70 protein-coding genes (2 of these 70 cut by a window edge) are annotated in these 53,055 nt (G+C 62.2%); 41 read left to right on the forward strand and 29 right to left on the reverse strand.

All coding sequences use genetic code 11. The annotated features are described in order from the left end of the window. Positions 1–1,258, forward strand: the 3' portion of a protein-coding gene (locus V5735_RS01805; protein ID WP_423744803.1) for a hypothetical protein. Its footprint begins 797 nt before the window's first position; only the last 1,258 of its 2,055 coding nucleotides appear in the window; the start codon falls outside the window, past its left edge; the stop codon is at positions 1,256–1,258. 41 nt (positions 1,259–1,299) lie between these two features. Here the strand turns inward: V5735_RS01805 and V5735_RS01810 are convergent, their stop codons facing one another. Continuing rightward, complete coding sequence (locus tag V5735_RS01810; RefSeq protein ID WP_423744804.1) at positions 1,300–1,434, reverse strand: DUF7503 family protein; 135 nt, start codon at positions 1,432–1,434, stop codon at positions 1,300–1,302. 175 nt (positions 1,435–1,609) lie between these two features. Between V5735_RS01810 and V5735_RS01815 the strand changes: the two genes are divergently transcribed. Next, positions 1,610–2,020 carry a hypothetical protein gene (locus tag V5735_RS01815; RefSeq protein WP_423744805.1) on the forward strand — a complete coding sequence of 137 codons (411 nt, stop codon included), beginning with the start codon at positions 1,610–1,612 and terminating at the stop codon, positions 2,018–2,020. On the opposite strand, the gene V5735_RS01820 is transcribed toward V5735_RS01815, so the two are convergent. Both V5735_RS01820 and V5735_RS01825 read right to left on the reverse strand, forming a co-directional pair. After that, complete coding sequence (locus tag V5735_RS01820) at positions 2,012–2,221, reverse strand: ribbon-helix-helix domain-containing protein (RefSeq protein ID WP_007982604.1); 210 nt, start codon at positions 2,219–2,221, stop codon at positions 2,012–2,014. The genes V5735_RS01815 and V5735_RS01820 overlap by 9 nt on opposite strands. Positions 2,222–2,383: 162 nt before the next feature. Continuing rightward, positions 2,384–2,824 carry a DUF555 domain-containing protein gene (locus V5735_RS01825; RefSeq protein WP_423744806.1) on the reverse strand — a complete coding sequence of 147 codons (441 nt, stop codon included), beginning with the start codon at positions 2,822–2,824 and terminating at the stop codon, positions 2,384–2,386. 105 nt (positions 2,825–2,929) lie between these two features. Between V5735_RS01825 and V5735_RS01830 the strand changes: the two genes are divergently transcribed. From V5735_RS01830 to V5735_RS01850, 5 genes are all read left to right on the forward strand, one after another. Then, complete coding sequence (locus tag V5735_RS01830) at positions 2,930–3,967, forward strand: dipeptidase (RefSeq protein ID WP_423744807.1); 1,038 nt, start codon at positions 2,930–2,932, stop codon at positions 3,965–3,967. A 40-nt stretch (positions 3,968–4,007) separates the two neighbouring features. After that, positions 4,008–4,889 (forward strand): DNA-3-methyladenine glycosylase family protein, encoded by an 882-nt coding sequence (locus V5735_RS01835; RefSeq protein WP_423746048.1) that lies wholly within the window; start codon positions 4,008–4,010, stop codon positions 4,887–4,889. 66 nt (positions 4,890–4,955) lie between these two features. Further along, positions 4,956–5,132, forward strand: a complete 177-nt coding sequence (locus tag V5735_RS01840) for a hypothetical protein (protein WP_423744808.1) — start codon at positions 4,956–4,958, stop codon at positions 5,130–5,132. 73 nt (positions 5,133–5,205) lie between these two features. Continuing rightward, positions 5,206–5,484 carry an acylphosphatase gene (locus tag V5735_RS01845; protein ID WP_423744809.1) on the forward strand — a complete coding sequence of 93 codons (279 nt, stop codon included), beginning with the start codon at positions 5,206–5,208 and terminating at the stop codon, positions 5,482–5,484. Between the two features lie 56 nt (positions 5,485–5,540). Continuing rightward, a complete protein-coding gene (locus V5735_RS01850; protein ID WP_007982611.1) occupies positions 5,541–5,717 on the forward strand; it encodes a 30S ribosomal protein S17e in 177 nt (58 codons plus the stop codon). A gap of 67 nt (positions 5,718–5,784) precedes the next feature. On the opposite strand, the gene V5735_RS01855 is transcribed toward V5735_RS01850, so the two are convergent. Beyond that, positions 5,785–5,943 (reverse strand): hypothetical protein, encoded by a 159-nt coding sequence (locus V5735_RS01855; RefSeq protein WP_423744810.1) that lies wholly within the window; start codon positions 5,941–5,943, stop codon positions 5,785–5,787. A gap of 105 nt (positions 5,944–6,048) precedes the next feature. Here V5735_RS01855 and asd point away from each other — a divergent pair, with 105 nt between their 5' ends. After that, positions 6,049–7,083 (forward strand): aspartate-semialdehyde dehydrogenase, encoded by a 1,035-nt coding sequence (gene asd, locus V5735_RS01860; protein WP_423744811.1) that lies wholly within the window; start codon positions 6,049–6,051, stop codon positions 7,081–7,083. Between the two features lie 60 nt (positions 7,084–7,143). Here asd and V5735_RS01865 read toward each other — a convergent pair whose 3' ends face one another. Then, positions 7,144–7,776, reverse strand: coding sequence for a 2,5-diamino-6-(ribosylamino)-4(3H)-pyrimidinone 5'-phosphate reductase (locus V5735_RS01865; protein WP_423744812.1), 633 nt, complete (start codon positions 7,774–7,776; stop codon positions 7,144–7,146). A gap of 647 nt (positions 7,777–8,423) precedes the next feature. Between V5735_RS01865 and V5735_RS01870 the strand changes: the two genes are divergently transcribed. From V5735_RS01870 to V5735_RS01910, 9 genes are all read left to right on the forward strand, one after another. Next, the gene (locus V5735_RS01870) at positions 8,424–8,627 is read left to right on the forward strand and encodes a hypothetical protein (RefSeq protein WP_423744813.1); all 204 of its coding nucleotides are present in this window, start codon (positions 8,424–8,426) and stop codon (positions 8,625–8,627) included. Between the two features lie 87 nt (positions 8,628–8,714). Beyond that, entirely contained in the window at positions 8,715–9,986 is a 1,272-nt protein-coding gene (locus V5735_RS01875; RefSeq protein ID WP_423744814.1) for a Single-stranded DNA binding protein, read from the forward strand. Beyond that, the gene (locus tag V5735_RS01880; RefSeq protein ID WP_423744815.1) at positions 9,983–11,740 is read left to right on the forward strand and encodes a hypothetical protein; all 1,758 of its coding nucleotides are present in this window, start codon (positions 9,983–9,985) and stop codon (positions 11,738–11,740) included. The genes V5735_RS01875 and V5735_RS01880 overlap by 4 nt, the downstream gene beginning before the upstream one ends. Next, positions 11,740–12,492 carry a metallophosphoesterase gene (locus tag V5735_RS01885; protein ID WP_423744816.1) on the forward strand — a complete coding sequence of 251 codons (753 nt, stop codon included), beginning with the start codon at positions 11,740–11,742 and terminating at the stop codon, positions 12,490–12,492. The genes V5735_RS01880 and V5735_RS01885 overlap by 1 nt, the downstream gene beginning before the upstream one ends. A 42-nt stretch (positions 12,493–12,534) precedes the next feature. Further along, positions 12,535–13,242 carry an SDR family oxidoreductase gene (locus tag V5735_RS01890; RefSeq protein WP_423744817.1) on the forward strand — a complete coding sequence of 236 codons (708 nt, stop codon included), beginning with the start codon at positions 12,535–12,537 and terminating at the stop codon, positions 13,240–13,242. Positions 13,243–13,455: 213 nt separating this feature from the next. Further along, positions 13,456–14,763 carry a sodium-dependent transporter gene (locus V5735_RS01895; protein ID WP_423744818.1) on the forward strand — a complete coding sequence of 436 codons (1,308 nt, stop codon included), beginning with the start codon at positions 13,456–13,458 and terminating at the stop codon, positions 14,761–14,763. Positions 14,764–14,978: 215 nt separating this feature from the next. Then, the gene (locus tag V5735_RS01900; RefSeq protein ID WP_423744819.1) at positions 14,979–16,301 is read left to right on the forward strand and encodes a sodium-dependent transporter; all 1,323 of its coding nucleotides are present in this window, start codon (positions 14,979–14,981) and stop codon (positions 16,299–16,301) included. A 96-nt stretch (positions 16,302–16,397) separates the two neighbouring features. Then, entirely contained in the window at positions 16,398–17,942 is a 1,545-nt protein-coding gene (locus V5735_RS01905; protein ID WP_423746049.1) for an acyl-CoA carboxylase subunit beta, read from the forward strand. After that, the gene (locus V5735_RS01910) at positions 17,923–18,189 is read left to right on the forward strand and encodes an acc operon protein (protein ID WP_423744820.1); all 267 of its coding nucleotides are present in this window, start codon (positions 17,923–17,925) and stop codon (positions 18,187–18,189) included. The genes V5735_RS01905 and V5735_RS01910 overlap by 20 nt, the downstream gene beginning before the upstream one ends. 587 nt (positions 18,190–18,776) lie before the next feature. On the opposite strand, the gene V5735_RS01915 is transcribed toward V5735_RS01910, so the two are convergent. Continuing rightward, on the reverse strand, positions 18,777–19,577 hold the full coding sequence (locus V5735_RS01915) for a hypothetical protein (RefSeq protein WP_423744821.1): 801 nt from the start codon (positions 19,575–19,577) through the stop codon (positions 18,777–18,779). Between the two features lie 210 nt (positions 19,578–19,787). After that, positions 19,788–20,309 (reverse strand): immunoglobulin-like domain-containing protein, encoded by a 522-nt coding sequence (locus V5735_RS01920; protein ID WP_423744822.1) that lies wholly within the window; start codon positions 20,307–20,309, stop codon positions 19,788–19,790. Between the two features lie 418 nt (positions 20,310–20,727). Between V5735_RS01920 and V5735_RS01925 the strand changes: the two genes are divergently transcribed. Next, positions 20,728–21,027: a hypothetical protein gene (locus V5735_RS01925; RefSeq protein ID WP_423744823.1), complete on the forward strand. Its 300-nt coding sequence runs from the start codon at positions 20,728–20,730 to the stop codon at positions 21,025–21,027. A 431-nt stretch (positions 21,028–21,458) separates the two neighbouring features. Here V5735_RS01925 and V5735_RS01930 read toward each other — a convergent pair whose 3' ends face one another. Further along, entirely contained in the window at positions 21,459–22,280 is an 822-nt protein-coding gene (locus V5735_RS01930; protein WP_423744824.1) for a class I SAM-dependent methyltransferase, read from the reverse strand. Between the two features lie 97 nt (positions 22,281–22,377). On the opposite strand from V5735_RS01930, the gene V5735_RS01935 reads away from it, so the two are divergent. The 4 genes from V5735_RS01935 (at position 22,378) to V5735_RS01950 (ending at position 25,803) form a co-directional block, all read left to right on the forward strand. Next, the gene (locus V5735_RS01935) at positions 22,378–22,527 is read left to right on the forward strand and encodes a hypothetical protein (protein ID WP_423744825.1); all 150 of its coding nucleotides are present in this window, start codon (positions 22,378–22,380) and stop codon (positions 22,525–22,527) included. 161 nt (positions 22,528–22,688) lie between these two features. Then, positions 22,689–24,518, forward strand: a complete 1,830-nt coding sequence (locus V5735_RS01940) for an acetyl-CoA carboxylase biotin carboxylase subunit (RefSeq protein ID WP_423744826.1) — start codon at positions 22,689–22,691, stop codon at positions 24,516–24,518. A gap of 133 nt (positions 24,519–24,651) precedes the next feature. After that, entirely contained in the window at positions 24,652–25,428 is a 777-nt protein-coding gene (locus tag V5735_RS01945) for a nucleoside phosphorylase (protein ID WP_423744827.1), read from the forward strand. A gap of 102 nt (positions 25,429–25,530) precedes the next feature. Beyond that, entirely contained in the window at positions 25,531–25,803 is a 273-nt protein-coding gene (locus tag V5735_RS01950; RefSeq protein ID WP_423744828.1) for a hypothetical protein, read from the forward strand. 34 nt (positions 25,804–25,837) lie between these two features. Here V5735_RS01950 and V5735_RS01955 read toward each other — a convergent pair whose 3' ends face one another. After that, a complete protein-coding gene (locus tag V5735_RS01955) occupies positions 25,838–26,101 on the reverse strand; it encodes a hypothetical protein (RefSeq protein WP_423744829.1) in 264 nt (87 codons plus the stop codon). Between the two features lie 106 nt (positions 26,102–26,207). Between V5735_RS01955 and V5735_RS01960 the strand changes: the two genes are divergently transcribed. After that, positions 26,208–26,738 carry a GrpB family protein gene (locus V5735_RS01960; protein ID WP_423744830.1) on the forward strand — a complete coding sequence of 177 codons (531 nt, stop codon included), beginning with the start codon at positions 26,208–26,210 and terminating at the stop codon, positions 26,736–26,738. 106 nt (positions 26,739–26,844) lie between these two features. Here the strand turns inward: V5735_RS01960 and V5735_RS01965 are convergent, their stop codons facing one another. The 5 genes from V5735_RS01965 to surE form a co-directional block, all read right to left on the reverse strand. Then, positions 26,845–26,979 (reverse strand): DUF7331 family protein, encoded by a 135-nt coding sequence (locus tag V5735_RS01965; protein WP_423744831.1) that lies wholly within the window; start codon positions 26,977–26,979, stop codon positions 26,845–26,847. Positions 26,980–26,985: 6 nt separating this feature from the next. After that, the gene (locus V5735_RS01970) at positions 26,986–27,180 is read right to left on the reverse strand and encodes a DUF7576 family protein (RefSeq protein ID WP_423744832.1); all 195 of its coding nucleotides are present in this window, start codon (positions 27,178–27,180) and stop codon (positions 26,986–26,988) included. A 2-nt stretch (positions 27,181–27,182) separates the two neighbouring features. Next, entirely contained in the window at positions 27,183–27,425 is a 243-nt protein-coding gene (locus V5735_RS01975; RefSeq protein WP_423744833.1) for a HalOD1 output domain-containing protein, read from the reverse strand. Positions 27,426–27,532: 107 nt separating this feature from the next. Next, on the reverse strand, positions 27,533–29,872 hold the full coding sequence (locus V5735_RS01980) for a bacterio-opsin activator domain-containing protein (RefSeq protein ID WP_423744834.1): 2,340 nt from the start codon (positions 29,870–29,872) through the stop codon (positions 27,533–27,535). A gap of 59 nt (positions 29,873–29,931) precedes the next feature. Next, positions 29,932–30,708, reverse strand: a complete 777-nt coding sequence (surE, locus tag V5735_RS01985) for a 5'/3'-nucleotidase SurE (protein WP_423744835.1) — start codon at positions 30,706–30,708, stop codon at positions 29,932–29,934. 291 nt (positions 30,709–30,999) lie between these two features. On the opposite strand from surE, the gene V5735_RS01990 reads away from it, so the two are divergent. Further along, positions 31,000–31,212 carry a hypothetical protein gene (locus tag V5735_RS01990; RefSeq protein WP_231182834.1) on the forward strand — a complete coding sequence of 71 codons (213 nt, stop codon included), beginning with the start codon at positions 31,000–31,002 and terminating at the stop codon, positions 31,210–31,212. Here V5735_RS01990 and V5735_RS01995 read toward each other — a convergent pair. From V5735_RS01995 to tfe, 6 genes are all read right to left on the reverse strand, one after another. Further along, positions 31,209–32,888, reverse strand: coding sequence for a methyltransferase (locus V5735_RS01995; protein ID WP_423744836.1), 1,680 nt, complete (start codon positions 32,886–32,888; stop codon positions 31,209–31,211). The two genes, V5735_RS01990 and V5735_RS01995, sit on opposite strands and share 4 nt — an antisense overlap. Then, the gene (locus tag V5735_RS02000) at positions 32,885–33,625 is read right to left on the reverse strand and encodes a prephenate dehydrogenase/arogenate dehydrogenase family protein (RefSeq protein WP_423744837.1); all 741 of its coding nucleotides are present in this window, start codon (positions 33,623–33,625) and stop codon (positions 32,885–32,887) included. The genes V5735_RS01995 and V5735_RS02000 overlap by 4 nt, the downstream gene beginning before the upstream one ends. A 277-nt stretch (positions 33,626–33,902) precedes the next feature. Next, positions 33,903–34,604: a competence/damage-inducible protein A gene (locus V5735_RS02005; RefSeq protein ID WP_423744838.1), complete on the reverse strand. Its 702-nt coding sequence runs from the start codon at positions 34,602–34,604 to the stop codon at positions 33,903–33,905. A gap of 34 nt (positions 34,605–34,638) precedes the next feature. Continuing rightward, the gene (locus V5735_RS02010; RefSeq protein ID WP_423744839.1) at positions 34,639–35,406 is read right to left on the reverse strand and encodes a DUF5803 family protein; all 768 of its coding nucleotides are present in this window, start codon (positions 35,404–35,406) and stop codon (positions 34,639–34,641) included. Then, a complete protein-coding gene (locus tag V5735_RS02015; RefSeq protein ID WP_423744840.1) occupies positions 35,403–36,074 on the reverse strand; it encodes a DUF2110 family protein in 672 nt (223 codons plus the stop codon). Before V5735_RS02015 ends, V5735_RS02010 begins: the two co-directional genes overlap by 4 nt. Next, entirely contained in the window at positions 36,074–36,601 is a 528-nt protein-coding gene (gene tfe, locus V5735_RS02020; protein ID WP_007982664.1) for a transcription factor E, read from the reverse strand. The genes V5735_RS02015 and tfe overlap by 1 nt, the downstream gene beginning before the upstream one ends. A 218-nt stretch (positions 36,602–36,819) precedes the next feature. Between tfe and V5735_RS02025 the strand changes: the two genes are divergently transcribed. Further along, a complete protein-coding gene (locus V5735_RS02025; protein ID WP_264780685.1) occupies positions 36,820–37,140 on the forward strand; it encodes an FUN14 domain-containing protein in 321 nt (106 codons plus the stop codon). A 1-nt stretch (position 37,141) separates the two neighbouring features. On the opposite strand, the gene gvpO (V5735_RS02030) is transcribed toward V5735_RS02025, so the two are convergent. Both gvpO (V5735_RS02030) and gvpA read right to left on the reverse strand, forming a co-directional pair. Continuing rightward, positions 37,142–37,621, reverse strand: coding sequence for a gas vesicle protein GvpO, halophile-type (gene gvpO, locus V5735_RS02030; RefSeq protein WP_423744841.1), 480 nt, complete (start codon positions 37,619–37,621; stop codon positions 37,142–37,144). Positions 37,622–37,638: 17 nt separating this feature from the next. Further along, positions 37,639–37,902, reverse strand: coding sequence for a gas vesicle protein GvpA (gene gvpA, locus V5735_RS02035; RefSeq protein ID WP_007982669.1), 264 nt, complete (start codon positions 37,900–37,902; stop codon positions 37,639–37,641). Between the two features lie 181 nt (positions 37,903–38,083). Here gvpA and gvpO (V5735_RS02040) point away from each other — a divergent pair, with 181 nt between their 5' ends. The 11 genes from gvpO (V5735_RS02040) (at position 38,084) to V5735_RS02090 (ending at position 43,406) form a co-directional block, all read left to right on the forward strand. Then, a complete protein-coding gene (gvpO, locus tag V5735_RS02040; protein ID WP_423744842.1) occupies positions 38,084–38,527 on the forward strand; it encodes a gas vesicle protein GvpO in 444 nt (147 codons plus the stop codon). Positions 38,528–38,539: 12 nt separating this feature from the next. After that, a complete protein-coding gene (locus V5735_RS02045; RefSeq protein ID WP_423744843.1) occupies positions 38,540–39,163 on the forward strand; it encodes a hypothetical protein in 624 nt (207 codons plus the stop codon). Between the two features lie 149 nt (positions 39,164–39,312). Next, positions 39,313–39,939 (forward strand): GvpL/GvpF family gas vesicle protein, encoded by a 627-nt coding sequence (locus V5735_RS02050; protein WP_423744844.1) that lies wholly within the window; start codon positions 39,313–39,315, stop codon positions 39,937–39,939. Continuing rightward, positions 39,936–40,190, forward strand: a complete 255-nt coding sequence (gene gvpG, locus V5735_RS02055; protein ID WP_007982676.1) for a gas vesicle protein GvpG — start codon at positions 39,936–39,938, stop codon at positions 40,188–40,190. Before V5735_RS02050 ends, gvpG begins: the two co-directional genes overlap by 4 nt. Beyond that, the gene (gene gvpH / locus V5735_RS02060; RefSeq protein ID WP_423744845.1) at positions 40,190–40,612 is read left to right on the forward strand and encodes a gas vesicle protein GvpH; all 423 of its coding nucleotides are present in this window, start codon (positions 40,190–40,192) and stop codon (positions 40,610–40,612) included. The genes gvpG and gvpH overlap by 1 nt, the downstream gene beginning before the upstream one ends. Then, positions 40,605–41,357 (forward strand): hypothetical protein, encoded by a 753-nt coding sequence (locus V5735_RS02065; protein WP_423744846.1) that lies wholly within the window; start codon positions 40,605–40,607, stop codon positions 41,355–41,357. The genes gvpH and V5735_RS02065 overlap by 8 nt, the downstream gene beginning before the upstream one ends. Next, positions 41,350–41,760 carry a gas vesicle protein GvpJ gene (gvpJ, locus tag V5735_RS02070; protein ID WP_423744847.1) on the forward strand — a complete coding sequence of 137 codons (411 nt, stop codon included), beginning with the start codon at positions 41,350–41,352 and terminating at the stop codon, positions 41,758–41,760. Before V5735_RS02065 ends, gvpJ begins: the two co-directional genes overlap by 8 nt. Next, positions 41,747–42,064 (forward strand): gas vesicle protein K, encoded by a 318-nt coding sequence (locus tag V5735_RS02075; RefSeq protein WP_423744848.1) that lies wholly within the window; start codon positions 41,747–41,749, stop codon positions 42,062–42,064. The genes gvpJ and V5735_RS02075 overlap by 14 nt, the downstream gene beginning before the upstream one ends. Next, positions 42,057–42,857, forward strand: coding sequence for a gas vesicle protein GvpL (gene gvpL, locus V5735_RS02080; RefSeq protein WP_423744849.1), 801 nt, complete (start codon positions 42,057–42,059; stop codon positions 42,855–42,857). Before V5735_RS02075 ends, gvpL begins: the two co-directional genes overlap by 8 nt. Then, the gene (gene gvpM, locus V5735_RS02085) at positions 42,854–43,102 is read left to right on the forward strand and encodes a gas vesicle protein GvpM (protein WP_069451073.1); all 249 of its coding nucleotides are present in this window, start codon (positions 42,854–42,856) and stop codon (positions 43,100–43,102) included. Before gvpL ends, gvpM begins: the two co-directional genes overlap by 4 nt. Positions 43,103–43,169: 67 nt before the next feature. Next, positions 43,170–43,406, forward strand: a complete 237-nt coding sequence (locus V5735_RS02090; protein WP_007982686.1) for a hypothetical protein — start codon at positions 43,170–43,172, stop codon at positions 43,404–43,406. A 17-nt stretch (positions 43,407–43,423) separates the two neighbouring features. Here V5735_RS02090 and V5735_RS02095 read toward each other — a convergent pair whose 3' ends face one another. From V5735_RS02095 to V5735_RS02120, 6 genes are all read right to left on the reverse strand, one after another. After that, positions 43,424–44,521 (reverse strand): AI-2E family transporter, encoded by a 1,098-nt coding sequence (locus tag V5735_RS02095; RefSeq protein WP_423744850.1) that lies wholly within the window; start codon positions 44,519–44,521, stop codon positions 43,424–43,426. An 89-nt stretch (positions 44,522–44,610) separates the two neighbouring features. Beyond that, positions 44,611–45,336, reverse strand: a complete 726-nt coding sequence (locus V5735_RS02100) for a ribosome assembly factor SBDS (RefSeq protein WP_007982691.1) — start codon at positions 45,334–45,336, stop codon at positions 44,611–44,613. Between the two features lie 54 nt (positions 45,337–45,390). Beyond that, complete coding sequence (gene psmA, locus V5735_RS02105; protein WP_007982693.1) at positions 45,391–46,149, reverse strand: archaeal proteasome endopeptidase complex subunit alpha; 759 nt, start codon at positions 46,147–46,149, stop codon at positions 45,391–45,393. Positions 46,150–46,153: 4 nt separating this feature from the next. After that, entirely contained in the window at positions 46,154–46,633 is a 480-nt protein-coding gene (locus V5735_RS02110; RefSeq protein WP_423744851.1) for an Rpp14/Pop5 family protein, read from the reverse strand. Between the two features lie 89 nt (positions 46,634–46,722). Beyond that, positions 46,723–47,328 carry a class I SAM-dependent methyltransferase gene (locus V5735_RS02115; protein ID WP_423744852.1) on the reverse strand — a complete coding sequence of 202 codons (606 nt, stop codon included), beginning with the start codon at positions 47,326–47,328 and terminating at the stop codon, positions 46,723–46,725. Next, on the reverse strand, positions 47,312–48,016 hold the full coding sequence (locus V5735_RS02120; RefSeq protein ID WP_423744853.1) for an RNase P subunit p30 family protein: 705 nt from the start codon (positions 48,014–48,016) through the stop codon (positions 47,312–47,314). The genes V5735_RS02115 and V5735_RS02120 overlap by 17 nt, the downstream gene beginning before the upstream one ends. Before the next feature lie 167 nt (positions 48,017–48,183). On the opposite strand from V5735_RS02120, the gene V5735_RS02125 reads away from it, so the two are divergent. The 3 genes from V5735_RS02125 to V5735_RS02135 all read left to right on the forward strand — a co-directional run bounded on the left by V5735_RS02125 (position 48,184) and on the right by V5735_RS02135 (position 51,055). Then, positions 48,184–49,254 carry a phytoene/squalene synthase family protein gene (locus V5735_RS02125; protein ID WP_423744854.1) on the forward strand — a complete coding sequence of 357 codons (1,071 nt, stop codon included), beginning with the start codon at positions 48,184–48,186 and terminating at the stop codon, positions 49,252–49,254. A 136-nt stretch (positions 49,255–49,390) separates the two neighbouring features. Beyond that, positions 49,391–50,071, forward strand: a complete 681-nt coding sequence (locus V5735_RS02130; RefSeq protein ID WP_423744855.1) for an IS6 family transposase — start codon at positions 49,391–49,393, stop codon at positions 50,069–50,071. Positions 50,072–50,218: 147 nt separating this feature from the next. Further along, positions 50,219–51,055: a hypothetical protein gene (locus V5735_RS02135; protein ID WP_423744856.1), complete on the forward strand. Its 837-nt coding sequence runs from the start codon at positions 50,219–50,221 to the stop codon at positions 51,053–51,055. A 47-nt stretch (positions 51,056–51,102) separates the two neighbouring features. Here V5735_RS02135 and V5735_RS02140 read toward each other — a convergent pair whose 3' ends face one another. Next, a complete protein-coding gene (locus V5735_RS02140) occupies positions 51,103–51,960 on the reverse strand; it encodes a 3-hydroxyacyl-CoA dehydrogenase family protein (protein WP_423744857.1) in 858 nt (285 codons plus the stop codon). A 146-nt stretch (positions 51,961–52,106) separates the two neighbouring features. Here V5735_RS02140 and V5735_RS02145 point away from each other — a divergent pair, with 146 nt between their 5' ends. Together V5735_RS02145 and V5735_RS02150 are read left to right on the forward strand one after the other, a co-directional pair. After that, entirely contained in the window at positions 52,107–52,682 is a 576-nt protein-coding gene (locus tag V5735_RS02145) for a DUF7409 domain-containing protein (protein ID WP_423744858.1), read from the forward strand. A 119-nt stretch (positions 52,683–52,801) separates the two neighbouring features. Further along, positions 52,802–53,055 carry the start of a class I fructose-bisphosphate aldolase gene (locus V5735_RS02150; protein WP_069451083.1) on the forward strand. It continues 535 nt past the right edge of the window, so 254 of the gene's 789 nt are visible here — the first part of the coding sequence; the start codon lies at positions 52,802–52,804; its stop codon lies beyond the right edge, outside the window.

Consider the following 53,055-nt stretch of genomic DNA (forward strand, 5'->3'; position numbering starts at 1 on the left):
TCGGACGGAAGGACTGTATCCCATCGACCTCCACGAACGCCGAACGCTCGAATCGACGGTCGAACTCGATTTTGCGGCGCTGTACGACGCGTCGTTGGCGGAGCGCTTGGAAACGTACTTCACGATTCCCTACGGGGTGCTCGAGGAGTCTGTTCCCGATTGGCAGTTGACAACGCACGTCTCCTCAACGGCGACTAACGTCGAGATGCTTCCGTTCCTCGTGGACGACCTCGCCGTCATTCGAACGCCGCGAGTGACGGAGGTGTCCGCATCGGCGATACAGGTACCGGCGGTCGAACAGTTCGTTCGGGGGAATACCAGAAGCACGTCGGAAACGACGTCGAACCCGCGTACGTTCGTCGAACCGGAGCAAACCGACTCGCTCGAACAGGTGTGGGTCGGCGACGACGCGCCGGTCGGCGCGAGCAAAGCGACGATAATCGCGTTTCGCAACCGACTCGAACGAACGACCACGGACGGGGAGATAGCCATCACCGTCGTCTGCAACGACCGCGAGATGGACGAGGAACGGAACCTCGCGGACGAGGTGTACGGATCGGGACGAACCCTTCCGTTCGACGTGAGCGTCGAACACGATTTGACCGTCGCCGAACTGCGTTCCGTCCTCGAATCCGAGGCGCAGTTTCTCCACTACATCGGTCACATCGACGAGGGAGGATTCAACTGTCGTGACGGAGTGCTGGACGCGAGTGAACTCGACGACGTCGGCGTCGAAGCGTTCCTCCTTAACGCCTGCCAGTCGTTCGAACAGGGAATGGCGCTCATCGAGGGGGGAGCCATCGGCGGCGTCGTCACCCTGAGCGACGTCATAAACAGCGGTGCGGTTCGCGTCGGTAAGACGATGGCACGGTTGTTGAACCGTGGGTTCCCGCTCTGGGCGGCGTTGGACATCGCCCGCGACAGGAGCATCATCGGCGGTCAGTACACCGTCGTCGGAGACGGGAGCATCAACGTCGTTCAGACCGAGAGTATCGTTGCGGTCGTCTTGGACATCGAGTCGAGCGAAGGGTTGTTCAAGGTGACGCCGATAACGTACCTTCCCAAAGAGCAGGGAATGGGGTGTTTCGTGAGTTTACAGCACGCGAAGGTGGACGCTTCGTATCTGGCTTCCGGCCCACTAGAAAGTGTAACGCTGGAAAAGAACGAACTCCAACAGATGCTATTTCTGGAGAACGTTCCAGTTCATCTCGACGGGCGATTTACGTGGAGCCACGAAATCGATTTCGACGAGCTCTAGCTATCACATATTCGATTGAATGCGCCACGAAGTGGTGAAAATTACGTTCCACCGGAGCCGGTCGCGATAACGCCGACCGCGTTCCCGGCCTGTGAAAGGATGAGTACGATAGCGAACAGCACGCCGATCATACGAGGGTTCTCCGCCAGATACGTGGTTAGTTCTTTTTCTGCCATGCTCATACAACATATTCGATTATATATTAAATTTTCTATTATTGTAATGAAAAATATCCGAGAACTGTCGGTATTATATTATCATAATATTGTGGGAACTTAACCGTTATTAAATTATCACTTCCGGCGGTCGTTGGGCGACGCTGTTATCTCGATACGACACGAACGGCCCACCGTGGTCTTCCTCACCCGTGGATTGAGAGACGCACTCCTCGAACTCGCCGCGGACGCCGAACCGGAAAAGCTGACCGTCCCGCTGGCGATCACTCCGGCTAAGGAGTTGGACGGCGCGGACCATCTCGAAGCGGAGACGCCGGTATTCACCCATTTTTATCCCCCGAACACGGGTGGGTCGGTCGCGGCCGTCTTCGGTATGGACCTCTCGATTCCCGCCCGCCAGACACAGGGCAGGTTTATCTCCCACCCGCAAGGCCACCTCGAAGTCACGCAGACGGACGACTTACACGAGGTGGTGTTGGTCGCGGTTCCGCCGTGGACCGCGGAGATGGTGGCGGGGTTCGACCGGAGCGGCAGAAAACGAGAACTCGTTATCGTCGACGCGGAACCGCCCGTCGAACTACTCTAGATACCCCAGCTCGCGCAGTTGGTCCGTGATTTCGCTGAACTCGGATTCCGTCAGGCGGCCCTGTCGCTGGTGCTGAATGACGATGCTGCGGAGCAGGAACCGAACGAGGTCGCTCGTACTCGAAAAACTCGTTCCCTCTATCGTCTCGTCAACGCGGTCGGCGAGGTCTTTCGGAATGGAAACCGTCGTGTATTCGGTCATATCCCCCGGTTGGTCGTCCCATCGGTTATCGTTTGTGTCCCGCCGCTCCCGAGCGGCGTCGTCCACGACAAACAGCGGTTTGCGACCGTCCATTGACAGCGACCGACATATCTCTCGTCGCCGCGGTCGAACAGCGCGTCACAGCGACCCCCGGATACCGGTTCAGTCGATGAGGTCCTCGAACTCGGGCAGAACGTCGTCCGAATCGTCCTCCTCGTCCGCGTCGTCGGTGTCCGCCTCGGCGTCGGTTTCGTCGTCCGAATCGTCCTCTTCGAGTATCTCGACGTCGAGCACGGCGAGCGGGATATTCTCCAATCGCTGGCCGATCTCCTTGCGAGCGATGCGCGAGGCGTGTTCCTCTCGCTCGACGTTGAACACCGTCATCTCGAGCTCCAAGGCGACGAGCGCCTCGTCGGCGGCGATGAACGCCGGTGGGAGTTCCTCCCCGGACGGCGACGTTCGTGACCCCATGTTTATTTCGACGTAGTTCAGGTCGGGATTGAGCATCTCGCCGGTCTTCGAGATGGCGATTCGCACCGCCTCGTCCGGCGTTTTCACGTCGTATACCGGTATCGCGGCTTCGACGACAACTCTACAGTTCATAATCCCAACGGTAATTGCACAGCCAGGAGTATGAATTTTCGCCCTTTTCGGGCGTCATGACAGGTCACACCAGCACTTATGTCCGTTTCGTACACACCAGTAGCAATGAGTTTCCCACCGGTCGTGGACGGCCACAACGACACGCTCCTCCGATTGCACGGAATCGACGACCCCGTGGCGGCGTTCGCGCGAGGCACCGAGGAGATGCACATCGACCGCCCGCGCGCCCGCGAAGCGGGACTCGGCGTCGGCTTCTTCGCCACGTTCGTTTCGGGCGGCGACGAACACGAACTCCGATGGACGGACGACGGCTACGAGTTCCGCATCCCGGACGCGCTGGACCACGACGGCGCGCGGGCGACCACCTATCGAATGCTCGAATTGTTCCACCGCCTTGCCGCGGAGATTGACGACTTCCGCGTCGTCCGCTCCCTCGACGACTTCGACGCCTGCCTCGAAACCGGCGACCTCGGTGCGGTGGCACACATCGAAGGTGCGGAAGGCGTCGCACCGGACTGCTCGAACCTCGACTTCCTCTACGCCGCGGGCGTCCGTTCCATCGGCCCGGTGTGGAGCCGCCCGAACGCCTTCGGCGAGGGCGTCCCCACGAAATACCCGAGCAGCCCCGACATCGGCGGGGGATTGACTGACGCGGGCCGCGACCTCGTTCGGGCCTGTGAGGAGCGCGGCATCGTCGTCGACTGTGCGCACCTGACCGAAGCGGGATTCTGGGACGTCGCCGAGACGAGCGATGCACCCCTCGTCGCGTCGCACACCGGTGCACACGCACTCTCACCCCACTCAAGAAACCTAACCGACGAACAGATAGACGCCGTGGCCGACTCGAACGGCGTCGTCGGTATCGGCTTTCTGGAGACCGTCCTGTCCGACGAACCGAACCCGGAGGCGACCGCGACCATGGCCGACCTCGCGGACCACATCGAGTACGTCGCCGACCGCGTCGGGAGTTCCCACGTCGTGCTCGGGTCGGATTTCGACGGCGCGCGGATACCGGACGACGTGGGCGACGTGACCGGACTTCCCGACGTGCTGGCGGCGCTTCGGGAACGCGGGTTCAGCGAGGACGACGTTGCGAAAGTAGCCCACGAAAACTGGCGACGCGTGCTGGCCGAGACGTGGTGAATCGAAAGAGTTGCTTGCCTTCGATGCCGACACCCGGCCGATGGAAACCGGTTCGATACCCGTCGAGGACCTCCCGGGTGGGTTCGACCTGCAATCGACCGTCGAGAGCGGCCAGAGCTACCTCTGGCGGCGCGAAGACGGTCGGATGTACGAGACGACGCACGCCTACGGCGGGTCCGCGTGGTACTACGCCGTCCGTGACGGCGAGGTCGTCCGCGCCCGCCAGCGAGACGGCCTGTTGGAGTGGGAATCGACGACCGACGCCGAATCGCTCCTCGTATCGCTCCTCCGACTGAACGACGATTTGGACGCGATACGCGACGCGACGCCCGAGGACTCGCTCGTCGAAACCGCCTACGACGAGTATCGGGGGATGCGAATCGTCCACGACCCGTTCTTTCCGTGTCTGGTCTCGTTCATCTGCTCGGCCCAGATGCGCGTGAGTCGCATCTACGACATGCAGACCGCGCTGGCTCGCCGGTTCGGGGATAGCGTCGAGTTCGACGGGGAGACGTACCACGAGTTCCCGACGCCGACGCAGTTGGCCGCGGCCGACGAATCGGACCTCCGAGCGTTGAAACTGGGCTATCGAGCGCCGTACGTCAGGAAGTCGGCCGACCTGCTCGCGTCCGGTGAAGTGACCGCGGAAGACGTGCAGGGATTGCCCTACGAGGACGCCCGCGACGCCATGCAAGCGTTCGTGGGCGTCGGCGACAAGGTGGCCGACTGCGTGCTCCTGTTCGCGCTCGGCTATCTGGAAGCCGTGCCGCTCGATACGTGGATTCAGAGCGCCATCGAGGAGCACTATCCTCACTGTAACCGCGGATCGTACCGGAACACCTCGCGGGCGATTCGAGAGCAGTTCGGTGGCGAGTACGCCGGATACGCCCAAACGTACGTGTTTCACTACTTGCGGAGTTGAGCCGATTGTCCCTCTGTGAAACAGTTCAGTCGAAAATTATTTCGTCGGACCGTGGAGAGTGATGTCATGGCAACGAATCTACTCGGATTCTTCCTTGCGTTTCTCCTCGGCGTGGCGGTTTCGGGCACCGGCGCGTATTTCGCACTCAGGTCGTTCGTTTATCAAGAACTCGACCTCACGAAGGAGGAGATACGAACGGCGGTCAAACACCTCGCCTACGAGCGACTGCCGTCCGAGGAGTGACCCGCTCCGAGAATCGCCGATTCGAACGTCGGACGGCCCCGACCGTTTTGTGGCTCGGATTCGAACGTCCGGTATGGCAGACCGAACCCGCGCACACGTGTTCGTCTCGGGGAAGGTACAGGGCGTCTACTACCGGGCGAACACCCGCGACACCGCACAGGGGAAGGGACTCGACGGCTGGGTGCAGAACCTTGCCGACGGGCGCGTCGAAGCCGTCTTCGAGGGTCCCGAGTCGGCGGTCGAGGAAATGGTCGAGTGGTGTCACACGGGCAGTCCCGCCGCCGACGTGGACGACGTGACGGTCGATTACGCGTCACCCGAGGGCGAGGACGGATTCCGGATTCGGCGGTAGCGCCCCGGCGAACGCGAACGAATGCTTTTAAGGCCCGCTGTCGGAAACAGTTCGGTATGGCAATCAAACCCGACTACGTGAAAAAGACAGGGAACATCCTGTTGGAACGATACCCGAGCGCGTTTACGAAGGACTTCGACCAGAACAAGGACAGCGTCGAACAGTTGACCAACATCGGCTCGAAGGGCGTCCGCAACCGAATCGCTGGCTACGTCACGCGCAAGAAAGAATAACTCTCCTTCATTTCGGGCTCGCTTTGGGCTCGCTTTTCATCGGTAACGAACAGCACTGCGAGCCGTCTCAGTCGTCACCGACCACTCCCGTCACCCGCGAGAACTCGGTACAGCCACACCGCTCGCACTCGCCCGCATCGGTCGGGAGGACGTACGTGCCGTCCTCACGAACGCGGACGGAATACGGCTGCCCACATTCCTCACAGGTGACGAACTCCCAATCCATACGACTCCTGAGGTATCACTCAGTATATGAGTCTTCCCCGCCCGCCTCACGGCAAACACCGACACCGTCGAAAGCTACTTGCACACTCCTGCTATCGGTTCGCACATGAGTGTCAACGTTGGTATTCTGGGTGGAACCGGTGCGGTCGGACAGCGATTCATTCAACTGCTCGACGGGCATCCCGAGTTCGAACTGACGACGGTAACCGCGAGCGACGCGAGCGCCGGAAAACCCTACCGGGAGGCGGCGAAGTGGCGCATCGACTCCCCGATTCCGGAGTACGTCGGCGACATCGAAGTACGCGCGACCGACCCGAGTGACGTTCCGGACGATGTAGACCTCCTCTTTTCTTCACTTCCCTCCGGAGTCGCCGCGGACGTCGAACCGAAGTTCACCGAGGCGGGCTACGTCGTCTCCTCGAACTCCTCGAACAGTCGGATGGCCGAGGACGTTCCGCTCGTCATCCCGGAGGTCAACGCGGACCACCTGAACCTCATCGAAGTCCAGCGCGACGAGCGCGGATGGGACGGCGCGCTCGTGAAGAACCCGAACTGCTCGACCATCACCATGGTTCCGACGCTCGCCGCGCTCGACACCTTCGGCTTGGAGCGCGTGCACGTCTCGACCCTGCAGGCCGTCTCCGGCGCGGGCTACGACGGTGTGACGTCGATGGAGATTATCGACAACGTGATACCCCACATCGGCGGCGAGGAGGACAAGATGGTGACCGAACCGAAGAAGCTCCTCGGGTCGTTCGACGGGAGCGAAGTCGTCCAGCACGACGTGGACGTGGCGGCCTCCTGTAACCGCGTCCCGACGCTCGACGGCCACCTCGAAAACGTGTGGGCCGAAACCGCCGAGGAGATCACGAAGGCGAGCGCCGAAGCGGCGTTCGCGGAGGCGACTACCCTCGACCTGCCGAGCGCACCCGACCCGCTCATCGAGGTGTTCGAGGACCCGGACCGCCCGCAACCCCGTCTCGACCGCACCATCGGTAACGGCATGCAAATCGCCGTCGGCGGCGTGCAGGAAACGCCCGCCGGAATCCAGTACAACTGCCTTGCACACAACACGATTCGCGGAGCCGCCGGTGCCAGCGTGCTGAACGGCGAACTACTCGTCGAAGAAGGCTGGGTATAGAAGGATCGTCGAAAGGGGATGACGGGGTATAGAAGCAATCGCGGTTCGTTTTTTCGGCGGCTAGGGGACCAGATAGCGGAGCAAAACCCCGTCGTCCACGCGCTCGACCGAATCGAGGTCGAGGTCCGGGAACGATTTTCGTTCGACGAAGCCGTCGCCGTCCGCGAGCGTCGGCGCGTCGCGGCCGCCGATGACCAGCGACCCGACGTAGAGGCGGAGTTCGTCCACCAGTCCGCCGTCGAACAGCGAGAAGATGAGTTCGCCGCCGCCCTCGACCATCACCCGTTTCGTCCCCCGCGATTCGAGTTCCGAGAAGGCCTGCCCGAGCGCGACGCGACCGTTTCCGGCGACCACGACGTCCGCCCCCGCCTCCCGGAGCGCCCGGACGTTCCGGTTCGGCGCGCTCTCGGCGACGAAGACGAGCGTGTCTGCCCTGTCGTCCAACACCCCCGCGTCGAGCGGCGTTCGCGCCCGCGAGTCCGCGACGACGCGGACCGGATTGGCCCCGTCGTCGGCGGTCAGGGATGGGTCGTCCGCGAGGACGGTGCCGACGCCGACGACGATGGCGTCGCTTTCGACCCGCAGGTCGTCCACCCGGTCGAAGTCGTCCGCGCCGCTGATGGCGATCTGCTCGCGCTGGCGGGAGGAGAGTTTTCCATCGGCGCTCATCGCGGCGTTGACGACCACGTGCATGTTCCGGGGTACGCTTCGGCGGTGAAAACCGCTTTCGGTGTCGCGGAAGGAAGAACGGTCGCTTCGTCGGAACGATCTCGGTTTTGGTGTGAATGGTTTTGTGATTGCAGTTGCTGGAAAACAAACCGCCCCGAAAGACCCCGCCCGGTTCCACGAACGACGAAAGAGCAAGGGGGACATTGTCGGAACGAAGCTCCGATTGAGATCGCTCTGCACAGGAGCGTTTGACTCCGTTGTGATTTCAGTAGCCGAACGGCACTGAAGACCGCCACCGCACCACGACAACCACACCCTCCCCAGCCGATTCCCTCCGCCGCGACTGAAAGGAGCGGCGTCACTCATCCCTCGCACGATTCTTCCGAGGTGGTTCGACCGACCGTTGGTCGAACCACCTCGACAGCGCGCGCCACCCGGTTAGACAGGCTGGCCGATACAAACCCGCCGCACGGCGCGCGAAGGCGTACGGTAGTGCACCCGTGCGAGGAGTCGGTTGGGGGGGAGTATGGCGCGGTGGCGGTCTTCACTATTGCTCGGCAGTTGTAACCACGATACTACCAGAACAACTCGGAGCGAACGAGAGCGTTCAACGCGGTTTGGGCCACCGTTGTTGTTGCATATTTGAAACCAAAGAGCTATCGTCCCAAAATATGTTCATCTTCCACGAACGAGCCATGGACGGAAAATCGATTCAAATCGGTGGGATTGGGACGCTTCTCTTCGGAATTTATATGGTGATTTTAGCCGGCGTATTTGTCTCAGAGGGCAGTCCCGCCCTTGGCCCAATACTCGTGTATTTGAGCATTCCAATCGCGCTCCTCGGGATTATTTTGACAGCGATTGGCACATACTGAGAGAAACGAGCGTTCGACCCCCCATCTCCTTCCCTCACATCTAGCGACGACGAACACTTTTAATCCATCCCGTCCCAACTTCGAGTGATGAACGTCGACGACCATGCCGAGGCGCTCGCCTCCGACCTCGGTGTTGACAAAGAGGAGGTCAAAGCCGACCTGCAGAACCTCATCGAGTACAGCGTCCCGATAGACGAAGCCAAACAGAGCCTTCGCCGAAAGTACGGCGACGGTGGCGGCGGAAGTTCCGCCCCCTCCACCGCCGATATCGCCGACGTGACGACCGACATGGGCAACGTCACCATCACCGCGAAGGTGCTCACCGTGGGCAAGCGCTCGATTCGCTATCAGGGTAACGAACAGACCATCTTCGAGGGCGAACTCGCCGACGAGACGGGGAAGATATCCTACACCGCGTGGAACGACTTCAACCTCAGCGCGGGGCAGGTCATCACCGCGGGTAACGCCGGGGTCCGCGAGTGGGAGGGAAAACCGGAACTCAACCTCGGGGACAGCACCAACGTCGCCCGCGAGGAGACCGACCTCGACGTGCCGTACACGGTCGGCGGCGACGCGACGCTGGCCGAGGTGACGCCGGGGGACCGCGGCGTCGCGCTGGAAGTGACCGTCCTCGAAGTCGAGAACAAGGTCATCGACGGACGGGACGGCGAGACGGAGATAAAGAGCGGCGTCGTCGCCGACGAGTCCGCGCGCTTGCCGTTCACCGACTGGGAGGCGCGCGAGGAGGTGACGGAAGGAGCGGGGCTTCGTGTGGACAACGTGTACGTCCGCGAGTTCCGCGGCGTGCCGTCCATCAACTTCTCGGAGTTCACGACGGTCGAATCCCTCGCGCGCGACGTGGACGTGAACGACAGCGCGACGCGAATGTCCGTCCGCGAGGCGGTCGAAACCGGCGGCGCGTTCGACGTGGAGGTCCTCGGCAACATCGTCGCGGTCCGCGACGGGTCGGGACTCATCCAGCGCTGTCCCGAATGCGGCCGCGTCGTGCAGAAAGGACAGTGCAGAAGCCACGGCCAAGTGGACGGCCGAGACGACCTGCGCGTGAAGGCCATCGTGGACGACGGGACGGGCACCGTCACCGCGATTTTGGACGACGAACTCACCGCCGAGGTGTACGGCGGCGGCCTCGAAAAGGCCCGTCAGCAGGCGCGCGACGCGATGGACCAGGAGGTCGTCGCGGACACCATCCGCGAGAAAATCGTCGGCCACGAGTACCGCGTCCGCGGTAACCTGTCGGTGGACGACTACGGTGCGAACCTCGAAGCGAGCGAGTTCGCCGAGACGGACGACGACCCGATCGACCGCGCCAAGGCCTTCCTCGCGGAGGTGGACGCATGAGTTCGCAGGGTGGCGTCGGTCGTCGGGAAGTTGCATGGCGAATCTTCGCGGCCGAGTACGACGATTCCTCGCTCGAACACTCGGACAGCGACGAGGAGCGCGCCCCGAACTACGTCGTCACGCCGACGGGCGCGCGAATCAACCGCCTGTTCGTCGTCGGCGTGCTGACCGAAATAGAGCAGGTCGGCGACGACGTGCTCCGCGCCCGCATCGTGGACCCGACGGGCGGCTTCGTCGTCTACGCCGGGCAGTACCAGCCGGACGCGCTCGCGTTCCTCGAACGCGCCGACCCGCCGATGTTCGTCGCGGTGACGGGCAAGGCGCGGACCTTCCAACCCGAGGATTCGGACCTCGTGTACACCTCGATTCGTCCCGAGAGTATGAACGCGGTGGACGCCGAAACGCGCGACCGGTGGGTGGTCCAGACCGCGGAACAGACCCTTTCGCGCATCGAAACGTTCGCGGGCGCGCTCGACTCCGGCCAGTACGGCGAGGAACTTCGACGGGCGCTCGAAGCCGCCGACGTGGACACGGGACTGGCGGCCGGTGTGCCGCTGGCGCTCGACCACTACCGAACGAGCACGCCGTACCTCGCGGAACTGCAGAACGTCGCGCTCGACGCCACGCGAGTCGTCGCGGGCGAACGTGACGAAGTTGGGACGCTCGACGCGTCGCCGGACGAACCCGGCGACGCGATGCTCGATGTGGACGTCTCGCTCGACACCGCGGCGGTCGAAACTGGAGCGAGCGAAACGGAATCCCCGGCCAACGAACCCGAAACGTCGGCCGAGTTCGACGCGGAAGCCGGTTCGGACTCGGGAGCCGAAGCGGAAACGGAATCAGCGGCGTTCGAATCGAGCGACACCGGGCCGACCGACGCCGACCTGACCGACGCCGAACCGGCGGAACCGAAATCGACGTTCGAGACGGAACCCGAACCGGCGGACGAACCGGCCGCGGAAACGACGGTTCCCGACGCCGACCCCGAACCGGAGACGCCTCCGGCAGAGGCCCGCGAACCCGCGGAGACGGACGAACCGGTCGAACCGGAACCCGTCGGCGAAACCGGCGTGGAGGAGTTCGACGCGGAACCGTCGGACGAGACGTCCGTGAGCGACTCCGGCGAGTCCGCGGACGACCTCGGCGATTTCGACGCCGGACCGTCGGACGAGGAGGACGGTCCCGACGACTTCGACCAGCCGATGGGCGAGGACGTCAGCGGCGAGATGTACGAGTTCGACGAGGGCGAGCGCGAGCAGATAGAGGAGGAGTTCGGCACCGAGTTCACCACCGGCGCGGAGGTCGGCGAACCCGGCGAGGGCGACATCGAGACGCCGGAACCGGCCCAGGAGATGGAGGCGGAATCGGAGGCGGACCCCGAATCCGACACCGCCGCCGAACCGGCCGAAGCGACCGGCACGGACGCCGACGCGGCGCAACCGGAGCAGACCGAAGCGACCGAACCGGAACCGACGCCGAGCGAGGATAGCGGGACAGAATCGGCGACGGAAACGGAACCCGAATCGGCGGGCGGGGGCGACGGCGACAAGCCGGTTCCCGAGAACCTCGAAAACACGGTGATGGAAGTCATGCGGGGGATGAACGACGGCGACGGCGTGGAGCACGAGCGCCTGCTCGCCAGCGTGGTCGATTCCTACGACGTGACGCCCGCGGACGTCGATGACGCGCTCCAAGACGCGCTGATGGCCGGACGGTGTTACGAATCCGGCGAGGAGACCCTGAAGCCCATCTGATGGCGCTGGTCGAACCGGTCCCCGGCGAACCCGCCGCGACCGCGACGCTCGGCGACGAGCGGGCGCTCGTCGTGGCGGACTACCACGCCGGAATCGAGGACGGCCTCCGATACGAACAGGGCATCAACCTCGATAGCCGCGCGGGAGAGCGCCGGGAGCGGATGGTATCGCTGGTCGAACGCACCGACCCGGACCGGGTAGTCGTCCTCGGCGACCTCATGCACTCCATCGCCGGACCGGGGGGTGCCGAACGCGGCGAAATCGAGGTATTCCTCGAATCCATCGACCTCCCGGTGACGCTGGTCAAGGGAAACCACGACGGCGACATCGAATCGTGGATCGACTGCTCGGTGACGCCGGGCGACGGAATCCGGCTCGGCGACGTGGGATTCGTTCACGGGCACACGTGGCCGAGCAGGGACGTGCTTTCCGCGGACGTGGTGTGCGTCGGTCACGAACACCCGTGCGTGCGGTTGGAGGATTCCGTCGGCGGCAGTCGAATCGAGCGCGTCTGGTTGCGCGGCGGGCTGAATCCGAGCGCGTTCGAGGAACAGTACGGTGAAGAAGAAGCGTCGGAGGTGGCGGGCGGCGGCGAACTGATAGTCTTCCCCGCGTTCAACGACCTGACGGGTGGAACGTGGGTCAACGTCGCGGGCCAGGACTTCCTCGCACCGTTCCTGCCCGACGGTCTTTCCGACGGAGAGGCGTACCTGCTGGACGGCGCGCGGTTGGGTCGGTACGACGCGATTTGAACGGCCGTGCGTGTTTTCATCCCGCACGGTGTTGGACGGTCCATGGACGTGAGCTTCGACTTCGACGGTGCGGTGGTCCTCGTCACGGGCGCGAGCGGCGCACTCGGAAGTGCGGTCTGTGCCGCGTTCGACGGCGCGGGCGCGACCGTCTGTGCGACGGATGTAGTCGAACCGGACGAGGAAGACGCGCTACTCGACGGCGAGCGGGTGGAGTTCTATCGGGCGGACTTCACCGACGAGTCCGCCGTCGAGTCGGTCGTGTCGGACGTGGTTGCCGACCACGGAGGCATCGACGCGCTCGCCAACGTCGCCGGGACGTGGAAGGGCGGGTCGCCGGTCGAGGAAACCGACGTGGGAACGTTCGACCTGCTGTTCGACGTGAACCTGAAGACGATGTTTCTGGCGTCAAAACACGCGCTTCCGCACTTACAGGAGCGCGACGGGGCGATCGTGAGCGTCAGCGCGCGCTCCTCGCTCGAAGGCGGCGAGGGCGACGGACCGTATCGTGCGTCGAAAGCGGGTGTTCGTCTCCTCACGGAAACGATAGCGGAGGAGAACTCCGGGGTCGTCCGGGCGAACGCCGTGATGCCGAGCGTCATCGACACGCCCGCGAACCGCGAGATGATGCCGGACGCGGACCATGAGAAATGGGTCGCCCCCGAGGATATCGCGGAAATGATTTGTTTCCTCTGTAGCGACGCCGCGAGCGTGACGAGCGGGGCGGCAGTTCCGGTGTACGGCGAGGCCTAGTTGCGACCGGAACGTCACAGTCGGTTTCAGTAGTACGGCGTTAAATAGTCACAAAGTGACACGATATCAACCACCACTACATCCGCACATTCGATTCTCAACCGCCGAGCGTACAATTTTCAACCACAGAATAGTAAAGAGCATTTTATAATTAATACGGTTAATAGACACCGTGTAGTTTATACCTCTCAGTTAAGAATGGCACGCATACGCATGTCACAACGAGAAACGTGGACATCCCGAATGGGGTTCATTCTTGCTGCGGTCGGTAGCGCAGTCGGTCTGGGCAACATTTGGCGATTTCCATACATGTCGGCACAAAACGGAGGTGCTGCCTTCTTGGTGGTCTACCTCATCGCAGCGGTACTCATCGGACTCCCCGCCATCCTCGCGGAGTTCGTCGTCGGACGCGAAACCAAGAAGAACATCGTGGACGCGTTCAGAAACCTCGGCGGTCCAGTGGCCGGAATCATCGGCCTGCTCGGACTGTTCACCGGGTTCTGGATTCTGTCGTACTACAGCGTCGTCGGTGGATGGGTCATCCAGTACGTCATCGGGAGCCTGAACGGCGCGTACTTCGGCGACCCCGGAACGTACTTCGGACAGATTTCGACCGGTACCGGGACGGTACTGTTCCACTTCGTGTTCATGCTACTCGTCGTCGGTATCGTCGCGCTCGGCGTCGAGAAGGGTATCGAGATGGGGACCAAAATCATGGTACCCTCCATCGCCGTCCTCATGGTCGGGCTCGCCATCTGGGCGTTCACCCTCGACGGGGCCGCCGCCGGGTACGATTACTTCCTCTCGCCCGACTTCGGCGTCATCGTGGAGAACTACCAGTCCATCATCCCCGCCGCGGTCGGACAGGCGTTATTCTCGCTCTCGCTCGGGATGGGGGCGATGGTCACCTACGCCTCCTACTTGGACGGCGACGACAACCTTCTCTCGGACGGACTCAGCATCGTCGCGCTGAACTCCTTCATCGGCGTGCTGGCCGGATTCGTCGTCTTCCCGCTGCTGTTCGCACAGAGCATCGAGCCCGGTGACGCCGGTGCGGGTGCCGTCTTCGTCACCCTGGCTCAGGCGTTCGCGAAGCTCCCCGCGGGCGGAATCATCGGCTTCGTGTTCTTCGTCATCCTGCTCATCGCGGCGCTCTCGTCCGCCATCAGCCTCCTCGAAGTGGTCGTGTCGTACTTCGTGGACAACTACTCGCTCAGCCGTCCGGTCATCACCGTCGGCGTCGGTGCCATCGTGTTCGCGCTCGGCGTCCCCTCGGCGCTGAGCCTCGATACGTTCACCACGTTCGACACGGTGGCGAACAACCTCCTGCTCCCCCTCGGTGTCGTCCTCACCGTCATCTTCGTCGGCTGGGTGTACAGTTCCGGTGCGGTCCGAGAATTCCGCCGCGGACTCGGAAACACCAGCGGCAACCTCGGCACCATCTGGCTCACGCACCTCCGCGTGGTCGTGCTCGTCGCCGTCGTCGGAACGCTCGCGTTGAGCCTGATGTCGTTCTTCTAAACGACCGACGAACCGCGAGACAGACGAGTTTCTTATTTTCGGTGGCTATTTAAATGTCGAGTCACGGTTCTGACGAATCATAACTAGATACCGAATTTTACCGTTCTTCTCGTCCCGAAAACGCGATTGGGACGGCGCATCAACCATGATAAAAGCAGTTTGATGGTTTGTAACCTCGAAAGCCTCATAACCGCTGGGCAAGCGAGTGCATAGCAATGGTACGTGAATCGTGGGCGAGCCGAGTCGGCTTCATCCTCGCGGCGGTGGGGAGCGCGGTCGGCCTCGGCAACGTCTGGCGCTTTCCGTGGATGACGGCCAAGTACGGCGGAAGCGCGTTCCTCGTCGTCTACCTCTGTCTCGTATTGCTCGTCGGCGTCCCCGGACTCCTCGCGGAGTTCGTCATCGGCCGCCGGTCGAAACGCAATCCGGCGGGCGCACTCGCTCGACTCGCGCCCGGCACCAAATCGTGGGGCTTCGTCGGTCTGTTCGGCGTCGTCACCGCGCTCGTCCTGCTGTCGTTCTACAGCGTCGTCGGCGGGTGGATCGTTCGATACTTCCTCGCCAGTTTCACCGGGTCGTACTTCGCCGCGCCGGGGGAGTACTTCGGAACTATCAGCTTCGGTTGGGAAGCTGCCGCATTCCAAGTTGCGTTCCTCGCGCTGACTGCACTGGTCGTCCTCGGCGGGGTTCGCGGCGGCATCGAGAAGGCGACGAAGGTGATGATGCCCCTCATCATCCTCCTGCTCGCGGTGCTGGCGGGGTGGGCAATCACCCAACCCGACGCCGGTTCGGGTCTCTCGTTCTTCCTCGATTTCAACCCGGAGCCGATTCGGAACGACCCCATCGGACTGTTGCAGGCGGCGGCCGGACAGGCCTTGTTCACCCTCTCGCTCGGCGTCGGGACGATGATAACCTACGCCTCCTACCTCGGCGAGGACAACAGCCTCCCGTTCGACGGGAGCGTCATCGCCATGTTGAACACGGCCGTCGGCGTGCTGGCCGGACTCGTCGTCTTCCCGCTCCTATTCGCGTTTCAGGGCGGTCTCACTGACGCCTCCGCGGGCGGCGGCCCCGGCGCGCTGTTCGTCTCCGTCGCGGGCGCATTCACTCAAGTCCCCTACGGCAGGGTCGTCGCCGTCGGGTTCTTCGCCGCCATCCTCTTTGCCGCCCTGTCGAGTTCCATCAGCATGCTCGAAATCCCAGTCGCGTACCTCGTGGACGAACACGGCGTCTCGCGGCGGACGGCGACGCTCAGCCTCGCGGGGGTCATCCTCGTCACCGGCACGGTCTGTGCGCTCGCCCCCGACCTGTTCACCTTCGTCGCGGACACCCTCGTCAACCTCATGCTGACCGCCGGACTCGCGGGATTCCTCGTCTTCGCCGGATGGGTCCTCGGGTCGGACGCGCTCGCCGAATTCGACTCCGGCGCGGGAGGACTCGCCAGTTCCCTCGGCGTCCCGTGGCTCTGGAGCGTCAGGACCGTTCTCCCGCTGTTTCTGCTCGTCACCCTCGCGGTGAACCTCTACTCGCTATTGTAGGCTGTCGAACTGTCCTCATCGTAGTACGGAAACCTTTTGCGCTCGCTCGTACTGCAAACGCGCAATGACAACGCGTCCGGGTGTTCAGCGATGACGATGGACGAGCGCATCGACGAACTACGCGAAAAGCGCCGCGAGGCGGAGAAAGGCGGCGGAGAGGAGCGAATCGAGAAGCAGCACGAGAAGGGGAAGATGACGGCGCGCGAGCGCATCGACTACTTCCTCGACGACGGCACCTTCAACGAGTTCGACCAACTCCGAACCCACCGGAGTCACAACTTCGGAATGGAGGAGAAACAGGTTCCCGGCGACGGCGTGGTGACGGGCTACGGCGAGGTCAACGGCCGCAAGGTGTTCGTCTTCGCCCACGACTTCACCGTCTTCGGCGGGTCGCTCGGCGAGGTGTTCGCCCAGAAGGTGACGAAGGTGATGGACCGCGCGATGGAAGTCGGCGCGCCGGTCATCGGTCTGAACGATTCGGCGGGTGCGCGGATTCAGGAGGGCGTCGAGTCGCTCGCGGGCTACGCCGACATTTTCCACCGCAACCAGCAAGCGTCCGGCGTCATCCCCCAGATTTCGGCCATCATGGGGCCGTGCGCCGGCGGTGCGGTCTACTCGCCCGCCATCACCGACTTCATCTTCATGGTGAAGGACACGAGCCACATGTTCATCACCGGCCCCGACGTCATCGAGACGGTCACGGGCGAAGAAGTCACGTTCGAGGAACTCGGCGGCGCGACGACCCACACCGGAAAGAGCGGCGTCGCCCACTTCGCCGAGAACAGCGAGGAGGAGGCGCTGGACGACATCCGCCGCCTGCTCTCGTACCTCCCGCAGAACAACGTCGAGGACCCGCCGCGCTTCGAACCGTGGGACGACCCCGAGCGCCGCGACGAGGAACTGAAATCCGTCGTCCCCGACGAACCGCGCAAACCGTACGACATCCAGCGCGTCATCGAGGGCGTCGTGGACGAGGATTCGTTCTTCGAAGTGCAGGAGGGCTACGCGAAGAACATCGTCGTCGGCTTCGGCCGCCTCGACGGCCGCTCGGTCGGCATCGTGGCGAACCAACCCCGAGTCAACGCCGGAACCCTCGACATCGAGTCCTCGGAGAAAGGCTCGCGGTTCGTCCGCTTCTGCGATTCGTTCAACATCCCGATCGTGACGTTCGTGGACGTGCCCGGCTTCATGCCCGGCACGGACCAAGAACACGGCGGCATCATCCGCCACGGCGCGAAACTGCTGTACGCCTACTCCGAGGCGACGGTGCCGCTCATGACCGTCATCACCCGCAAAGCGTACGGCGGTGCCTACGACGTGATGGCCTCGAAGCACATCGGTGCGGACGTGAACTACGCGTGGCCGACCTCCGAAATCGCGGTGATGGGCCCGCAGGGCGCGGTCAACGTCCTGTACAGTTCCGAACTCGCCGAGGCCGACGACCCTGACGCCCGCCGCGACGAACTTATCGACGAGTACCGCGAACAGTTCGCCAACCCGTACACCGCCGCCGACCGCGGCTTCGTGGACGACGTTATCGAACCGCAGGACACTCGCCCGCGACTCATCGACGACCTCGAAATGCTCTCGACCAAGCGCAAATCGCAACCGGAAAAGAAACATGGCAACATCCCGCTCTGAGGACGTGAACCTCTCGATTCCGCCGGACGCCACCGAGGAGGAAGCCGCCGCCATCATCGCGGCAATCAACGTCCACCTCCGCGAGCAGGAGGCGGCCGCCGCGGAGGGCGAGGAACGACCGGACTGGGAGGGCGACCGCTGGCGCTTCGCAGGACGGATGGCCGGGTTGCAGAATCGCAACGTTCGCGTCCCGACGAACGCCCCGACGAACGCGTGGAGCGCGGCGGGGCGGACGACGCGGTACTGAGTTCACTTTCGGTTATGAGTTGGTGGCAGTAAACGTGGTCCACTTGTACGCGAAGAGTGAACTGGCGGGGGTCCAGCTGTCTCACTCCCGCTTGTCGCACTAACGGTCAGTAGGCCAACCACTACACGCACAGTTAAACTGTATCCTTCGCTTTACTTTTGGCTCCTCCAAGGATCTCATTGTGAAGATCTCGACGATTCTTGGGTCCAATGAAGGCAGACAAAGCCGATGAAAAAGAGCACGATTGAACCAAGAAATCCCCACCGCATGACAAGGAGGGCATGTGGGATTGCCAGACGGAGCAGAAGAGACAGAGACGCAATAAGAAATGCTATCGCTGCAAGATCCCACCATGTCCGCCATTCTGTGACGTACTGCAGTAACTGATTCCTCATTGATGTATTACTAGTAATCTGTTGGGATATTTTTCAATGTTTGTGTCCATACCCCATATCAAGATACTGCTATGTATTCCCCGCCAACTTAATGCGGCTGGTACAAGCGAACAGAATTCAGTACCTATATAGCAGCAAATGTGCCACATTCGGGACCTCGCTCACTGGCTCGAAAGCGAATATCAGCAGAACTCAGATAACAAACCAGTTGAAGATAGCAATTATAACGAGTAGTGGTGCGAGTACTCCGTATTTTACTAGCCGTCTCGTAAGATAGCGACGAAATTCCTCCGGTTCTTGATCTGTAATCGCAAGAGGTGACGCATCAGTTCCGTAGAGTACTGAAGTTTCGTCCTCGGTGCGAACGTTACCGTATACGGTAAGTGTTGTTTCACTCTCTATCGGTTTCGCCTGGACGTAGTACTGGCGCGCTCCGTCGTCTTTCGACTTAACTAGATCGTTAACGTCTTCGATCTCGTGTACGGTCTCGGTGCTTCTCAGATGGATGTATGGCGACGACCACATACTGGGCGAGAAACTGATGGTTCTCGGTATTGTTGAGATGGTGGCCTCGGACAATGGAATCGTATTATGGGTACGAATAAGCCACGTCGGATCGATCTTTGCAGTTCCCTCCTTGGTGGTAATCGAGAAATCACCATACTCGATTCCGGACTCGTACCCCACTTTAGCTCGAGATATTGTTCTGTCTTCTAAATCGATAACATATAAGTTATCGATATGTGATATCCGCCACAGATATGCTCCTACTGCTGGCTTATAAGCCGGAAATAGCTGGATAGATCCCTCTGGAGGTGAGTCAACGGTTACGTCCCCTCGTAACACGACTGAATCTCCTGTGTCAGCAATCTGTTTTTCTGTGTATGCCTCCGAGCGAATCGGCCGAAATATCTTGAACGTACTAATTGCGTTGCTAAAATATGGTACCGACAATACTCCCGAAACTAGTGAGATAAAAATATTCAGTTCCATACATTTTCATCTATGCGTAAACGACGTATATTATTTGCTGAATAGCCATCTGAGCCGGTCTAGATGCTTTCTTCGTAGTATGAGAGAACTCCTACCGAGCTTCTTCCAGAATCCTCCGAGTTTGATACGCTTGATAGGCTCTCTTAGTTCTCCATGTTGCACTAAGCGGGTGTGGACACACCCAGTCTCAAGTGAATGCCGTACAAATCATCACTTAGACGGGTTAATACGGAAGTTGGTCGTGAAGAAGGGGTCAGACGCGAGCAATACGAACCGATACAACCCAGGTATGAATTCGTGTTTAACGATCTCACTTTCGGTTTCGAGTGCCGAGCGCCTTAGCGTGACGTTTTCGGTAATGGAGTCGCCGGGTTTGAGAACGCTCAAACATGCATTGAAGACATCACTTGTAGTCCACATCATTTCGCGCCAGCGACCGTTTCTCTGCTGTTGAAGCGTCCACGGATTACCGCATCCGAGCGAGATCTCAGTCATGCTCGTATTTGTAACGGTAAACTCGATTGTATCACCAGCAACCGGCTGCTCTGGCCCCGAGAGTTGTAGGTGATCATGTTCGTATGTGATTGGCTCCTCGAACTCGAGCATCTCCTCATACTTCTCTGTAAGCGGTTGAGCATTCTTACTGTCCCCAAGTGCTGTACAACCACCAAGTGAGACAGCAGAGATTCCCAAAAGGTGGAGGACTGCACGCCGGGACCACTGCTGAGCCATTTCGTTCTCGCCTACTTCGCTTCCCGCTATAAGTTTTCTGAATAGAGAGTTTCTACCCACTAAATTTGCGCGATGATCAGCGAATAGATCGGTTCAAAGACAACAGGGTAGATACATTGCCGCTTAGTAGAAAGTAGAAAATCAGTTTTATGCTGAATAGAGAGCTATATTCTGCGACTCGCCCCCATTACCAGAGTCAGTGAGGAGATACATATCTTGTTGGGGGGAAAGGAAGTTTCCCATATTTATACAAGTAAACGGAAGACCAAGCTTATGCTCATCACATTCTATAGGCGTAGTAATGTCTTTCTCACGACGAGACGTTATTAAATCTCTCTCACTACTTGGGCTTGCTGGACTCAGTGGGTGTGCTTCCAAAGCATCTAATAACGGAGTCAGATTGACGAAGATCCGATTGGTGAATTTCAAAGAATTTGAAGACGTAACCGTAGGGGTCAGCGTAGAATATAACGAGGAGGAAATTCTGAACCAGGTCTACAATGTAAAGCATAAAGATGGCGTAAAAGCCAGACCGACGACCATCAGAGATCTTCCCCAAGAACCTGGGAGATATCTGTTGAAAATACACTATAAAGACGCAAATACGAAGAGTTCACTGAAGATTACGAGACAGACATACGATAAATGCTCATATGTCGATGTATTCCTTCACGATGACGGTCACATAGGGATGTACGTGAACAGATGCGGTGAGTGAGAACCCCTGGATCTTTCAGAAATTCGTGTACGTGACAACTAATCCCTATAATCCAGATAGGTTGAGAATCGTCGCACATAGATCGCGATAGGGGTGCTGGGAGTAGTCCACTTCTGCTTATACTGCCCACAGGAAGTCAGTCGCCACAACCAGGCGAATTCGAGAATTCGACCTCGTTGCCGTCGTACGTTCTACTTCGGTTACCAAACCAATCGCGCATCTCGAAACTCGTCGAAACCCCAGAAATCGGACTGCTTTGCATCCAATCGGTCGGAGCAATCGGACCGACCACCGATTTCAACAGAGTTGCACACCACGTAATGCACCAGGAACGATTCATGGATTGATGGAGGATATCCGGGCGTGTCCACTCCCGCGTAATTGAACGGAGGTGGCCAAGCACACCGCCGGACGAGCAAACGCTCCAGATTCTATACTCGACACACCGCCAGCATGTGCTCCGAGAAATCGACCACGGCACGGTCCTCTCGAAGCATCCGGACGACCTCGCGCACGCTCTCGACGGCTTCGTCGCTGGCGTCGGCCAGTTCGGGTTTCATGCGGTTGGCGACGCCCTCCAAACCGACCAGTTGCTCGACGTCGAAACCGGCGTCCTCCAGTTCCGCTTCGAACTCGTCGGCGCGGAAGAAGTGACACTCCGCCCAGCCTTCTCCATCGGCGTGTTCGGCGACGCGTTCGGCGGTGTACTTGCCGTCCTCGGTGATGGGGGCGAGCAGGCCGTGGCTGGATTCGAGGTTGAACTTCATGATGTCCCGGAGGGGTGCGAAGCGACTGATGACGGAGACGAAGACGGGGGCGTCGGATGCGGCGACCCGGCGGAGTTCGCGCATGGCGGTGGCGCGCTCGTCGTCGTCCACGACGTGGCTTAAGGGACCACCGAGACAGCACACCGCGTCGAACACCTCGTTCTCGAATCGCAAGTCTCGGACGTCGCCCTGCTCCGCCGAAATAACGTCTTCGAGGCCGCTTTCGGCGGCGTTCTCGCGGGCGAGTTCGACCTGCGTTTCGCTCACGTCCACGAGCGCTACGTCGTAATTACACTCGGCGAGCCGGAGCGCGTAGCGGCCCGACGCGCCGCCCACGTCGAGGACGCGGCCCGAGTCGGGGAGGTACCGGCCGAGGTAATCGACCGTGTTTGCGAACTCCATGCGGGTAACGGGGTCGCGTTCCAGTCGCTCCCACTCGTGTTCGCCGTACTCGTCGTAGTACCGCGCGGGGTCCATGTCGCTCATCGTCGGCCCTCGCCGAATCGTCGAATCGTTTCGCTGGCGATACGTCGTTCCGTCCGTTCGTCGATGTTCATCTGTTGTGTGGGGTGTGGTTCGTTCGATGGTGAAAACACGACTCGCCCGGTTTCACCCCGACGCCGCGTCAGCGGCCGAATCGAGACTCCACCCGGCGAAAAGCAGGCGCTGGCCCGTGATTCGGGCGTCCAGCGTGGGGTGGAGTCGGTCGTCGCACGACCCTGATGTCATCTGACGGGAAGAAAAAGGTTCCGCTCTCGACAGGTGAGCGCGTCACGCGGGAACGGGGCGGACGTGCGCTTCCGTCAACCCGTGGGAAAATCACCCGTTGACGCCGTGATGGCCGGCCCTGAACCGACAGAATGAGGTGGTCCACCCGAATAGTTTCCCGCAGGAATGTTCGACAAGGTTCTCGTCGCAAATCGCGGGGAAATCGCGGTCCGCGTGATGCGCGCCTGTGAGGAACTCGGAATCGACACCGTCGCCATCTACAGCGACGCCGACCGAAACTCCGGACACGTGCGCTACGCCGATGAGGCGTACAACGTCGGCCCGGCGCGAGCGGCCGAATCGTACCTCGACCAAGAGGCCATCATCGACGCCGCGAAAAAGGCCGGTGCCGACGCAATACACCCCGGTTACGGGTTCCTCGCGGAAAACGCCGACTTCGCCGCGCTGGTCGAAGCCACCGATGGCGTGACGTGGATCGGCCCGGCCAGCGAATCGATGGAGCAACTCGGCGAGAAGACGAAAGCCCGGAAGACGATGCGGGAGGCTGGCGTGCCCATCGTCCCCGGCACGACGGACCCCGTGGAGGACCCGTCGGAGGTCACGGACTTCGGCGACGAACACGGCTACCCCGTCGCCATCAAGGCGGAGGGTGGCGGTGGCGGCCGCGGGATGAAAGTCGTCCGCGGCCCCGAAGAAGCGGAAGACCAACTCGAATCCGCCCAGCGAGAGGGTGAGGCGTACTTCGACAACGCCAACGTCTACCTCGAACGCTACCTCGAAAACCCGCGCCACATCGAAGTGCAGATCATCGCGGACCACCACGGCAACGTCCGCCACCTCGGCGAGCGCGACTGTTCGCTCCAGCGCCGCCACCAGAAGGTCATCGAGGAAGGCCCGTCGCCCGCGCTCTCGGACGAACTCCGCGAGAAGATAGCGGAGTCCGCCCGTGACGGTGCGGACGCCGCCGGGTACTACAACGCCGGTACCTTCGAGTTCCTCGTGGAGGAGGACGAGACGCGCGGCGATGGCGAACTCCTCGGCGTGGACACGAACTTCTACTTCCTCGAAGTGAACACCCGGATTCAGGTCGAACACTGCGTCACGGAGTGGTTGACCGACGTCGACATCGTGAAGTGGCAGATTCGAGTCGCGGCCGACGAACCGCTCGGCTTCGAACAGGACGACGTGGAACTCGAAGGCCACGCGATGGAGTTCCGAATCAACGCGGAGAACGCCGCGAACGACTTCGCTCCGGCGACGGGCGGGAAACTGACGACCTACGACCCGCCGGGCGGAATCGGCGTCCGCTTGGACGACGCGCTCCGACAGGACGACGACCTCGTGACCGACTACGACTCGATGATAGCGAAACTCATCGTCCACGGTGCCGACCGCGAGGAGTGTATCGTACGCTCCCAGCGCGCACTCGCGGAGTACGACATCGAGGGAATCCCGACCATCATCCCGTTCCACCGCCTGATGCTCGAAGACGACGAGTTCGTCGCGGGGACCCACACCACGAAGTACCTCGACCACCACCTCGACCAAGACCGAATCGAGGAGGCACAGGAGAAGTGGGGTTCGGCCGAATCCGCGGGCGAGGACGAGGAAGTCGTCGAGCGCGAGTTCACGGTCGAGGTCAACGGCAAGCGCTTCGAGATCAACCTCGAAGACCGCGGCGGCGTCGCCGCCGTCCCGTCGAGTTCCAACGGCGGCGGCCAGAAGCCGAAACCGGCAGGCGGCAGCGGCGACGGCGGCAGTCAGGCCGTCGTGGACGCCGAAGGGGAAACCGTGTCCGCCGAGATGCAGGGCACCATCCTCGACGTGAAGGTCGAAGAGGGCGACGAGATTCAGTCGGGCGACGTGGTCTGCGTCCTCGAAGCGATGAAGATGGAAAACGACGTCGTCGCGTCCCGCGGCGGTACCGTCACGCAGATTGCCGTCAGCGAAGGCGATAGCGTCGATATGGGCGACGTGCTCGTCGTCGTTGACTGACCGGACACTGACGACAGTCGAAACGCGATTTTCGGGTCGGTCGAGTCGAGCCTCTGCTACCGACTCGTGGCGAGCGGTATCATCTACCACATCCGCGTAACACACATTACGGTGTCCTGTCTCGTCACGAACGATGGCGTTTCCAAATCTCCCCGGAAAACAGGCGGCAGACCCGCTGGTCACACCCGCCCAACACTCCGAGTACCGACACGCGGAAAGCGAAACGGGACGGACGAGACTTCCGGAGGCGGTCGTCCTCTGTTACAGTCGCGGATTGATGGACTACCTCACCGAAACCCACGACGGCCAGCACGTGGGGAACTACTACGGCGACCTCTATTCCTTTTCGGACGCCGACTACGCCGTCGGCGTCCTCGGGAACTTCGGGATAGGAGCGCCGACGACGGCGATGTTGATGGACGAACTCGTCGCGGACGGCGTGGAGACGTTCCTCTCCGTCGGGTTCGCCGGGTGTCTGGACGACACCATCGATATGGGCGATTTTATCGTCTGTGACAAGGCCATCCGCGACGAAGGGACGTCCCATCACTACGCCGCGCCCGAGAAATTCGCCCACGCGAGCGAATCGCTCACCGACGAGACCATCCGACTGCTCCGCGACCGCGACGAACGGTTCCACATCGGACCGTCGTGGACCATCGACGCGATGTACCGAGAGACGAAACGGGAGGTCGAGCGGTACGCCGACGAAGGCATCCTCACCGTCGAGATGGAGGCGTCCGCGGTGTTCACCGTCGCCGCCCATCGCGGCGTGGACGCCGCGTCGATGTTCGTCGTCAGCGACTATCTCGGCCCCGCCGACTGGGAGCCGAAGTTCCATCTGACGGGGGAAGACATGCAACACCTCGGGGACACCGCGAAGGCAGTTCTCGAAAACGGCGTGGCGTGAGCACCGACGACGCCCGCGGAATGCGCGTGGTCCGAGACTCCGGGTCGAGAGGGAAACGTTTCATATAACCCCCACGTGTACGGACGGATACTCGGACGACACATGCAAGACCTCGGCGAGCATTACCGACCGGCGGGCGAACCGCCCGAATCGAACGTTCATCGCGTCGTGGGGCGGACGGACGGAGTGACGCTGTTGCGAGTCACCGACGCCGACGGGAGACGGGTCAACTCCGGCGAGATACGTCGCTGCTCGTCCGCGACGCTCGATGAGGAGTTCGAACCGGCGAGAAATCCGGACGCCGGGTTCAATCCCGTTTCCGCCGTGGGGGACGTGCTCACGTGGCTGTACTGGAGCGTTCGGAAGTTCCTGTAGGCCGCGTCTCGACGGATGCCCCGTCCACGCGTGCTCACGGAAACAGCGACAGGAGGGCGCCAGCGAGCGAGAGTACCGCGCCGAGGACGACGAGCGGCGTGAAACCGTCCGGTTCGAAGTCGTTCAAGCTACCAGTCAGCACGTCGTAGAGCCCCCCGAGGATGAGACCGACCCCGCTGATGGCAAACAGCCACAGGCTGATGCTGGAGTCTCCTGCCGCGAGGTCGGGAATGGAAAGCGTGGCGAACGAGAGCCCGATGATACCCAACGACACGTAGTGGAGGAGGGCGCGGTTCATGATTCTAATTCGTCACAAGCGGGAATAAATATTGCGTGGAAGTCACGCTCGGGCGAACATCGTATCCAGTGCGAACGTTTATTTCCGGGTTTCCCATGGAAGGCGTATGGTCGGTCTGGAGCGCGGCACCGTCGAACTCGAACCGCATCGACCCGAGTGGCGACGGGAGTACGAGACGGAGGTCGAACGGATACGGGAGGTCACCGGCGACGACGGACTCGCTTTCGAGCACGTCGGAAGCACCGCTATCCCGGGCATCGCCGCAAAGCCCATCATCGACGTGCTCGCCGTCGTCGAGGATGCGTCTCACGCCGCGCGACTCGTTTCCGTGCTAGAGGGCCACGACTACGAGTATCGACCGAACGACGGGATTCCCGACCGCGCGTTCTTCGCCAAGGGACCGCGGGCGAACCGGACGCACTATCTCTCGCTGACCGAAGCGGGAAGCGACTGCTATCGGGAATCCGTTCTATTCCGGGATTTCTTGCGCGAGCACCCGTCCTCCGCCGCGGAGTACGACCGCCTGAAGCGGGAGTTGGCGGACGAGCACGGGGACGACAGGCAGACGTACACGCGGAAAAAGGAACCGTTCATCCGGCGCGTGCTCGAACGCGCGAGTGACGAACGCAACCCTTGAGTTCGTCGCTCATCCGGTAGCCCAACGCGCGACCGTCTTCGGCGGTGGTACCCGCGAACACCAGTGATGACTCTCGACAGACCGGTGTTCCGAAAATACGCGCCGCTTATCGTCGCACCGAAACCGTCGTGCTGGAGCGAATCCACGCCCGGTGGTTCTCCGGGTCGTAGAACATCGCCACGGTTCCGTATTCGTCTTCGTATTCGCTGTATTCTATCTCGTTAGGTGCTCGGTCAGTCATTCTCTGTTATCGGTTGGTTCGATGGCTGTTCCACGCGTCTCGGCAGTCGGGGGTACAGAACGGATACAGACGGAACGTTCCCGTCGCGTCGGTGTCGGCGAGGATCGGATGCCACGATTCGATGTCGATGTCGTCGCCACAGACGACGCAGACGCGCTCGTCGCACGGCGCTTCGGTTTCACCCGTGCACTGTTCGCCCATCGTTACTCCGGTGTGACTTCTACGACCCCGTTGCTGTGTACGCGTACCTCGTATCCGTCTAGCGTGAACTCGACGCGACCGCCCCTCGTCCGCTGATGAAAGAGCGAGTCGAGCGCATCCGGGTCGATGACGTCGTACAAACACGTCTCGAACTCGGTCGCATCGTCGTACCCCGCCGCATCCATCACGGCGGACAGGACGTCGAGGCTCACCCGGTCACTCCCTTGTTCGCGTCGTCGTTTCATATCCGTTCTCATATCTACCGGTAGGGAATACTATGTAAAGGCACTTCCAGCTAGATTGAACGTGATAATTCGAGGAGGGGGCTATCAGTCTAGATGGCGCTCCCAATTCACGATTCGAGCAGCCTCCGGAGCAGTTTCCGCTCCGCGGCGCGCAAGTGATGTTGAAACGTGGGCTGAGAGATGCCGAGCGACCCCCCGACTTCCTCGCCGGTACTCTTCCGGGGCGAATCGAAGAAACCGCTGTAGTAGGCTGTCTCCAAGACCTCCAATTGACGGTCGGTCAGGAGTTCCGCGAGCACCGTATCGAGGTCGCCGGACGCGACCGGTCGTTCGCGGTGCCGACGGCTTCGCAGTTCCAGCGCCGGGAATCGCGTCTGGAGCACCTCGACGAACGTCCGAACGTCCGCGTTCATCGGGAGTCTAACGACCACGGTCCCCGGGAGCGGTCCGACCGTGAACGTCTCGGGAACCGCTCCGTGGTCGAGGAGCGTTCCGACGAAACTCGAATCGGTCAACGTCGCGGCGAACAGCGTCGAATCCTCTCGACTGCTCACCCGTTCGATGTCGATGACTTCCAGCGACCGGGACGCCAGGGCACGGACGTCCTCCGATGCGGTGTCGTCGACGGTGAAAAACGCGGTCACCGTGCCGTCGTGTTTCGAGGCGACGCCCATGAATTCGACGTGACAATCCAGCGTTTCGGCGATGTCCACGAACACCACCGTCGAGTCCTCGATGTCGAATTCGAGTTCGACTACCTCGCCACCGGCGAGCGCCTTCTTGCTCTCGACGGCGTTGATAGCGTACGCGATGGTCTGGCTCACGTCTTCGAGAACGGCCCGCTCCAGTTCGTCGAACGTCCGCGGCTGGTCGGAGTAGACGGACAGCACCCCGTAAACGGCGTCGCCGTAGCGAAGCGGGAGGGCACACGACGACCGATAGCCGCGTTTCAGCGCCTCGCTCTGCCACTGCTCCGAGAGCGGTCCGCGAAGGACGTCCTGCACCACTTGCGCCCGTCCGGTTTTCAGCGCGGTTCCCGCCGGGTCGGTCGTCTCGTCGGTGGTCGTGATGGATATCGCGTCGAGATAGCCCCGTTCGATGCCCGCCGATTCGTGCGGGACGACCCGTCCCGTCGCCGGGTCTTCCACGCCGATCCACGCGAAGCGGTACGGTCCGCCGCTCGTCAGGCGGCTACTGACGGCGGACTCTATCTCCTCGCGGGTTCGCGCCTCCACGAGCGCCCGGTCGATGCGCCGGATGCCCTCGTTCAGTTCGTTGAGCCGTTCGAGCGCCGCGTTCTGCCGACGGAGCGTCGCGTCCTGTTCCTGCAGTCGGCGCTGGCGGACCGCTCGTCCGAGCGCCGATTCGACGGCGGCGGCACAGAGTTCCGCGATGTCGAGGGTCGCGTTCCCGGTGATTTCGGTGATGAACACGCCGTGCGTTCCGAGCGGGAGGGAGACGATTTCGTCGTCGAATGCGGCCTCGTTCTCGATGAACGACTGCCACGCGATGCCGTCGCCGTCCAGCAACTCGTCCGGCAACGCCTCCGCACCCGTCGTCTCCGCGTTCGTTCGGAGCGTGCCCGTCGATTCGTCGTACAGCGCGATGCGCGTCCTCGGCAGGGATAACAATCGTTCCGCCGCTTCGACCGTGACGGCACACACCTCGTCCGACGTTTCCGTCTCGAGCAGTTCCCGCGTGATGTCCGACAACGCGGCGAGCGCTTCCTCGTGGCGCTCGCGTCGGGTCACGTCCACCGAGACGCCGATGACGCGATCGACGTCGCCCGCCGAATCGAACACGGGTTGATACACGACGTCGTAGATAATTCCCCCGAATTCGCTGGTCGCCTGAATCGGCTCCCCCGACAGGGCGCGACGGCAGTTTTCGAGGATATCCGGGTGGTCTTCGTACCTGTCGTCGATGGACTCGCCGACCAGTTCCCCGTCTTCCAATCCGGTCGATTCCAATCCGCTCCCCTCCACGAGTTGGAACGTCCCGTCGGCGTCGATGACGAAGAATATCACCGGGACGTTGCGAACGATCATCTCGTACCGCTCGACTTCGGACTCCGATTCGTGTCGCTCGGTGACGTCCATGTGCGCCACGACGACGTACCGATTGTCGTCGTCAGTCACGTCCGCTGCGCGCATCACGAACCAGCGCCGCTCGTCCGGCGAGTGACACGGGTATTCGAGGCTAAAATCGGTCCGGTTCCCCGACAAAATGGCGCGGATACCCGTCGCTGCTTCGTCCGCCGTCAGTTCGTCCGCGCCGTCACAAACGTCGAGATAGCTGACCCCTATCGTCGGCTCGGACAGACCGTTTTCTCGACCGAACCGCTCCCACGCGTCGTTCGTTGCGACGACGACCCCGTTCTCGTCGAGCACTGCGACGTTGACGGGGACGACATCGAGCGCAAGCTGTTCGATATCGGTACGACTCACGATTCTCTCACCCCCCAGTCATCAGGCCCGGTTGGACTCCAGCGGGTAAAACGGTGGCGCTAGACCCGGTACTCCGTCACCAGTTCGTCCAGCGATTCGTGGTGGCGCGTCGTGTGCGGGGCAGTCAACGGCGAGACGCTCACCTTCCCGTTGAACACCGCGTGACGGTCCGTGCCCTCGGCGTCCGGCAGCGTCTCGTCACCCATCTGTTCCCACGTCCGGTCGTGGAGCGTGATGACGCCTCCTTCGTTGGTCGTGTCCATGTCGTAGACGTGCGAGGGGCGGGTGACTTCCATCGGAGTCGGCCCGTCGCTCGACATCGGCGCGTTGACGTTCAAGTACTCGGCCTGCTCGAACACGCCCGCGTCGAGCGCGTGTTCGGTGAGATAGGTCGTCGCCTTCGCCGCCACGTCGTACTCCTCGACGGTCGTGTCGTAGGGCCAGAGGTGATTCGGCACGTGCAGCGAGACGGCGATGGCGGGAACGTCGAAGAAGGCGGCCTCGACCGCGGCGCTGACGGTCCCGGAGCGTCCGAGAACGTACGCGCCGAGGTTCGCCCCGTTGTTACACCCGGAGACGACGATATCGGGATAGGGACCGAGTTCGGTCAGTCCGGCGACGATGCAATCGGTGGGAGTGCCCGTGATGGCGTAGCCGAGTTCGTGCTCCTCGACCTCGACCTCGTAGGACATCGCGCGACCGACCGCGCTCTGGTCGGTCGCGGGTGCGACGGTGGTCACGTTGCCGATTTCCTGGAGGCTCTCGTACAGCGCGCGGATTCCGGGGCTGTCGATGCCGTCGTCGTTCGTCAGAAGAATTTCCAGCGAATCGCCCATGCAGGGGAGTTGGAACGGGAACGCAAAAGTACTCCGCTCGGTGCGTGCCAGCACCCCCAACGCGGGTCCGACCCTGCCGTGAAAACGACGAGTCGGACAGTTCCAAGGGAATAGGAGGGAGGTGAACGAACGGGACGATGGACGACCGCAAAGCGCCGCGGCGAGCGGTCTCGCGCGCGTTTCGAGACGGGGGAGAGCGCCCGGGCGTATCCAATCGTTGTTACAATACCGTATTGATAATTAACGAACCACATGGATTTATGCTGTGAGGCTCACACTATCCGAACGGACATGGCGGAGGGAAATGTCACAGACGCTCACACACTCGAACTCAACTACGAATACGCGCAGCGTAACGTAGACATCCTGTCCATCTGGTTCGAGTGCGAGCCAAAGAAGACGGTCGAACTGCTCGCGGAGAACAAGATACCGCTGTCACCGAACGACGAAGGGAAGTTCGGCTCGTACTACAACTTCGTTCGGGAGTGCGTCGAGGCGAACTAGCGGCGGTCCACGACCGTCCGTTCGTCCACGACGAGGTTGTACGCTTTTTCGTCCTCGTTCCAGAGCACGAGCACGTCCTCGAACGAGAGGAGCGCACCGTAGGCCGCCTCGCGGAGCGCGCGATTGAGCGACGTTTCCTTTGTCAGGACCGCGAAGTTCCCCACCGCCTCGCTGCCGTCACTCACCTTGAACACGGGATTTTCTCCCTCCTCCGACAGCGAGTGACTGAGTTTCACCGCGACGAGGTTCACCCGCTCGGTGACGTGGCGTTCCATCTCCGCCATCTTCGCGGATTCGGCCCTGCTCGCGGTGAACTCACGACGACGGGTTCCATCGGTTCGGAGGACGACGTGTGAGAACTGTACGTCCACGTTGACGAACTCGCCGTCGCCCTCGATGTCGTCCAGCGTCACCGTCTCCGACGGCTCGGCCACGTCGCTTCCGCGCCCGCTCGCGTCGAGTCCGTCACCGGCACCGGCATCGTGTTCACCGGCACTGGCATCGTACTCGCTCGCGTCGATGCCCTGCTCGCTCGTTTCCTTGGCACCGTCGTCCGACTCGAATTCGTAGTTGCTGGCGTCGATTCCTCGATGTTCGACGGGTTCGGAGGTATCCTCGGAGCGACCCTCATCGCCGCTCTCGGAATCGCCACCGTCGCCCTCACCGTTACCGCTCTCGCCCGCGTCCAGTCGGCGTTGGAACGGCGGGACCGATAACTCGGGTTTCACGTCGAACGACCAGCAGTCGTCGCTCGGTTCCTCGCCGGGCCAGAGGCGGAGCGTCGGCGAAAACACCGTTGCCCGGTCGGCGACGCTTCGTTCGACCTCCCGAAGGCCGATGCTGGCGTTCTTGTCCGCCGGGGCGATGGTGACCATCGATCCGTCGGGAGCGAGGTAGTCGAGGTACTTCCGAACGACCGCTTCCGGGTCGGATAATTCGCTCAGCACGTTGGCGAACACGATGAGGTCGTACTCCGCCTCGCCGTCCTCGGGTTCGAACGCCTCCGCGGTGTCGCGGTACACGGTCGGGTAGAAGTTCTCCCCCGTCTCCTCCAGCATCGCGGCGAGAACGTCGGCGGCGTCGCTCGGTTCGACGGCGTGATACTCCACGAACGTCTCCGACGGGAGGAAATCGTGGAGGCCGAGCGCGGGGCCGCCGACCCCTGCGCCAACGTCCAGCACGCGAAGTTTTCCGGGAAGCAGGCCCCGTCCCGCGAGTTCCGAGAGGACGTACTGGACCACGGCGTAGTAGTCCGGCAGGTGGTAGATGGCGTAGCCGAGCGCGACGCGGTAATCGTACTCGACCGGGTTCTGCGCGAAGTAGTCCTCCTTGAGCCGTCGAATCGTCCGCCGGAGTTCGTCGCCCGACGCGCCGTCCGGCCACCCCGCGCCGAACTCCGCGACGAGCAGGTCTTCCAGTTTCCGACCGTACGTTTCGGGGAACGACTCGACGCCGCGGAATTCGGGGCGAACGGGGTCGTCGGATGCGGGTTCGAAGGTGCCGTCGTCGCGCTCCACGAAGCCGAGCGCTCCTGCCTCCTCGCGGAGCACCTGCCGGACGACCGCGGGATGCGGTTCACCTTCGACGTATTCGGAAATCTCCTCGGGGTCCACGGGCCGCACGTCTTGCAGGTACTTCGCGTTCGAGAGCACCTGCTCGCGCCGGTCGTCGTTCATTCGTCCTCCTCGCTCTCCGCGGCCTCGCGGTACAACCGTTCGAAGTCGGCCGGGTCGGCGTCGGCCAGTCGCTTCGCCGCTTCCGCCACGCCCGTCGCGCCGTCGAAGGTGGCCTGAATGTCGGCGTAGACACGGGGTTCCCCGTCGGTCACGTGGTCCGCGAGGGCGGCCAACTCCTCGTAGACGGGAGTTCGAAGGCCCTCAGGTACCGGGTTCGACGCCAGCGCGAAGGCGAGCACCGCCGCGTGCGTCCCCGCTTGCACCGTCGTCATCGCGTCGTCGTGCTCCGCCGCCGTCGTCTCGACCAGCGTGTTCCCGCGCGCTTCGATCGCGTCGAGCAGTTCGCGCGTGACCGGTCCCGATTCGTCCGCGACGACGGCCACGTTCCCCGGTGCGGTGTCCGCCCCGAACAGCGGATGCAGGCTCACCCGTTCGACGTTCGGCGCGTGTTCGGCCATCGCTTCGACCGGGTCGGCCATCACGCCGCTCACGTCGAGCATCGCCCGGTCGGCGTTCGGCGCGTGTTCCGCGATGGCCTCCGAAATCGCCGGAATCGGCACGGCGAGACAGACCACGTCGAATGATTCGTCGGCGTCCAGCGCGACCGCTCGCCCACCGACCGCTCGGGCGGCCTCCGCCGCAACCCCCTGTTCCACGTCGGCGAACGCGACGTCGCCCGGTATCGCCTCGGCGAACCAGCGGCCCATCGCGCCCGCCCCGACGACGAGTACGTTCATTGCCTTCGCGTTGGTGTGGTCCGCCCAAAAGCGGTTCGTTTGCGGGAATTCCTCGGTCGGTACAGTGTTCGTCCTTCCGCGGGTTTATCGCTCATCGAACGACGGCATCACTGAGTGTAGTTCTCAAACCTTAAGAGACAGCGCCGACAACCGCCGAGTATGATTCCACTCGAAGCCGTTCCCGCGAATGAAGCAGGTATCGTCGTTCTCGTCGCTGGACTCGCGTTCACCGTGGCGTGGCTCGCCTACTTCTACAGATAGTCGAGGCAGTTCACCGTTAGGCGTTCGTCTCGTCCGGCGCTTCGACTCGCTCGCGCAACCACTCGGCGGCGTTTCGGACGGTGTTCTCGTCCGTCCCCTCGATTTTGACGCGCACGTAGTCGCCCGGATAGCTCCCGACTTTCACGTCGAACCGCTCCCGAAGCGTCTCGAATCGGTCGAGCAGCGCGCTCTCGGGTTCGCCCGTGGGAACCGTCTCGGTGTAGTACGGCTCGCCGTCGAACTCGTCGGCGATTCGCTCGAACATCGAATGCATCTCGCTCGGCACGCCCGGCAGGACGTAGATGTCCTCTATCTCCGCGCCGGGGGCGACGCCGACGTCGTTCGGCAGCATCCGCGACCCTTTCGGTAGGTGGGTCGTCCCCGACGTCAGGTCGGCGTGCGAGTAATCCGAGTGCGCTTCTATCCACTCGACGGCTTCCGTGTGCTCCTCGACGGGAACGCCGACGGCCGCCGCGATGCCCTCCATCGTCAGGTCGTCGTGCGTCGGACCGAGGCCGCCGGTGACGAGCACGGCGTCGTACTCCGCGCGGGCTTCGTTCACGACGCGGGCGATGTCGCCCACGCGGTCCGGCACGACGAACACCCGTTCGACGGCCACGCCGCGCTCGGTGAGTCGCTCGCCCAACCACGCGGCGTTCGTGTTGACGGTATCCCCGGAGAGAATCTCATCCCCGACTGTTACCAGCGCAACGTTCATACCGAACCGTTGACCGCGATGAAGAAAAGTGCTCTCACATCCCGGGCGGCGGCCCGTCGCCCATGTCGTCGTCCGAGATGTCCATGTTCAGGCCCATCTCCTCCCGCTGGCGTTCGAGTTGTCGAATCTGATAGCGGTAGTAGGCCAACCCGACTAGGCCGATGAGGAGCGCCAGCGCGACGATTCCGGCGAATATCCACTTGTCACGCCCGAGGTAGTAGCGGACCGAGATGCTGTCGGATTTTACCGGGGTCGACCAGACGATGTGTTCACGACCGTCCTCCATCGTCGTCTCGTAGCCGCCGGGACGCACGTCGCTCAACAGGAACGTATCGACCCGCATCCCGCGCGGGATTGTCACCTCGTACGTCTTGTCCTTCAAGTAGGTCGGGACGTAGAACGTCTTGCCCTGCCTCGACGCCGTGTACGCGAGTTGTCCCTGTCCCTGCGGCGGTTTGATGATGGTCGAGGATTTCGTCTTCTTCACCTCGATATGGTCCGCGTTGACGACGGTGCCGTTGGGATACCGGAACTGCACGGCCGAAATCTCGACGGGTGCCTCCTCGCCGAAGGACTCCTCTTGGTGGATTTCGAGAGTCCCCTTCTTGTCGAGTCTGTAGACCGCCTGATACTGGTGGCTCGTGACGTTGTACGTCACGTCCTGCGCGGTGTTCCAATCGTACGTCGCGTTCTCCGAGAGTTTCTGCTGGCTGATTTCGCCCGGCCCGAACACGGAAGTACAGCCAGCACTGGCCACGAGGAGGAAGAGCAGACCAATTCCGAGGGCGAGCCGTTTTCTCATGGAATTACACAACGGATTTCGGCCGGGATGTAGCCGCCAATGCTGGCGAGCAGTCCCGGTGGGTCGGTGTTTTCGGTACAGACGATGCTCTGTTCTAACACGCCGAGGCGCTCGACGGTCACGATGTCCTGTGCGTGTCCGGCGCGGTTGACCGTCGCCCGGACCTCGCCCCGCGTCGCACTGTTGACGTTCACGCGGCCGTTCCCGCGCGACCAGTCGAACAGGCGGTCACGCTCGTCGTCCGAGAGGCGCGACGAGCCGTCGTCCGCGTAGACGAACTCCATCGGCATGTGCTGGACGAGTCCGAAGCGTTCGACGACCTGCTCCGGTCTGCCGGGACCGAGGCCGAGTTCGGCCGCCGGAATCCGAACTTCCTGTCCGGCGTCGAGGACGACCCCGTCGTCGTCCCACGATTCGAGCGTGCCGACGTAGGTGTCGCCGTCGCGGAGGTTCGGCGTGACTTCGCCCCACTCCTCGGCGAGGATGTTCCGGGCGACCACTTCGTCCTCGCCTTCGACGGTGACGGAGACGAAATCGTCGTGCCGGACGCCGATGTGGAACTCGACGTCGAGGTCGCCGAGCGCGTTTTCGACGAGGGACTGGAGACCGTCGAGTGCGCGTCGTTTCGCGTCGCCGCTGACGTACACTTTGGTTGCGAGAACGACCATTATGCACCGAGCGTTTCGACGTTGAGTTCGTCTTCGAGGTCGTCGATTCGGTCCTCCATGGACTCGACGAGCATCGAGTTCTCCATGGATTCGAGGGGCGAGCCACACTCGGGACACTCGAAGCCGAAGTCCATCGCCTCGCCGAACTCGAACCGGAGCGAGCAGATTTCACAGAGATAGAACTCGTGGTTCCGTTCGTACTCTTCGCGCTGTTGAAGCGCGTCGAGGAGGCGGTACATCTCTTCCTCCAAGTTCTCCGGTATCTTGTCGTACTCGAACGTCCAGAGGTAGGTGAGCCACCCCGAATCCTCGTCGCGGAGGCGTCGATAGCTCGCCAAGTCGTTCTCGTAGAGGATGAACAACGCCCGTCGAACGTCGTTGAGTTCGAGGTCGAGTTCCTCCGCGAGTTCCTCGTCGGTCACTTCACCGTCCGGCGGCGCGGCGGCGACCGGCATTCCTTTCGGCCCGACCAATTCGTGAAGATATTTCTGAATCACCGGGTCGCTTAGCAGGTCCTCGAAAGCCATTGATATGTTATATCGGGTCGTTCATCTGTTTAAAACCATCGGGAGCGCGTCAGTGGTATCCCTTCGGGAAGTGACCATCTGCCCGGAATGATGTCGGTCGCGTGTCGAATCATCGACGGGATGGGACGACCGAATCGGCCGCCGTTTCCGCCGTCTTTTCGTTTGGTATTCGTTCAAAACCACAAGAAACTTAACCTATCAGTGTTCTGGGTGTGACGATGCAAGTCGGGATAGACCCTCAACAACTCGGACTCCAACTGGGAAGCGGTGCCGTCATCGGCGGCATCATCGGGTTCGCCGCGAAGAAAGTCGCGAAACTCATCGCGGTCATCGTCGGCCTCGAACTCGCCCTGTTCAAGTTCCTCGAATCGCGCGGGATACTAACGGTAGACTGGGAGAAACTCTCGGCCGGACTGTTGAAGACCGGTCAGGCCGCCGGAAACGGGACGCCGCCGTCGTGGCTGACGACGCTGCTCTCGACGCTCTCCGTGAGCGCCGGATTCATCGGCGGATTCATGATCGGCTTCCGAAAGGGATAGTTCACCACTCCTGACTGTCCCCCCGGCGGTATCGTTCCCTGAGGCGGTACCCGCTCACGTCACCCGACTCGGAAAGCGAAATCGCGTACTGTCCGAGGATGTCTTGGGTGTCCGGTATCGCGCTCCGTTCTACCATTTCGACGACGACCTCCCAGCCGTCGCCGTCGTCCGTTATTTCGATGATGCCGTCGAGCGGGTGCCCGACCAAATCGTCGGCGACGTCCTCGACCGTCTCGCGGACGTCCATCACGTCGAACTCACCGTTACCTGTCGCTTTCTCGTCGTCGGAATCCTCGCTCACGTTTTCGTCTCCCTCCCGGTCGTCTCCCGTCTCGTCGTCGTTTCCAGAGACGTCCTCGTCGGCGTCGTCTATCGTCTCGTCGTCCGGGCCGTGCTGGTGGCAAAATCCGTCGTCCTGTGCCGGGTGTGCGCACCGCTCGCCGTCCTTGGTGAGCGCCCGGCACTGGTCTGCTTCGGACATGGTGTTTTACGCCGTTTCTATGACGTACTGGCCTCGGGGGACGCGACTTCGACCTGCTCGAAGTCGATTTCGTCCTCCGAGGATGCTCGTTCTAACTTCGCCATCTCCTTCGCGTAGTGGAGGAAGGTATCGACCGATGCGACCACGACGCGCGCCTCGACGGTGAGCACCTCGATACCGACCACGGAGATGCGAGCCCACACGTCGATGACGACTCCTTTGTCGAGGATGCGGTCCAGGACGTCCGCGAGACTCGACGAGTTTGGTTCTGCTTGTACCATAGTTGTTCCCTCTCTTGAGTAGTGCAGGTGGACGATATTTCATGGTTAGGGCCGACCCTGCAAGTTACTTTTAAGGGATCGTCGAGTCCGCTTCGATTTTCGTCGGGACGATATCCAACTCGGGTCACGCTTGCAGGCAAACGAACTATGGTACTCGGTCACGATTCGTTTCCGGGGAACGATGACCGACTCAACGAGCGACTCCAAGGCGGACGAGTTCGACGACGTAGTAGACCGGTTGTCCGCGGCGGTCGAGGGAACGGAGAATGACGACTCGTCGGGCCAAACCGGGACGGCCGAAACGGTCGACGTGGACGAGATAGTCGATTCCGACGGTGACATCGGCCTCTACGATGCGAGGGATATCGGACGGGCCATCGCCGGGGACCTCATCGGGTCGCCGCTCGACGGAATCATCGAAGTCGGGGAACAGGACGACGACGGCTGGCGGGTCGTCGCCGAGGTTGTCGAGCGGACCGCGGTGCCGGATACGCAGGACATCCTCGGCCGATACGTCATCAGCCTCGAACCGGACGGCACCGTCCACGGCTACGGCCGTGCGGGGCGGTACCGTCGCGGAAGCGTCGAAACGCAGAGCGAGATATTCGCCACGGAAGAACGCTGAATGGGGGACGACATGACCGAAGACGAAACAGGAACGGTACGAAAGCTGGTCGAACAGAACGTGAGTGAGGAGCTGACCGTCGAAGAGTTGGTGGACGAACTCACCGAAATGGAAGCCGAAAACGGGGGAACCGTCGGTCGTGACCTCGGACGACTCGTCGGCTGCGGCCTCGGGATGGTGGTCGGACGAAAGGTCGGGGAGTCGCTCGGAAATCGACTGGGAACTCGTTTCGAGGGGAACGGAGAAGCCGAGTCGGAGGGGGAAGAAACCGATGAGAAAGAAGAGTCACGCGAACAGCTCATCCGAGAGCGCGTGCAGGACGCCTTCGAGGTGAGCAAAGAGGAGGCGACGGAGATAATCGCCACCGCGAGCAGCATCGGCGGGGGCGAAAGCGAGGACGACGACGAACGGACGGCGAGCGACGGCGAAGACGAGGAGTCGACGGACGACGACGAACAGTCCAGCGGTGAAAACGGGGAGTCGACGGCAGAAGACGAAGCGGACGAAGAACAGTCGTCGGGGGAGGAGACTGATTTCGAAGACGGAATCGAACTCGACCAACTCTCGAACGACGACCTCGAAGCGCTGGCGAACGACCTGATGGACGAGCTCGACCAGCGAAAAGCCGCCCAGTGACGACCGCGGCCCCGTTTCGCGTGGCGGTCGGGACGGAACGAATCCCTGAGACAGAGCGAAAGCGGTGCATGCTTGCATTTTCCGCCACACGACTTATTAACGCACGTCCCGTCGGTTGCCAGTCGTAGGAGCACCGTCTCCATGAAACGATGAGTTCGAACCGATACGTCTACGGGGTCGTCGAGAAGAACGAGTTCGAGTTCGACACCGAAACCGTCGGTGACGCCGACCGAGTGTACACGGTAACGTACCGGTCGCTTTCCGCCGTTGTCTCGGACATCGACACGACCGACCCCGAGCGAACCGACGAGGATAGCAAGACGCACGACGAGGTACTTCGGGACGTCCTCGAACGTGACGACGTGGACGCCGTGGTGCCGATGCAGTTCGGTATGGCGTTCAAAGACAACCGAAGCCTGAAGAGCGTCCTCAGGGGTGCACGCCGCGCGTTCAGGAAGGCGCTCAACGAGGTCGATGGACACGTCGAACTCGGCGTCAAACTCGTGGCCGGAGAGGGCGACGAGTTGCCGCGCGACGAAATTCGGGAGGACGTTGGCGAGCGACTCGCGGCCGTCGCCGAGAGCGAGACGGAGGACGACCTGTTCAGCGACCGCCTTGTCCTCAACCGGTCGTACCTCGTGGCGACCGAGGACCGCGAGACGTTCGCGGCTGAAGTGGGGGAGATACGCGACGAGTACGGCGAATTGACCGTCCAGTTTACGGGACCGTGGGCACCGTACAACTTCGTGGACATCCACGTCGGGGCCCAGCGATGATCATCGTCGACGACCTGCTGTTCAAACCGCTGGTGTCGATGGTGGACGTGCTTCACTCGCTGGCGGTGGACGAGATGTACGACGTCGCGGGCATTCAGGACGAACTCAAGGAGACGCACCTGCTGTACGAACTCGGCGAGTTGTCGGACGAGGAGTACGAAGAGCGGAAAGCGACCCTCGAAACACGACTCGACGTCGCGGAGACGGCCCACGAACGGCTGCGAAGCGGGAAAGTCGAGGTGAAACGATAATGGGACTCATCGAACGGCTGGTCAGACTGGCCAACGAACTCTCGGAAGACGACACGACACGCGCACATACCGGCGGCCGCGACACGCCACGGGGGAGAATCAACTACGGAATTTCCGTCGGCTCCATCGAATCGGGTGCCCCTCGAAAGCAACGGAGCCGGTCCCGGAAGCGTCGGGGGAAATACCTGACGAACACTCGGGAGGAGGACGACGAACTCGTCGTCACCATCGACCTCCCCGGCGTTCCGAAGGACGACCTCGGGGTCACGTTCGACGCCGAGACGGGTACCGTGGAGGTCCGCGAGGACGAGCGACCCATAAAGCGACTCGGCCTCGACTGGGACGACGCGCGAGTCACGAACGCATCGTACAACAACTACATCCTCGAACTGCGCATCGGTCGGGGGCTGCCCGATGGATAGCGACCGAATCGACGCGTTCACCGAGGAGGTGCGGTCGGGACTCGACGGGCTGACGGCGGCGTTCGAGTCGGCCGACTCGTTCGAGGAGGTTTCGGGCGAAGCCCAAAAACTCTGGGACGTGCTGGACGAGGGCGAGGACGTGCTCGACGAACTCGACCTCACCGACGTTCCCGAGGTCGTCGAACTGTCCGAACTCCCGGACGTCATCGAGTTGGAGGACACGCCGGATGCCGTCGACGAGGGCGACCCGGGGGAACTCATCGACGTTCGAAGCCTGATACGCGCCGTCGAGTTCCGCGAACTGTGGTCGTCCACCGACGTCCGAAGCCTGTGGAACGAGAGCGACGAGTTCACCGACGCGCTCGAAAACGTCGGGGTCGGCGATTCGGACGGGAGGGACGACGGAGACGTCGCGATGGACGGCGACCTCAAAAACGAGGTGCAGTCCGAACTGTACGAGTCGAAACTACGGAACCGGCTGCAAGAGAGCGTAGCCGAGTTCCGCGAGCAGCTCATGGACACCCGAAACGACCTGCAGGAGGTCGCGGAGGAGAACGAATCCATGGGAAGCGCGGGACAGCCGTCGTCCGATAACCCGTCCGCGTACTCCACGATGGCGGGGTTGCGGTCGGACGTGGGGGGCGTCGCACGCTACTCGACGGTACCGAAGAGCGGGTGGCACTCGTCCGGCGGCGGGTCGAAACGAATCTACGGCGACCGATTCGAGGAGGAAGACGATGGGTGAAACCGGTCCCACCCGAAGCCAGTCCGACCTCGCGGAGATGTTGGAACTCCTCCTCGACAAGGGCGTCGTCATCAACGCCGACATCGTGGTGACGGTGGGCGAGACGGAACTGCTCGGCGTGAAACTCCGGGCCGCCATCGCGTCGTTCGAGACGGCCGCGCAGTACGGCCTCGAATTCCCGGAGGGAACCGACATGAAGCGCGTCGAGGAGGCAGCGAACGTCGAGGAACTGCCCGAGTCGGAAACCGTGACCGTCGGCGTCGACCCCGACGACGAGTCGAACGAGGGAGGCGAAGAGGAGGCGGAAGCGGACGAGAGAAGCGAAGAAGAGGCGGAATCGAAGGTGGAAGAAGACGCCGACGAAGAGCCCCAGACGGCGGAGGCAGAGCATGACGGCGATTAAAGTGGACGGCGACGACGCCGGAAAGGGACTCGTCGCGCTCGTCATCACCGTCGTGGAACTGCTCGTCGAGGCCATGGAGCGCGAGGCGGTCCGGCGGATGGAACAGGACGACCTCTCGCCGGAAGAAATCGAGCGACTCGGGGCGCAGTTGGCGGCCATCGAGGACGAACTGGAGCGACTGAAAGAATCCGAAGGCATCGAAGAAGGGGTAGACAACCTCCGCGGCGACTTGGACGACCTGATTTCGGACGCGCTGGTCGATATGGCGAACCGCGAACCTGGTCTGGAGGGATTCGGTGGCTGAACCGACCTTCGAGGAGGGGCGGTACCTCTACTGCGTCGTGGAGAGCGCCGACGAAGGGACCGTCGACGACATCGAGTTTTCGGAAGCCGGAATCGAGGGCGACCCCGTTTCCGTCGTCGAACACGACGATTTGGGAGCGGTCGTCCAGCCCTGTGATTCGCCGTTCGACTCGGACGACCTCGGGACGGTTCGGGAGTGGCTGCTGACCCACCAGTCGGTCGTGGACGCCGCAGGGGAGGCGTTCGGCACCCCGCTCCCGTTCCGCTTCGACACGATTCTCAAAGGCGACGACGACGCTGTGTCGGCGTGGCTCGCGGACCAGTCCGATACGCTCGCGTCTCATCTAGACGAGTTGGCGGGCCATTGGGAGTACCGCGTCGGCGTGGCGTGGGACGACGACCGAGTTCGAGACGAACTCGAATCGAACGACGCGGAGTTGGCCGACTTGCGCGAGCGAATCGACGACGCGACCGAAGGAACGGCGTTCCTGCTCGAAAAGCAGTACGACAACCGCCTCCGCGACCTCCGACAGGCGCGGAAGGACGACCTGACGAACCGACTTCGGGACGACCTCGACCCGCTCGTCTCGGCGTTCGAGACGATGGATTCGACGGGGGACGTGCTCGGGTCGGAGACGAACGAGGAAGTCGTGCAGGTCGCCTTCTTGGCTCACGAGGAGAACGAGGACGAAATCGGGCGCGTGCTGGACGACGTGGCGTCGGAACCGGGCGTCGAAATCAGGTTCACGGGGCCGTGGCCGCCCTACTCGTTCGCACCGGAGTTGGACGCATGAAGCCGACGAAGGACGACCACGCCGTCGTGGACCTGCTCGACGTGATACTCAGAGACGGCGTTATTTTGCAAGCGGACGTCATCATCACGGTCGCCGACATTCCGCTCGTCGGCCTGAGTCTCCGGGCCGCCCTCGCGGGCATGTCCACGATGACCGACTACGGCTACTTCGAGGAGTGGGACGCCGCCCAGCGACAACTCGCCCGTGCACCGGACGAGCATCCGTTGCTCCCCGGTGAGAACTGATTCTCATAAGCCCCCTGAATGAGCAGCCACGATTGGTACCAGCGGCACCGACGAGTGTACGAACGCGATGGTAACAGAGATAACCGACGACGACGAGGGGAAGAAAGTCGTGGACGAATCGGGTGATGAAGTCGGTATCGTCGCCGACGTACAGCACGGCACCGCCCACGTCGACCCGAACCCGGGCGTCACCGACAAGGTGAAATCGAAACTCGGGTGGGGCGACCGGGACGAGGACACCTACCCGCTGCAGGAGGAGATGGTGTCGTCCGTCACCGACGACGAGATTCGAGTGAACGCGTAGTTCGCTCCTCGACGAGGTTACTTTTCTTCCGGCGGATTCGACCCGATGGAGAGCGACGAGGACGGCGTGATTCGCCGCCCGTGCACCAAGTCGCCGAACACGATGTCGGCGAACTGCACGACGAACACCAACACTAGCGGACCGAGGAAGATGCCGTACCAGCCGAAGAGGACGCCGCCGAGGATGTACGCGAACATCACCAGTCCCGTGTGGGTCGTCCGACCCGAGATGTAGGGCCGGACGACCGTCTGTGGCAGGAGGTCCAACAGCAGCAACGAGACGACGAAGAAGGCCACCGGGTACCAGAGGAGACGGGTGTTCACCCGAAGCGCCTGCCAGCCGAAATAGAGCGTGAGCGGGACGTACACCAGCTTTCCGACGACGATGGGGACGAACGTCGCCAGCCCCGTCAACAGGGCGAACACGGTGGGGAGGGGAAACGACACCGCACCGGGAGCGATGGCGGCGAACCCGTTGTAGAGGACCGTCGCCGCCACGCCGACGAGCAGGACGGTGAGGACGTTCCCGAAGTACACGATGGCGAGGTCCTCGTCCACCGCCGTGAGATAGGCGACGACGGCGCTGTCCTCGCCCATCTCGCCGCGGAACCACGCCGCCAGTCGGTCGCCGTCGCGGAGCGCGAAGAAGGCGAACGAGATGGAGAGAAACAGCGTGAGCAGACTTCGAGAGATGATGCCGAGCGATTTCGCCGCGGTCGTGAAATCGCTCCAAGCGGTCCCGAGGTCGGACCCGACGAGTCGTCGCGGATGCGAGAGTACCCCCGGAACGTCGGTCGAACCGGGAATCAACCGCGAGTAGTAGGTTTCGATGCCCGTCCCGGTGAACGCGCTGAGTTCCCGGACGCCGACGGCGACCGTGTAGCCGACGAGGAACAGCGCCGGGAGGGAGAGCAGAAACAGCGTGGCCGCCGCCGCGAGCGTTTCGGATTCGAGTCGCGTCGTTACCCGTCGGTAGACCGGGCGCGACCCGTAGTAGACGAACAACCCGAGGACGAGCGTACCGACGAAGGCGTAGGCGACGAACGCGAGCGCCAGCGCTAACGCGATTGCGAGCAGCCACCACCCCAGCCGCGACCGCCGTTCTGGAACCTCCATCGTCCCGAATACACGACGACTCCGCAAAAGACTGTGTTCGCCGAGTCGCCCGTGCTATCGAAAAACGAAACCGGTCGTGGCGGAGCGAGTTACCGTGTCTGAAGGTCGTCTTCGTCCTTGACGATACGCGTTTCCGCCTCGCCGCTCGTGTGTTCGTTCACGAGGTCGTAGAACTCGTTTTGCATCCCGGCGGGGAACGTCATCACGCCGACCCACGACCCGTCGTTCTGCCACTCCTCGCGCTCCAAATCCCCGAACTGGCGGATTCGGGCCTGTGCGCTCCCGGCGTAGTTCGCGGGCACCTGCACCGCGATGGTCACTTCGTCGAACCGAATCGGGATGACCGGACGGAGCGCGTCGAGCGCGTCGTCCACCTGCTGGTCGACGGGTTCCATCGGGTCCACCGAGAAGCCAGCCTGCTCCAGCGCGTTCTCGATGCGCTCCGGCGGGTGGGGCGCGTTGTCCATCTGCGGGTTGACCGCGTTGCGCGTGATGCGGTTGACCAGTTGTTTGTGCTTCTGTTCCTGCATCTCCCTGCGCTGCTCGGCCGTGATCTGAATCTCACCGCGTTCGACCACTTCGGGGATGATTTCGAGCGGGTCCGTCGTCTCGAAGACGGTCTCCAAATCCTCCTCGGCCGGTCGGTCCCCTCGGCTCGCGTTCTCGAACACGTCCTCGGCGGCGATGACGTCCTCGATGTCGCCGTCGAAGTCGCCGCGTTTCATGGCGAGCGCCGCATCCGGGTCTACGAGCACTTCGAAGCGAGCACCGTGCGATTCCAGACGCGCCGTCACCGCCTCGTCGAGTGATATCATACCCGAAGGTAAACGCGCCCACCTAAAAGATGTTTCCCGAGAAAAACGTCGAAATTACTCTTCCGGCTCGTCTTCGTCCTCGGATTCGAGGAGGTCGAGTTCGTCGAGGTAGCTCTCGACTTCCTCGTCGTCGAGCATTCGGAAGCGTTCGCTTTCGACATCGACGGTGGCGAGGCCGACGCCATCCGCCGAGAGTTGGTCGTCGTTGACCGTTCCGAGGCCGCTCAGGGCGAGGTCGATGCCGCCGTCGAGGTCCATGCCCTCGCTGTAGTTCGATTCGAGGTAGTCCTGAATCTCGCCGCGGTCCGCGCCCACGGCGAGCGCTTTCCACTCGTACGGCGTCCCGGACGGGTCGGTCTCGTAGAGGCGCGGTTCGCCGTTCTCGATGCCGCCGATGATGAGCGCGACGCCGAACGGTCGCGCGCCGCCGACTTGCGTGTACTGCTGGATGTGGTCGGTGACTTCCTTCGTCAGCGTCTCGACGCCGATGGGTTCGCCGTAGCGCAGTCGGTTGATCTGGGACTGGCGACGCGCGAAGTCGATGAGCTGGCGGGCGTCGGCGACGTGGCCCGCGCTGGCGATACCGATGTGGTCGTCCGCCTTGTGGAGCTTTTCGACGCTGGTCTGCTCCATGAGCGGCGACCGCGTGTGTTTGTCCACCGCGAGGACGACGCCGCCCTCGGTCCGGACACCGATGCTGGCGCTCCCTCGTTTGACGGCCTCCCGTGCGTATTCGACTTGGTAGAGACGGCCGTCCGGGGAGAAGATCGTAATCCCGCGGTCGTACGCCTGCTGTTGGGCTTGTCCCTGCATAGTATCACTCGAAATCGAGTTCCGTCGCGCCTACGAACGAGTCATCGACCTGAATGTCGAGCGCGCCATCCCGTGTGATGGCGGGTCGGATTTCGTCCGCGAACACGACGCTTCTCTCGCCCGAAACTTCCCTTTGGCGACCTAAATACTTTTCTTCACAACCTCGGACCGTCCCGCTTATACCGCGGACGAACACGCCGACGGAATCGCCGTGCACGTCGTCGATGCAGGCCAGCACCGCCCGGGCCTCGTCCGTGTGCCCCCGACGAACCCGAACCAGCGCCTCACCGTCTCCGTCCTCAAAATCGAAGGAGAACACCGTCAGATCCGCGTCCGCGCTTCCGGCGTCGCCGAGGAGGTTCTGCGCGGCGAACCAGATGCTCCGCTGGAACGACCGGCGGTCGATGTCCGCGTCGGGCCACGCTTCGAGTCCGACCGCGAGATACCGCCAGTGGGGCCGGATGTGCTTCGGGAGGTGTTTCATTCGAGGTTCTGACGGACGTTGGGCGGCGGTGGATTTGAATGGCCTGCTCTCGCGTCGGGAAGTGAGAATCGAGTCCAGTTCCGGAGACCTCAGGTGCGTTCGGCGACCAGCACGCCGACCTGTTCGTGCACCCGCTCGACGGCGGTCAGGGAGAATCCGTTGTCGGTCAGCACGTCGGCCAGATGCCCGACGGTCGAGGGGTCGTCCACTTCGGGGCTGTAGAACGGTTCCTCGGGGTCCGGCAGGCCGAAGAACATCACGTCGCCGAGGACGAACTTCCGCGGGCCGAGTGCCGCGATGGCCTCGACTGCTTCGCGCTTCTCCTCGTCGGAGAGGTGGTGCATGGCGAAGTTGGAGACGACGATATCGACCTCGTCGTCCACGTTCGGGTCCCGAAATCGTCCCTCGCCGAACTCGACGTTCTCGATGCCGTTTTCCTCGGCTTTCGTTCGCGCCTCGTCCAGCATCCCCTCGCTGATGTCGCGGCCGACGACGCGCTCTGCGCCGGGAGCGAGGGCGAGGGCGATTGCGCCGGTGCCGGTCCCCAAATCGAGGACGGTATCGTTCGCTCCGGGGTCCGCGTGGTCCACGACGAGCGAGACGCAGGCGCGGTACTCCTCGGTGTCCTGTGAATCGTCGTAGTCGCCCGCGATGTCGGAAAATCGGTTCGCGTGTTCCTCAATCGTCTTCTTCATACCGGCCACGTTTCACGCCGGGGGCAATGAAATCGTCGGAGCGAATCGTCCGGTTTCGCTCGGCGAGGCGACCCCACTCCCGGAGCCCGTCCTCGATTTGGTCGGGGGAGAAACCGACCACTTCCCCGACGGCTCTCAGTTCGCGCGGGCCGCGGAGGTGGAGGTGCGAGGTGGGGTCGCCGCTGACGACGAACGGCGCGTCGTATTTGACCACCAGTTCGCGGAGTTTGCGGAGATCCTGTATCGCCTGCACCCGCGGCCCGCCGTCGGCGCGGAGGATGCGCGACAGGTTGAACTCCACTCGAACGCCGTTCTCGGCGGCGGCCTTCGCCAGCACGTGGTTGAAATCGCCCCGGCCGCGCATCGGGTGGGCCAGCACGTCGATGCGCTCTTCCTCGACGGCGAAGCGGTTGAGTTTGTTCGTCCCACCGTGGAGCAGGAGTACGGTCGTCTTCGGGCGGAAGTTGCCGACGTGACCGCTGGCCTGTGACGGGTTGTCGGCGCGGATTTCGAGGCCGTCAACGACGTCCACGTCGTAGGCGTCGCTGACCCGCTCGGCGTCGAATTCGGCCCGGGAGTCGCCGTGGTTGCGGACGACGATGCCGTCGAACCCGTAGTCGGCGGCCGTGGCGGCGAAGCGTGCGACGGTACCCTCCCCATCCGGGACGGCGTGGACGCCCTCGTACATTCTCGTGTTCGGGTCCGCGGCGGCGAGACTTGGCGCTTGCGACTCGGACCGCGAACCCGGACCCTCGTCTTGAGTCGGAACTGATTAGCCGTTCCAGTGACACCGGAGAGGTAAGCCCAAGGGGTTTTAGCGTCTCAACCCGAAAGGCCGGAAGGTTCAGTAACAGAATGGACAGCCACCCACCGACCTCAGCGACCGCCGACACGCCCTCCGAGGCAGACCTTGAGTGGTGCCACCAGGCCGTTCAAGGCGTCTCCCGGACGTTTGCCATCACCATCGACCTCCTCGATGCGCCGATGGCCGATGCCATCTGTGTCGGATATCTCCTCTGTCGTGTCGCCGACACCATCGAGGACGCGGGCCACATTCCGCCCGCCGAGCAGACGCGTCTGCTCTACCAGTACGACGCCGTCCTCGACCCGACCGATTCGACGACGATAGACGAGTTCCGCGAGGACGTGGACGAGTGGATACCGGACGACGACGGCGACGACGCCGACTGGTCGGTGGTCGAACACGCGCCGCGAATCGTGGCGACGTTCGACGCGTGTTCTCCGTCCGTCCGGGACGCGGTTCGCCCCCCCGTTCGGGAACTCGTCGGCGGGATGGCGATGTTCGTCGAACGCCACGCGGGCGAAGGCGGCCTTCGAATCGGGACGCGCGCGGAACTGGAGGAGTACTGCTACTACGTCGCCGGAACCGTCGGCGAACTCGTCACGAACCTCGTCTGTCGGGACGCGGATTCGGCGCAAGCGAACCGCCTCCGCGAAACGTCGGAGTCGTTCGCCCTCCTCCTGCAACTCGTCAACGTCACCAAGGACGTGTACGTCGATTACCACGACGAGAACAACGTATATCTACCAGAGACGTGGCTCGAAGACGCCGACGTTCCGCAGGACGACCTCTGTGACCCCGAACACAGCGACGACGTCGCGGACGTCGTCGCCCGAACCGCGGACCACGCTCACAGCTTCACCGACGACGCCCAAACGTATCTGGAGAGCATGCCCCGCGAACGCGGCAACCGTCTCGTCGCGTGGACGATTCCGTATCTCCTCGCGGTCGGTACGCTCCGCGAAGTTCGAAAGCGACCGGAGGACGCGCTTCGCCGGGCGGGAATCAAGGTCTCGCGCGAGGAAGTGCACGCCCTCATCGGCTCGCTCGCGGGCGGCGTCGAACGCGACGCTCTCGGCGACTTGCGCCGGACGATTTCCGAGCGGCCGTTCCACCTATCCTGATTTTCGGCCGTCCATCGGCATCAGTTTGCCCCAGTACGATGTAATCACAGGATGAGAACTCATTTCAGAGAGGAGATATCTTTGGACAGATGGCACTGTCTAGATAAGGACGAGCAGGTCGAAGAGTTAGTGATTGATGCTCCTCTCAAACCTGCTCAGAGAGAGTTTAGACACGGCTACGCTTGAATGTTGGGAGCGTGAGCGGACGGCAACGCCCGTCAGGGCGTTTGCCGTCCGGCTCCACGCGACCGGTTGCTCGCTTAGAGAAACACAAGCGATTCTTGCGCTCCTCGGCGTAAAACGGTCGCATCAAGCGATTTTTCAATGGGTTCATCGGATATCTGACAGCGTCTCCTACCCGCCGTCGGCATCGCCGACGCGGGTCGCGGTGGACGAAACCGCTGTCAAAATCAATGGTAAGTGGTCTTGGGTGTACGCTGCAATAGACACCGAGACAAAGCTGCTGCTCGGTATCGACGTGTTTGATCGGCATGGCACTGATCAAGCAGCTGTGTTTCTGTCTGGATTGGCCGAGAAACACGATTTCTCGGACGCCGTGTTTCTCGTTGATGGCTACGGCTATCGGACTGCCCTCTTTCGGATTGGGTTGAGCGGTCGGCTCGACTACACCGAGCGAAACCTGATCGAAAAGTGGTTTCACACGCTCAAACAGCGGATCGACCGCTTCCATACGTCATGGGTGGGCAGTCGGCCAAGCGTTCAGCGGTGGCTTGAACAATTTATGCACTACTATAACCATCAGCGACCGCATCAATCGCTTGAAAATCGAACACCTGTCGAGGAGGAGCTTAACTAGACAGTGCCGGACAGATTTATCTAATTTTGTGCTGTATTTTCCATGCTTGCAATAAATGATAGGTTGCCGCCCTCCCCGAACCGAACGAATCGACTCCCAAACGACTTCCGCACGGTCGAAATCGAACCGAGCGGCAGGTGAACGCTGATGCGGTCCCGGATACCCGTCCTCCTCACGGTCTGTCTCGTGCTCGCCGCCATCAGCGGGTGTGTCGGCCAAGCGCCGAGCAACGGTGCCGGTGCGGGGTCGCCGACGAAGACGACCCAAACCGCGTCGTTCAGCGACGCCAAAGCCCACGAGGTCGTGGACGACATCCGCGCGAAGCAGCGGAACATCAGCACGTACCACGCCGTCGAAGTGGAAAAGCGCACGTATCACCTTCCGAACGGAAGCACGTACTCCCGGACGCGGAAGATAGACACCACGAAGAAGTACGTCGATGGGGCGATGCTCCAGCGCCGGGAGTACTTCTCACCACGTTCGAGAACGGTCATCGAGAACGAGACGAGTTTCATCACGTACGACAGAGCCAACGACACGTACCGCGTGGGTAATCGACGTAGCGGCGGCCCGAACCACTACTTCATCAGCGGCATCTACGAGGCGCGAAACGAGTTCGAGGCCGCCTTCGAGGACGACTCGCTTTCGTACCGCGGTACGACGACCGTCCTCGGTCACGAAGTGTACGTCATCGAGTTCGACAATCCCAAAAACCCGAAGAACGCTTCGTGGTACACGTCGAAGTTCTGGATAGACACCGAATCGGGCGCGCTCGTCAAGAGCAAAACCGACTACCGGATACCGTTCGAGGAGACGCTCGCCGAACTCAAAAACGGGCGACCGTCGAAGGGAACCACGTCGGACGACGGGGCAGTCATCAAAAACGCGACGGTCGTCTTCACCTACGAGAACCTCTCCGTGAACGAGGACCTGTCAGACGGAACGTTCGAACCGCCGGAGAACGCCACCAGAAACGGTCGGTAGGGTTTTCGCGCCCACATTTTCCGTCGCCGCTCAATTTTGGTCGCCGCTCAGTACTCGTAGAAGCCCTTCCCCGTCTTCTTGCCGAGGTCGCCCGCGTCCACTTTGCGCTTCAGCAGGTAGGCGGGTTTGTATCGGTCGCCGAGTTCCTCGAACAGGGTCTGGCTGGCGTCGAGACAGATGTCGAGTCCGATGTGGTCGGCGAGCGTGAGCGGACCCATCGGGACGTTCGTTCCGAGCGTCATTCCCTTGTCGATATCCTCCTTGTCGGCGACGCCCTCGTCGTAGGCGCGGATGCCCTCGTTGATCCACGGCATGAGGATTCGGTTGGTGACGAAGCCGGGTTTGTCGTCGGACTCCCACGTCTCCTTACCGAGTTCCTCCGCGAGGTCGTGGGCGAGCGTCACCACGTCGTCGTCCGTCTTCTCGCCGACGACGAGTTCGACGCCTTTCATGATGGGAACGGGGTTCATGAAGTGCAGACCGACGATTTGCTCCTCGCGGTCGGTCACGCTGGCGATGGTCGTGATGGAGAGCGTGCTGGTGTTGGTGGCCAGCACGACGTCTTCGGGGAGCACCTCGTCCAAGTCGGCGAAGATGTCCTGTTTGATGTCCATGTTCTCGACGGCGGCCTCGACGACGAAATCGCAGTCCGCGAGGTCGTCGAGTTCGGTCGTGCCCGTGATTCGGTCGAGTACCCCGTCGGCTTCCTCCTGACTCATCTTCTCCTTTCCGACGAATCTGTCGAGGCTCCCCTCGATGGTGTCGAACCCGTTTTCCACGAACTCCGCTTTGATGTCGCGCATAACCACGTCGAACCCGTTCGCGGCGGCGACTTGCGCGATGCCGCTGCCCATGGTGCCTGCGCCAACTACGCCGATGCTGTCGATATCGGAAAGCGTCCGCATGGTGGCGAGTGCTCCGGGAACGGTTGTAAGGATAGCGGAACGAAAGCGGAGTCAGAAACCTGTTGACACAGTAACGATTCGGACAGGTCGAATGGCGAAACATTCAAGATGAGTGAGTGGGAGAAAGAAATGAATCGGTGAGGGCCGTGACGGAAAACGAGACACGCGAAGCGGACGTGACCGTGACCGAAACGACGGACGTGAAATTCGTCGGACCAGCGACGGCGGCGGTTATCGACGACGCGTCGTTCGGCGTCAAAGCCATCCAAAACCGAACCGTCTCCTACGAGATGCTCCGCGAAGCGGGCGTCAATCCCGGCGTCGCCGGTCGTCTGCGGCGCGAACACTCCCTGTCGTGGTCCTTCGAATCCGGAAACGACCTGACCGACAGGTCCACGCAAGTTCGTGGCCTCCAGGACGATGAGCGGGCGTGGATTGCCGCCAGTTCCGGCGACTGGGAGCGTGAGACGCCCGAAACCGCCACGACGGACGGGAGCGGCGAGGCTGAAGCGGAGGAGGCGGCGTGGCGCGACCGAAGTAGCCCTGACCCCGTGACCGACGTGCCGGAAATCGACGACCGCCTCGCGGACGAACTCGCGGAAGCGGGCATCACCTCGGTTCGAAGCCTCGCCATCGCCAACCCGGAGCGCGTCGCCGACTCGCTTTCGTTCGATCGGAATCGAGTTACTAAATGGCGCGACTCGGCCCACGAATTGCTGTGAATTTACTACTATTGTAGTCTTCAATATACTCGATAGGACTCCCAAGATGGCCGAAAACGGGCATTCCGCTCTGCGCGCGACCAGTACACTCATATACGTCGTGGGCGCAGTTCGGGACGATGATTCCGCTGACTGACTCGCAAGTCACGCGAGACGGCAAAGCACTCATTCTCGCAATGGACCACGGACTGGAGCACGGACCCTCCGCCGACTTCGGTTCCGTTCCGGACACTCTCGACCCCGAGAAGATATTCGAAACCGCGACGCACGACGCGGTGACCTGTCTCGCGGTCCAGAAAGGTATCGCCGAGACCTACTACCCCTCCTACGACGACGACGTGAACCTGCTCGCCAAGCTCAACGGGACGAGCAA

It is taken from the genome of Haladaptatus sp. SPP-AMP-3 (assembly GCF_049568665.1).
GTDB classification, from domain to species: Archaea; Halobacteriota; Halobacteria; order Halobacteriales; family Haladaptataceae; genus Haladaptatus; species Haladaptatus paucihalophilus.

Coding starts and splice junctions, on each gene's coding strand:
- V5735_RS01810 (WP_423744804.1), bottom strand. CDS start 1,434: ATGGCAGAAAAAGAACTAACCACGTATCTGGCGGAGAACCCTCGTATG.
- V5735_RS01820 (WP_007982604.1), bottom strand. CDS start 2,221: ATGACCGAATACACGACGGTTTCCATTCCGAAAGACCTCGCCGACCGC.
- V5735_RS01825 (WP_423744806.1), bottom strand. CDS start 2,824: ATGAACTGTAGAGTTGTCGTCGAAGCCGCGATACCGGTATACGACGTG.
- V5735_RS01830 (WP_423744807.1), top strand. CDS start 2,930: ATGAGTTTCCCACCGGTCGTGGACGGCCACAACGACACGCTCCTCCGA.
- V5735_RS01835 (WP_423746048.1), top strand. CDS start 4,008: ATGGAAACCGGTTCGATACCCGTCGAGGACCTCCCGGGTGGGTTCGAC.
- V5735_RS01840 (WP_423744808.1), top strand. CDS start 4,956: ATGGCAACGAATCTACTCGGATTCTTCCTTGCGTTTCTCCTCGGCGTG.
- V5735_RS01845 (WP_423744809.1), top strand. CDS start 5,206: ATGGCAGACCGAACCCGCGCACACGTGTTCGTCTCGGGGAAGGTACAG.
- V5735_RS01850 (WP_007982611.1), top strand. CDS start 5,541: ATGGCAATCAAACCCGACTACGTGAAAAAGACAGGGAACATCCTGTTG.
- V5735_RS01855 (WP_423744810.1), bottom strand. CDS start 5,943: ATGGATTGGGAGTTCGTCACCTGTGAGGAATGTGGGCAGCCGTATTCC.
- asd (WP_423744811.1), top strand. CDS start 6,049: ATGAGTGTCAACGTTGGTATTCTGGGTGGAACCGGTGCGGTCGGACAG.
- V5735_RS01865 (WP_423744812.1), bottom strand. CDS start 7,776: ATGCACGTGGTCGTCAACGCCGCGATGAGCGCCGATGGAAAACTCTCC.
- V5735_RS01870 (WP_423744813.1), top strand. CDS start 8,424: ATGTTCATCTTCCACGAACGAGCCATGGACGGAAAATCGATTCAAATC.
- V5735_RS01875 (WP_423744814.1), top strand. CDS start 8,715: ATGAACGTCGACGACCATGCCGAGGCGCTCGCCTCCGACCTCGGTGTT.
- V5735_RS01880 (WP_423744815.1), top strand. CDS start 9,983: ATGAGTTCGCAGGGTGGCGTCGGTCGTCGGGAAGTTGCATGGCGAATC.
- V5735_RS01885 (WP_423744816.1), top strand. CDS start 11,740: ATGGCGCTGGTCGAACCGGTCCCCGGCGAACCCGCCGCGACCGCGACG.
- V5735_RS01890 (WP_423744817.1), top strand. CDS start 12,535: ATGGACGTGAGCTTCGACTTCGACGGTGCGGTGGTCCTCGTCACGGGC.
- V5735_RS01895 (WP_423744818.1), top strand. CDS start 13,456: ATGTCACAACGAGAAACGTGGACATCCCGAATGGGGTTCATTCTTGCT.
- V5735_RS01900 (WP_423744819.1), top strand. CDS start 14,979: ATGGTACGTGAATCGTGGGCGAGCCGAGTCGGCTTCATCCTCGCGGCG.
- V5735_RS01905 (WP_423746049.1), top strand. CDS start 16,398: ATGGACGAGCGCATCGACGAACTACGCGAAAAGCGCCGCGAGGCGGAG.
- V5735_RS01910 (WP_423744820.1), top strand. CDS start 17,923: ATGGCAACATCCCGCTCTGAGGACGTGAACCTCTCGATTCCGCCGGAC.
- V5735_RS01915 (WP_423744821.1), bottom strand. CDS start 19,577: ATGGAACTGAATATTTTTATCTCACTAGTTTCGGGAGTATTGTCGGTA.
- V5735_RS01920 (WP_423744822.1), bottom strand. CDS start 20,309: ATGGCTCAGCAGTGGTCCCGGCGTGCAGTCCTCCACCTTTTGGGAATC.
- V5735_RS01930 (WP_423744824.1), bottom strand. CDS start 22,280: ATGAGCGACATGGACCCCGCGCGGTACTACGACGAGTACGGCGAACAC.
- V5735_RS01935 (WP_423744825.1), top strand. CDS start 22,378: ATGGTGAAAACACGACTCGCCCGGTTTCACCCCGACGCCGCGTCAGCG.
- V5735_RS01940 (WP_423744826.1), top strand. CDS start 22,689: ATGTTCGACAAGGTTCTCGTCGCAAATCGCGGGGAAATCGCGGTCCGC.
- V5735_RS01945 (WP_423744827.1), top strand. CDS start 24,652: ATGGCGTTTCCAAATCTCCCCGGAAAACAGGCGGCAGACCCGCTGGTC.
- V5735_RS01950 (WP_423744828.1), top strand. CDS start 25,531: ATGCAAGACCTCGGCGAGCATTACCGACCGGCGGGCGAACCGCCCGAA.
- V5735_RS01955 (WP_423744829.1), bottom strand. CDS start 26,101: ATGAACCGCGCCCTCCTCCACTACGTGTCGTTGGGTATCATCGGGCTC.
- V5735_RS01960 (WP_423744830.1), top strand. CDS start 26,208: ATGGTCGGTCTGGAGCGCGGCACCGTCGAACTCGAACCGCATCGACCC.
- V5735_RS01965 (WP_423744831.1), bottom strand. CDS start 26,979: ATGACTGACCGAGCACCTAACGAGATAGAATACAGCGAATACGAAGAC.
- V5735_RS01970 (WP_423744832.1), bottom strand. CDS start 27,180: ATGGGCGAACAGTGCACGGGTGAAACCGAAGCGCCGTGCGACGAGCGC.
- V5735_RS01975 (WP_423744833.1), bottom strand. CDS start 27,425: ATGAAACGACGACGCGAACAAGGGAGTGACCGGGTGAGCCTCGACGTC.
- surE (WP_423744835.1), bottom strand. CDS start 30,708: ATGGGCGATTCGCTGGAAATTCTTCTGACGAACGACGACGGCATCGAC.
- V5735_RS01990 (WP_231182834.1), top strand. CDS start 31,000: ATGGCGGAGGGAAATGTCACAGACGCTCACACACTCGAACTCAACTAC.
- V5735_RS01995 (WP_423744836.1), bottom strand. CDS start 32,888: ATGAACGACGACCGGCGCGAGCAGGTGCTCTCGAACGCGAAGTACCTG.
- V5735_RS02000 (WP_423744837.1), bottom strand. CDS start 33,625: ATGAACGTACTCGTCGTCGGGGCGGGCGCGATGGGCCGCTGGTTCGCC.
- V5735_RS02005 (WP_423744838.1), bottom strand. CDS start 34,604: ATGAACGTTGCGCTGGTAACAGTCGGGGATGAGATTCTCTCCGGGGAT.
- V5735_RS02010 (WP_423744839.1), bottom strand. CDS start 35,406: ATGAGAAAACGGCTCGCCCTCGGAATTGGTCTGCTCTTCCTCCTCGTG.
- V5735_RS02015 (WP_423744840.1), bottom strand. CDS start 36,074: ATGGTCGTTCTCGCAACCAAAGTGTACGTCAGCGGCGACGCGAAACGA.
- tfe (WP_007982664.1), bottom strand. CDS start 36,601: ATGGCTTTCGAGGACCTGCTAAGCGACCCGGTGATTCAGAAATATCTT.
- V5735_RS02025 (WP_264780685.1), top strand. CDS start 36,820: ATGCAAGTCGGGATAGACCCTCAACAACTCGGACTCCAACTGGGAAGC.
- gvpO (WP_423744841.1), bottom strand. CDS start 37,621: ATGTCCGAAGCAGACCAGTGCCGGGCGCTCACCAAGGACGGCGAGCGG.
- gvpA (WP_007982669.1), bottom strand. CDS start 37,902: ATGGTACAAGCAGAACCAAACTCGTCGAGTCTCGCGGACGTCCTGGAC.
- gvpO (WP_423744842.1), top strand. CDS start 38,084: ATGACCGACTCAACGAGCGACTCCAAGGCGGACGAGTTCGACGACGTA.
- V5735_RS02045 (WP_423744843.1), top strand. CDS start 38,540: ATGACCGAAGACGAAACAGGAACGGTACGAAAGCTGGTCGAACAGAAC.
- V5735_RS02050 (WP_423744844.1), top strand. CDS start 39,313: ATGAGTTCGAACCGATACGTCTACGGGGTCGTCGAGAAGAACGAGTTC.
- gvpG (WP_007982676.1), top strand. CDS start 39,936: ATGATCATCGTCGACGACCTGCTGTTCAAACCGCTGGTGTCGATGGTG.
- gvpH (WP_423744845.1), top strand. CDS start 40,190: ATGGGACTCATCGAACGGCTGGTCAGACTGGCCAACGAACTCTCGGAA.
- V5735_RS02065 (WP_423744846.1), top strand. CDS start 40,605: ATGGATAGCGACCGAATCGACGCGTTCACCGAGGAGGTGCGGTCGGGA.
- gvpJ (WP_423744847.1), top strand. CDS start 41,350: ATGGGTGAAACCGGTCCCACCCGAAGCCAGTCCGACCTCGCGGAGATG.
- V5735_RS02075 (WP_423744848.1), top strand. CDS start 41,747: ATGACGGCGATTAAAGTGGACGGCGACGACGCCGGAAAGGGACTCGTC.
- gvpM (WP_069451073.1), top strand. CDS start 42,854: ATGAAGCCGACGAAGGACGACCACGCCGTCGTGGACCTGCTCGACGTG.
- V5735_RS02090 (WP_007982686.1), top strand. CDS start 43,170: ATGGTAACAGAGATAACCGACGACGACGAGGGGAAGAAAGTCGTGGAC.
- V5735_RS02095 (WP_423744850.1), bottom strand. CDS start 44,521: ATGGAGGTTCCAGAACGGCGGTCGCGGCTGGGGTGGTGGCTGCTCGCA.
- V5735_RS02100 (WP_007982691.1), bottom strand. CDS start 45,336: ATGATATCACTCGACGAGGCGGTGACGGCGCGTCTGGAATCGCACGGT.
- psmA (WP_007982693.1), bottom strand. CDS start 46,149: ATGCAGGGACAAGCCCAACAGCAGGCGTACGACCGCGGGATTACGATC.
- V5735_RS02110 (WP_423744851.1), bottom strand. CDS start 46,633: ATGAAACACCTCCCGAAGCACATCCGGCCCCACTGGCGGTATCTCGCG.
- V5735_RS02115 (WP_423744852.1), bottom strand. CDS start 47,328: ATGAAGAAGACGATTGAGGAACACGCGAACCGATTTTCCGACATCGCG.
- V5735_RS02120 (WP_423744853.1), bottom strand. CDS start 48,016: ATGTACGAGGGCGTCCACGCCGTCCCGGATGGGGAGGGTACCGTCGCA.
- V5735_RS02125 (WP_423744854.1), top strand. CDS start 48,184: ATGGACAGCCACCCACCGACCTCAGCGACCGCCGACACGCCCTCCGAG.
- V5735_RS02130 (WP_423744855.1), top strand. CDS start 49,391: ATGCTCCTCTCAAACCTGCTCAGAGAGAGTTTAGACACGGCTACGCTT.
- V5735_RS02135 (WP_423744856.1), top strand. CDS start 50,219: ATGCGGTCCCGGATACCCGTCCTCCTCACGGTCTGTCTCGTGCTCGCC.
- V5735_RS02140 (WP_423744857.1), bottom strand. CDS start 51,960: ATGCGGACGCTTTCCGATATCGACAGCATCGGCGTAGTTGGCGCAGGC.